We start from the raw sequence: 54420 nt of genomic DNA, 5'->3' as shown, positions 1-54420 counted from the left end.
GTAGAGCCCGCCTCGGCGCAGCTCGAACGCGACCTCGCTGTAGAGCAGATTCCCGCGGATGCTCTTGGACACACCCTCGACCGTGATGGCGTTCGTCATGAGCGACCTCTTTCTGTTCGTGGATGCCTCTCGACCAGTCGAGACGCGATGGCTGCTGCGACGAGGACGATGCAGGCGCTCCCCAGCGCCAGCGCCGTCCCGTGGAGGACGCTCGGCCAGCCCTCCGCGCTCCGCCACAGACCCGCGATGCCGAGCGGGTTGCCCTCGAGGAGCTCGCTCGGCAGGAAGGCCAATCCGGCCGAGAACGCCGCGGGGGCAGCGCCCGATCCGGCGAGCGGCGCGAAGGCGGAGGCGGCGACCGCGACCAGTGTCAGCTGCCGGCGATCCTGGACCCGGACGGCGCCGAGGAGGACGACCTCGATCGAGAGGAGGACGACGGCGGCGGCCAGCACGCCGAACGGCCGCCCGAGGTGGAGCGAGGAACTGGAGAGGAACGCCGAGCTGACGGCGGAGTCCCTCGGGAGTCCCCCCGCCGCCGAGACGGCGAACCAGCCGAGCAGCACCGTCGCCGCCGGCCCGACGAGGACACTCCCGCCTGAGAGCACCCAGCAGGCGGAGAGGAGGGACCCGATCGTCGCGAGGAAGAGCAGGAGGAGCGGGAGCTGGAGCAGCACTCCGACGGGCGGGGGCAGCGCGACGTCCGAGAGCAGTGCACTCACCGATCCGGGCACGCGCGCGACGTCGTTCGCCAGCCCGAGGGAGCACACCCAGCACGTCGTCAGCACACCGAACAGGACGACCGCAGCACTCGCCGCGTCGCTGCGCACGAGGAGGAGGAGCACGTTCTGGAGGGATCCGGCCCGGATGCACACGGATTCCGGACGCAGGGACCTCGACGCCAGGAAGAAGGCGATGCACCACGGCGCTCCCAGTCCGTAGCAGACGAAGAGCGGGTCGTTCACGACTTCGACCGCCACGTCGACGAATCCGAACGAGGAACCCGACGCGGTCCAGAGCATCCGCTGGTGGATCGAGTACGCGGCGGCAGCCGCGAGGGCCCAGCCGGCGAGCAGCAGGCGGACACGGCGGGAGAGCGAGGCGATCATGTCAGCGCCGGGAGTCGCTGGGCTCTGCCGAGGATCCGCCGTGCGGCGAGAACCGTCGCGGCTCCAGCGACCGCGAGCGGCAGGACCATGATGCCGATCGGCGCCTGATCGAGACCGAACGGGAAGGCTCCGTACATGAATCCGAGAAGTGGATGGTCGACCAGAGCGACAGCCATCGTCTCGACGAAGAAGACCACTGCGGGCAGCACCATCGCCAGCCCCAGGTTCTTCAGTGCGACCAGTGCGAGCACCCCGGCCACCGCCGTGATCGCGCCCCAGGCACCCAGCACCGAGGAGTAGCCGATCAGGTACACCGGCCACCCGAAGGCGAGCAGCTGCGAGTAGTTCACGCGCTCCAGGGCGTTCCGTCCCACCTCGTCCGGTGCGAGTCCGTACACGACCGGATCGATGAAGGGCGCACCCAGCTCCGGCCAGATCCCGAAGGCGATCAGTCCGGGAAGGAGTGCGGCGACGAAGCCGAGCACGAATCCTCCGAGGGCGACACTCATCATCCGGGTCGCCAGGTAGGACCGGAGATCCGTCCGCGCGCGGACGAGGACGACGAACCTGTTCCTGATCTCGGCAGCGGTGCCGCTGCAGCAGGCCGTCGTGATGAAGACGGGGAAAAGGATGATCATCGGGGAGATCATGAACTGGGAGTAGACGTCCAGCTCATCGCGGTAGACACCGCCGCCCACCTCCGCCAGCCCGAGAGCCGTCGGACCGACGACGAGGATCGCACCGAGGAGCGCCTGCGGCCAGCGCAAAGACGACCGCAGATCGGTGAGGACCAGCGCGAAGCGCGAAGGCACGGTCGTGTCGATGGTCGGGTTCCGGCTCTACCAGGCCTGCCACTGACCGCGAACGTGCACCTGATAGATGGTGAAGGGGGTCGTTCGAAGCGCGGACGTGAGAGTCTCGGTGCCCGCCTCATAACTGTTCGGGAGCCCGTGGACGATGTTGTCGTCGGTGATCGAGAAGATCTTCGTGCCTCTGTCGCAGTTGACGAGCGCCTGGCACATCTGCGCGTCCATCTTGTAGTCGCTGCCGATCTCCCGGAGCTGGATGGTGCCGTTCCGATTCGACTCGTATTTCGTCTGGTAGGTGGTCGACGTCGGCGACTGGAACCCGCCGGCGTTCTTGTCGAAGCTGTCAGCGAAGACGTTCGCCTGCGCCGTCGCCGCCATCCCGACGCTCAGCAGGATTGCTCCTGCGAGGGAAGCGATTCGTGTCGATCTCTTCATGGCCGTCCCTCGATCCGTCGGTCGGACCCAGCGCCGCGACCACATATATATGACCATGAAGCGAGGAAATTTCACAGACCCCTCTTCAGGGCACACGGTCTCAGCGACATGCCACTTGTGCACGCGACACGCCGTGAAAGGCGTGCACAAGTGGCATCTCGCGGACAGGACCGATGGGGCGGCCGAGGGCTTAGGTAAGGTAAGCCTCACCAAACCCGGCGGTGCGTCCGCCCGCAGCACGGAGGCTCCGCATGGCCCGCTCGTCCGCCCCGACCCGCCCCACCGATCCGCAGGTCGTCACCGTCGAGGTCGTCCGCACCGCGCGCGTGACGCCCGGGATGCAGCGCGTCACCTTCGGCGGGCCCGGGGTCGCGCTGCTGCATCCGCTCGGCCACGACCAGTGGTTCCGCCTCTTCCTGCCGCGGCCCGGGCAGGAGGCGCTGCGGCTGCCGACCCGCTCGAGCGCGCTCTGGTACGCGCAGTACCTCGCGATGCCGAAGGCGCAGCGGCCGGTCGTCCGTAACTACACCGTCCGCCGCTACCGGGCCGAGGGTGCCGACGGCGGACCCGAGATCGACGTCGACTTCGTCGTGCACGGCGAGCCGGGGGAGGCGGGGCCCGCCGTGACCTTCGCCCTCACCGCCGCGGTCGGCGACCGGGTCGGCATCCTCGACCAGGGGCTCGGCTACCGCCGGGCGGACGGCTCCGACTGGTGCCTGCTCGTCGCCGACGAGACGGGACTGCCGGCGGTCGCGGGCATCCTCGCCTCGCTGCCCGAGGACCGGGCCGCGCACGTGTTCCTCGAGCTGCCCTCCGAGGCGGACCGCCAGCCCGTCGTCGCCTCCGACGCCGTCACTCTGCACTGGCTGCCCCGCGCCGACCCGCACGCCCGCCCCGGCGAGCACGCGCTCGCCGTCCTCCGCGACGCGACCCTGCCTGCGGGCCGTCCCTCCGTCTTCGCCGTCGGCGAGTCCTCCCTCGCCACCGGCGCCCGCCGCCACCTCGTGTCCGACCGCGCCGTCGACAAGCGCGCCATCACCTTCATCGGCTACTGGCGCCACGGCGTCGCCGCCCCCTGACCGGCGCCTCCGCGAGATGCCACTTGTGCTCGCGACACGCCGTGAAAGGCGCGCACAAGTGGCATCTCGCGGAGAAGCGTCAGACCTCGCAGCCGGCGAAGAGGACGTCGGGGGAGGAGACGAGGTCGTCGAGGGTCAGCAGGTGGGTGAGGTCGTGGCCGGCGGCCAGGGCGTTCGAGCGCTCGAGGTCGGTCTGCGGGGCCAGGCGGCCCTCCATCACGCCGCCGAGGGCGCGGACGGCGCAGGCCGCGACGACGCCCTCGGGCGTGCCGCCGATGCCGAGCACGAGGTCGACGCTGCCGGAGGGGTCGGCGGCCTCGATCGCGACCGAGACGTCGCCCTCGCCGCGGAGCGACAGCGCGACACCGGCGTCCCGGAGGGCGGCGATCAGCGCGGCGTGCCGCGGCTTGTCGAGGACGGCGACCACCAGCTCGGGGACCGGCTTGCCGAGGGCCTCCGCCAGCCGCCGCGCGTTCTCGGCGGGCGGCAGATCCAGCCCGACGACCCCCGCTCCCGCGCCGGAGCAGACCAGCTTGTCCATGTAGAACACGTCGCGCGGGTCGAGCATCGTGCCGCGCGGGGCGAGCGCGATGACGCAGACCGAGCCGAGGATGCCGTCCGCCGTCAGCCGGGTGCCGTCGAGCGGGTCGACCGCGACGTCGCAGGAGGGGGAGTGGGCGCGCCCGAGCCGCTCGCCGTTCGCGAGCATCGGCGCGTCGTCCTTCTCGCCCTCGCCGATCACGACGACGCCGTCGAACGGCGCCTCGGCGAGCACCGCGCGCATCGCCGCGACCGAGGCCGCGTCGGCGGCGAGCTTGTCGCCTCGGCCGTACCAGTCGCGCGCCGCCTCCGCCGCCGCCCGGACGCTCGCGGCCACCGCCTCCCGCAGCTCGGCGGAGTAGGACGGCGACGCGATCAGCCGGACGTCGCTCACGCGCGCGCCGGCTGCGAGGTCGCGGTGCGGACCAGGCGCTCGAGCGTGCGCAGGCCGTCGGAGGACAGCACCGACTCGAGATGCCCCTGCACGGAGGCGACTCCCTCCCCGCGCAGCGCGTCGACGATCCCGGTGGCGGGGTCGCGCGAGATCTCGAGGTCGAGCAGCGGGGTGCTCGACACCTCCGCGCCCGCCACCGAGGAGAAGGTGTTGTAGAAGCCGATCGCCGCGTCCTCGCCGAACACGTCGACCGCCAGCCGCACGCCCTGCCGGGGCGCGGGCAGCGGCTCGACCGGCAGCCCCGCCAGCAGCGAGAGCATCTGGTGGCTGAGGCAGACAGCGAGCATCGGCCGCTCCGAGGCGAGCCGCTCGGTCATCAGCGCCCGCAGGCGCGCGATCCGCGGCTCGGAGTCGTCGCGCGGATCGCCGGGGCCGGGCCCGAACACCACGAGGTCGTCGCTCAGCACGTCCTCGACGCTCGACCAGCGCTCGACCCGGGCGTCCATGCCGAGGTGGCGCAGCTGGTGCGCGAGCATCGTCGTGAACTGGTCCTCGTTGTCGACGATGAGGGCGGTGTGCCCGGCGAGGCCCTCGATGTGCTCCGGCGCCTGGGGCCGCAGCCAGAACGACGCGAGCCGCTCGTTGCGCGCCTCGAGCGCCTCCTGCACGCCGGGCTGCGCGTTGAGGTCGATCGCCGGCGGGATGTCGCGGTGGGGGAGCAGCCCCAGCGCGGAGAGCACCCCGGACGCCTTCGCGCGGGTCTCGGCGACCTCGCCCTCCGGCGTCGAGTGCCGCACGAGCGTCGCGCCGGCCGGCACCGTGAGCCGGCCGTCCTCGCGGAGGTACGCGGTGCGGATCAGGATCGGCGCGTCGACCGTGTAGCCGTGCTCCTCCGGCTCGAACAGGGCGAGGACACCGGAGTAGTAGCCGCGCGGCTCCTTCTCGTACTCCGCGATCACGGCGCAGGCGTTCTCCATCGGCGAGCCGGTGACGGTCGGCGCGAACATCGTCAGCCGCAGCACCTCGCGGACGTCGAGATCGGTGCGCCCCTCGAGCAGGTACTCGGTGTGGCTCAGCCGGGACATCTGCTTGAGGAACGGGCCGAGGATCCGCCCGCCGTTCGGGCAGACGGCGCTCATCATCTTCATCTCCTCGTCGACCACCATGAAGAGCTCCTCGCTCTCCTTGACGTCGGCGAGGAAGGCGAGCACCTCGGCGCCGGTCGGGCCGGCCGCGGGGTGGCGGAAGGTGCCGCTGATCGGGTTCATCATCGCCACGCCGTCGCGGACCGAGACGTGGCGCTCGGGCGTCGCGCCGACCGCGGTGACGGCCGGCGAGCCGTCGGAACCCGGGGTGTGGATGGCGAAGGTCCAGTAGGCGCCGGACTCGTCGGTCAGCAGCCGGCGGAACCAGGCGAGGACCGCCTCGACCGCGGGGGCATCGGTGTGGGCCACGAAGGCGCGGTTGATGACGAAGTTGGCGCCCTCGCCGCGGCCGATCTCGTCGTCGATCACCCGGCGGACGATCTCCGCGTACTCCTCGTCGGGCACGTCGAAGCCGCGCTCCTCGACCGGGATCTCGCGCTCGGGCAGCAGTCGCAGCACCTCGGCGAGCGGCACGCTCTCGCGCTCGCGCACCACGAGGTTGCGCAGCGGGGCGCCGTCGTCCTTCGCCGCGAAGCCGCGCTCGCGCACCTGGCGGTAGGGCACGAGGGTCAGCACGTCGGCGCCGTCGAGCGGGATGTCGGCGAGGCCGTCGACGTCGACGACGTCGCCCGTGAAGACGTCGACGTCCGTCCGGCCCTGCCGGAGGACGACCGCGAACGGCAGCGTTCCGTCGGAGGCGAGGATGCGGGAGAGGAGCGAGGTCATCGTGGTCCTTGGGTCGGGGTGTCCCTCACCCGGGCCCCGACATGCAGAACGACCGCCCGGTCGAGGCGGTCGTGTGCGAGAGGAGTCTGCGCGTCGGCCTGCCTAGGAGGCGGGCCACCAGGGGCGGAGGGTCGACGTGAGCACGGGGGAAGTCTAGGGGAGGCGCCGCTCGGGCGGCCACCCGATCAGGCGGCTGCGGCGTCGGGCGCCGGGTCGATCCGCTCCGTCGACTCGCCGCGGAGCGTGCGCAGCAGGAGGGTCGCCCCGGCCGTCGCCGCGGGTGTCGCGATCACCGCGCCGCCCGGGATCAGGAAGGCCAGGTACACCGCGATGCCGAAGCCGAGGGACACCGCGCGGCGCTCGCCGAGGAGCCGGCGGCGATCGCGCAGTGCGAGTCCGCGGGCGTCGCCGGCGAATCCGGTCAGCTCGAGGGCGAGCGCCCGGCCGCCGACGAGCGCGCCGGCGACCAGCCCGACCACCTGCCCGACGACCGGGATGATCCCGAGCAGCACCAGCACGACGCCGATCGCCAGCGAGGTGCCGACCAGCACCGAGGAGTCGCGCAGTGTGCGGCCGAGTCCGCGCCAGAAGCCCGTCTCGTGCTCGTCGGGCACGCCGCCGAGCTCGTTCTCGACGCCGCGCCAGATCCGCTCGTAGAAGGGGTCGCCGACGAGCAGGGTGACCGCGGCGAAGAGGACGACACCGAGTGCGACGATCGCCCCGACCGCGGCGACGGAGAGCGGGAGGCGGACGGTGACGGCCGCGGCCTCGTCCCAGCCGTCCACGAACGGCGTCAGCGCGCGCACCACGGCGTCGATCCGGGTGAGCACGAGCACCAGCACGCCGACGAAGACGAGGCCGACGATCAGGGGCGGGATCGCGCCGAGGAGCATCGCCCGGGGCGAGCGGACCCAGGTGCCGAACCCCCTGCCGAAGAGCCGTGCGCCGAGGGCCAGGTCGTGGAGGATCGCCATGGCTCGATCCTCCCAGAAGCCCCGTTACGCGATCGATGCAGAGCGCCGCGCCGCGGGGGATGTGCGGATGTTCAGGCCGCTGATAGACATCAGCCAGGCGCCACGGGGGCAGCTTCGGCGCCGATCCCGCTTCCACATTCTCGAGAAGGAATACATCCATGTCTCTCCGGGGGACCCCTCTCCGCTCGCGCTCGCGTCTCGCGTGCCTCACCCTCGCCGTCGGCCTCGCCGCCGGTCTCCTCGCGCCGGGGGCGGCCGCGAGTGCTCGTGTGGAACCGACGCCGTCGGCGAGTCCTGCGGCGGAGTCGGCAGCGGCTCAGGCCGCCGAGCCGGCGCCGACCACAGCGCCGACCACAGCGCCGACCACCGCGCCGTCGTCCGCACCCACCGCGACCGCCGTGCCGTCTCCGGCACCCGTCGCGAGCGACGACACCGACCCCTCCTGCCCGGACGGCGAGCGGGCGGTCGCGATCGACTTCGACGCGATCACCGTCGACTGGACGGCCGCACCCGGTTTCGCGACCGTCGCGCTCCCGGAGGCGTCGTTCCCGGACTGCGCCGCGTCGGCGGACATCGTCCTCGTCGCGGAGGGCCCCGACGGCGAGTACTCCGGCGGCATCGGCGTCACGGTCCCCGTCGAGCGGGACGGCAGCGCGCCGCAGACCGCCCTGGTCCCCGCGCCGGCCGGCCCGCGCACCGTCCTGGTGACCACGAAGCTCTACGGCCTGCGCGGCGGGTCGTTCATCGATCTCGCCTCCGAGCAGTGGCGCTCCGCAGCGGGTACGGCCCTCGACCCGTCGACCGCCGACACCGCCGTGTCGCTCGACGGTGAGATCTCGATCGCCACCGCCCCCGGGAAGCTCACGCTGTCGGTCCCGCCCCGAGCAAGCACCGGCCGCCACGACGAGGCGGACATCGGCTACTTCGTGACCCAGGACAACGGCGTCGGTGTCGCACTGGACACCGTCGAGCAGGTCCCCGCCGAGGGCCTGCCGGCCCGCACCATCGAGGTCGCTCTGCCGTACACGGCCGACTGGACCGTCTCGGTCCAGACCTCGGGGGTGAACGAGGGCGTCGAGATCTTCCGCAGCGAGATCCTGCGCGAGACCCTCCGGGTGCAGAGCGCCTTCGACTCCTGCGCTGACGGCCTCGACCGCTCCCAGGCGAACGAGCCGTTCACGGTCGACGCCGTCGGCGGAGTGGGCACCATCGCCGTCACGGTCGGCGCCCTCGCGCTGCCCGACTGCTTCGACGAGGTCACCCTGCGCGTCCTGGTCAAGAAGTTCAACAACGACGACGAGCAGGAGGGTGTCGAGCTCGGTCCGCTGCAGAGCGACGCCACCTTCGACGGCGCGACGGTGCGCGGCTCGTTCGCGCCCGGTCGCTACTTCGTCGTCGTCCTGGTCTCGGCCGCGGTGGACGGCGAGTACGACGGGCTGTTCCAGGTCTTCGATCCGAGCGTCAACATCGCCGACGATCAGCGGGAGCCGATCGTCGTGACCGCCGCCGCGGCGTCGACCGCGACCGCGACCGGCGGCCGGCACCTCGCCGCCACCGGTGTCGAGACGGCGGGCGCCGCCTCCGGTGCGGCCGCCCTGCTGGCCCTCGGCCTCGTGTCGCTCGTCGCGGCGCGTCGTCGCCGGAGCGCGAAGCAGTCCTAGCCGCTGCAGACGAAGGGCCCGGGAGCGTCTGCTCCCGGGCCCTTCGTGCGTCCCGCCTCGTGCGGTCGCCTCAGGCCAGCGCGAACGGGGCGAGCAGCCCCGTCATCTCCTTCGGGCGCGGCGCCGCGAACTCGTCGCGGCGCGAGGTCGTGACTCCCATCGCGACGAGGCCCTCGATCAGCCGGACGGCGCTGGCGACCCCGTCGATCACCGGGACCCCGAGCTCGCGCGAGAGGTCGCGGCAGAGGTCGGCCATCCCCGCGCAGCCCAGCACGATCACGTCGGAGCCGTCGGTCGCGAGGGCGGCGGCGCACTCCTCGAGGATCACCCGGCGCGCGTCGGAGTCCGGGTCGTCGAGCTCGAGCACCGGGATGTCGCAGGCGTGCACCCCCGCGCAGGCCCGATCGAACCCGGCGCGGTGCGCGATGTCCCAGGCCCGCCCGCTGGTGCGCGAGAGCGTGGTGACGACGCTGAACCGCCGACCGACCAGTGTCGCCATGTGCATGGCGGCCTCGGCGATGCCGATCACCGGTCCGCGGGCGATCTCGCGGGCCGCGTCGATCCCCGGGTCGCCGAAGCACGCCACGACGTAGCCGTCGCTCCCCGCCGCGTCGCCGCGGACGATCTCGTGCAGCAGCCCCGGGACGGCGAGCGCCTCGTCGTAGTGGCTCTCGATCGAGGCCGGCCCCATCGGCGGAGTGACGGCGACGATCTCGGTGCCGACCGAGGCGACGGACCGCGCGGCGCGGCCGATCGCCTCCGTCATGCGCTCGCTGGTGTTCGGGTTGACGACGGTGATGCGCACGGGCGCTCCTCGGGGTGCTGCGGGGGTGGGACGGGGGAGAGGCGGTCAGACGGTGCTGCCGTCGCTGACGTTCGCGAGGTCCTCCTCGAGGCGGCCGATCCGCGGGGAGCGGCGCTCGAGGACGGCCATCGCGACGAAACCGAGGCCGCAGCCGAGGAACCAGCTGTAGTCGCCGAGCCACGTGAAGGACGGACCGCCCGCCTCCTCGATCCAGCGCGGGACGAGCACGGAGAGGACGGAGGGGAGGCCGCCGATCACGGTGGCCCAGACGGCGTTGGGATTGAAGCCGCGGGAGAACCAGTAGCGGCCCTTCTCGCTCATCGTGTAGAGGTCGTCGACCCAGACGCGCTGACGGCTGACCAGGTAGTAGCCGGCGATCAGGACGCCGAACAGCGGGCCGATCAGGGCGCCGAGGATGCCGAGCGTGTAGTGGATCGCGGTGTCGTTGGAGTACCAGTTCCACGGGGTGAGCAGCACCGAGCCGACGGCGGCGATCATGCCGCCCATCCGCCAGCTGATCTTCTTCGGGTTGACGTTGGAGAAGTCGAACGCGGGCGAGATGAAGTTGGCGACGATGTTGATGCCGATCGTCGCGATGACGAAGGTGAGCCCGCCGAGCAGGACGGCGAACCAGGTGTCGATCCGCTCGACGGTCTCGATCGGGTCGGTGATCAGCTCGCCGAAGACGGGGACCGTCGCGGAGGCGGTGATCACGGTGAGCAGCGAGAAGAAGAGGAAGTTGATCGGCAGGCCGAGGAAATTGCCTTTCTTCACCGCTCGGTAGCTGCGGGCGTAGCGGGAGAAGTCGCCGAAGTTCAGCATCGGACCGGAGAAGTAGGAGACGACCAGTGCGACGGCCGAGATCATCACCGGGATCGAGGCGCCGAGGTCGAGGGGCTCGCCCGAGCCGAGGTTCAGAGAGATGTTCTCCCAGCCGGCCTGCGAGACGAGGTAGATCGCGAGCACGAGCATCACCACGTAGACGGCGGGGCCGGCCCAGTCGATGAAGCGGCGGATCGACTCCATGCCCCGCCAGAAGAGCGCGGCCTGCGCGACCCAGAGGATCGAGTAGGAGAGGTAGCCGAGGGCGGAGAGGCCGAGGAAGGAGGCCTCGGGGGTGTTCCAGGAGGCCATCGCCGGGAAGAACTTGAGGAACACGATGTTGAGGGACTGCGCAGCGAGGTAGGTCTGCACGCCGTACCAGGCGATGGCGATCAGCCCGCGGATGATCGCGGGGATGTTCGCCCCGCGGACGCCGAAGATCGCCCGGTTGATCACCGGGTAGGGCACGCCGGTGACCTGGCTGGGCTTCGCGACGAGGTTGCAGAAGACCTGCACGATCACGATGCCGACCACGAGGGCCACCAGCACCTGCCAGCCGGCGAGGCCGAGTGCGAAGAGCGAGCCGGCGGTGACGTAGCCGCCGACGCTGTGCACGTCGGACATCCAGAACGCGAAGATGTTGTAGCTCGACCAGCGCTGCTTGACGAGCGGGGCGAGGTCCTCGTTGGCGAGGCGGTCGTCGTAGCCGGGCTTGACGAGCGAGGGGCCGGCGAGCCCGGCGCTCTCGGCCGGCGGCGCGGTCGACGGGTCGATGCGGGGTGCAGTGGCGCGGTCGGTCATGGTGGATCCACCTCTCGGGCGGGCGTGCGCGGGTGGGCGCACGGAGCGGATGTGTCAGGGTGGTCGAGGCGGTCGGCCGTGGCGATCGGCCGCCTCCGCGCGAGCGGTGGGCTGTCGGATCGTGTGAAGTGATGACTTCACACGGGAGAACCTAGGGCTCCGCCGGGCCGCGTTCGTTTCGCCCCCGTTACAGCTGTGTGACGATCACCGAGGAGAGGACGGCGTCCCGCATGCCCACCGACGAGACCGCCCGGGATTCCGGGGTCTCCGCGGCTCCGGACGCCGTCGCCGCGCTCCCCGGGGCGGTCGGCGAAGGCGTCGGCGCGCGCCTGCGCGAGCTGCGTCTCGCGTCAGGGATGTCGCTGCGCGCGCTCGCCCGCGAGCTCGGCATCTCGGCCAGCGCCGTCTCGCAGATCGAGCGGGGAGCGATGCAGCCGTCGGTCGGGCGCCTCATCGCGATGGTCGGCGCTCTCGGCGTCCCGCTCTCCGCCGTCTTCGACGAGACCGCCGCCGGCGGCGCGGCGGCCGGTGGGCCGGGCGCGCCGAGCGGCGGAGAGGACCCGGGGGCGACGACGGCCGTGGTCCGCGCGGGCGAGGTCGCTCCCGTCCTCCTCGAGGGCGGCGTGCTCTTCCGCCGGCTGGCGCCGCAGCCCGTCGACGCGGTCGACTTCTTCGAGTCGACCTATCCGCCGGGGGCGACCTCGACCGCGCAGCGCCGGTTCCTGCGCCACGACGGGATCGAGATCGGGACCGTCACGCTCGGCGAGCTCACCGTCGAGTTCGAGGACGAGACCGTGGTCCTCGCGGCGGGGGACGCGATCACGTTCCCCTGCGAGCGCGGTCATCGGATGATCAACCGCGGCGCCACGACGGCCGTCGCGACCTGGCTGATCGTCCACCGCTGACGCGGCCCGTGGGGCCGCCATCCCGGTATGGCACAGTGACAGCATTCCTCCACAGGGGGGAGGTGCCGGGTGCCTGTCCACATCCCCGGGGGATCCGGTCGGCGGGCCCGCCGCGATGTCGGTGCCGCCTGGTGTGCTGTGCGCCTCGAACGATTGGTGCGGAACATGGACGGACGACAGAACAGGCGAGACGACGACGGATGCCCCCGCTGGTGCGCGGGGGAGCACGACGAGATCGAGTGCCCCGAGGAGCGGCTGCACCGCTCCCGGGCGCAGTCGCTCCCGCTCGTGCTCTGGTGCGGTGAGGGTGCGCCGGGCGAGCCCGTCGCCGCCGTCGTGCACGTCTCGCTGTGCCGGCCCGGCGGCCGGGGCGAGGAGCGGCTGCGCCTCGAATCCGACGGGCTCGGCGCGGTGGACCTCGATCTCAGCGCGGCGGCGCGGCTGGCGCGCGGCGTCGAGGCGACGCTGCGGCTACTCGGTCCCGGCGGCGCCGGATGAGCGGGGCGGGTTCGGCGGCAGCAGGTCGGAGAGCTCGATGTCGAGGGCCTCGCAGAGGGCGAAGAGCGTCTTCAGCTGCGGGTTCGCGGGCGAGCCCGGCTTCGACTCGCCCTTCTCGAACTTCTGGTAGGTGTAGCCCGCCAGTCCGGCGGCGTGGGCGATGCGCTCCTGGCTCTCGCCCTTGGCCATCCGGGCGCGGTGGAGGTTCGTGCCGAGCTCGCGGGCGTAGGTCATCCAGTCGCGTTCGGGGTCAGGTGTGGACATGCTCGCCAGCTTCGGAGAAGAATCGTCCGCGGTCACCCATACGCGCGTGGGTAATTGCCGATGGTCATACGTGCATGACCCTCGTCGAGGGGGAGGGGCCTCGGAGGGCGCCGGGGACCCCGGAGGCCTCCGAGGCCAGCGCCTAAGATGGCCGGGTGCCAGTGAACCCCGACCTCACCGAGCGCGTGTTCGCGCCGACGGAGCCCTACCAGGTGGGCCGCGAGAAGGTGCGCGAGTTCGCGCGCGCCGTCTCAGCCGAGTCCCCTCTCCACCTCGACCCCGCGGCCGCGCGCCGTGCCGGCTACCGCGACGTCGTCGCCCCGCCGACCTTCGCCGTGGTGGTGCAGGAGCTCACCCTCGCCCAGCTGCTCGCCGCTCCGGACGCCGGCATCGACTTCAGCCGGGTCGTCCACGGCGACCAGCGCTTCAGCTACTCGCGCCCCATCGTCGCGGGCGACGAGCTGACCGCGACCCTCTCGGTCGCGAGCATCAAGCAGCTCGGCGCGCACTCGATGATCACCACGCAGTCGACCATCGTCGACGCCGACGGCGCCCACGTCGTCACCGCCCTGTCCACCCTCGTCGTCAGGGGAGACGAATGAGCGCCGAGCGCCCCGTCCTGTCCGAGCTCACCGTCGGCGACGTCGTCGGCGAGCGGCGCTTCCACCTCGAGCGCGGCTCGCTCGTGCGCTACGCGGGTGCGTCGGGCGACTTCAACCCGATCCACTACCGCGACGACGTCGCGGCCGAGGTCGGGCTGCCCGGCGTGCTCGCCCACGGCATGCTGACGATGGGCACCGCCGTGCAGGTCGTCGTCGACTGGGTCGGCGATCCCGGCCGTGTGGTCGACTACCAGGTCCGCTTCACGCGGCCCGTCGTCGTCGACCCCAAGGAGGGCGCCGAGCTCGACGTCGTCGCGAAGATCGGCGCGATCGACGCCGAGGCGGGCATCGCCCGGGTCGACCTCGCGGTGACCTTCGACGGCCAGGCCGTGCTCGGCAAGGCCCAGGCGCGCGTCTCCCTGGCCTGATCGCCCGATGACGACTCCCGCCCTCTCCTCTCTCACGACGCTGCGCGTCGGCGGGGCGCCCGAGCGCCTGCTCGAGCCGGCCACCGAGGCCGAGCTGGTCGCCGCCCTCCGCGAGGTGTGGGCCGACGACGAGCCCTGGCTGCTGCTCGGCGGCGGCTCCAACCTCCTCGTCGGCGACGACGGAGTCGAGGGGACCGTGGTGCGCGTGCGCACGACCGGGATCGAGCGGCTCGAGACGGACCGGCCCGGCGCGGTCCACCTCCGCGTGCAGGCGGGCGAGTCGTGGGACGGCCTGGTCGCCGCCACCGTCGAGCGCGGCTGGGCGGGACTCGAGGCGCTCAGCGGCATCCCCGGGACGGTCGGCGCGTCACCGGTGCAGAACATCGGCGCCTACGGCCAGGAGCTCTCCGACACCCTCGTCGCGGTCGACTTCCTCGACGAGGGCGCGCAGGAGCCCGTGCGGCTGACGGCGGCCGAGCTCGAGCTGGGCTACCGGACCTCCGCCGTCAAGCAGGGTCGACGCGGCGCCGTCCTCGCCGTCGAGTTCGCCCTCGAGGACGTCGGCGGAGCGGGCCTCGGTGCTCCCGTCGCCTACGGTCAGCTCGCGAGTGCGCTCGGCGTCGAGCTGGGCGACCGCGTGCCGCTCGCCGAGGTGCGCGCGAGCGTGCTGCGGCTGCGCGGCGCGAAGGGGATGGTGCTCGATCCGGACGATCCGGACACCGCCAGCGCCGGCTCCTTCTTCACCAACCCGATCGTCACCGTCGCGGCCGCGAGCGGACTGCCGCCGACCGCGCCGCGCTGGCCGGAGACGCCGGCGAGCGAGGCCCCGCTGGTGACCGCCCTCGCCGACGTCGAGGCGGGGGCGCCGATCCGGCTGCCCGCCCCGACCTCGCCCGACGCGCTGGTCAAGCTCAGCGCCGCCTGGCTCATCGAGCACGCCGGGATCGCCCGCGGCTTCTCGCTCCCGGGCTCGCGCGCCGCGGTGTCGAGCAAGCACACCCTCGCACTCACGAACCGCGGCGGAGCGACCGCCGAGCAGATCGCCGAGCTCGCCCGCTACGTGCAGGGCCGCGTGCTCGCCGAGTTCGGCATCCTCCTGCACCCCGAGCCCGTGGTGGTCGGCACCACCGTCTGACGCCGCGCGCCACGGACCCTGCGTCGCACGCCCCCGCCCTGCGGTGAACGGCGGGTCTCGATACGCCCCTGCGGGGCTGCTCGACCAACATGATGATCGCCCTCGTCGAGCGGCGCTCTCATGCTGATCGAGTAGCCCGCGGAGCGGGCGTATCGAGATCCACCGGCGTCAGGACGATGGTCTGCAGACCCGTCCTGCTGGCGCCGCCGGGTCTCGATACGCCCCTGCGGGGCTACTCGACCACCATGATGATCGCCCTCGTCGAGCGGCCCTCTCATGCTGATCGAGTAGCCCGCGAAGCGGGCGTATCGAGATCCACCGGCGTCAGGACGATGGTCTGCAGACCCGTCCTGCTGGCGCCGCCGGGTCTCGACACGCCCCTGCGGGGCTGCTCGACCAGCATGTGGGCGTCAGGCGTCGCGGCGGATCCAACGGAAGGTGAGGCGGCTCGCGATCAGGCCCAGCACCAGCCAGATGCCGAGGGCGATCGCGACCCCGGTCAGGTCCCAGTCGCCGTTGACCTCGGCCTGCTCGAAGTCGGCCGGCAGGAAGACCGCCCGCATGCCCTGCGCGATCCACTTGAGCGGGAAGACGCTCGCGATCGTCTGCAGCCAGTCCGGCAGGGTCGTGAAGGAGAGGTACGACCCGGAGACGAACTGCAGCACGAGCAGCGGCGGGACGATGACTGCCGTCGCGCTCTTCCCGGTGCGGGGGAGGGCGGAGACCGCGATGCCCAGGATCGCCGAGGTCGCCACTCCGGCCAGATAGATCCAGGCGAAGGTCGCCCAGCGACCGCCGTCGGTCGGCAGCGGCACCGAGAACACGGTCGCGGCGACCGCGAGCAGCAGCCCCGTCTGCGCGACGCTCGTCACGAGCACCTGGCCGAACTTGCCGAGGAAGTAGCTCAGGACGGGCAGCGGTGCTCCGGCGAGGCGCTTGAGCGTGCCGTCGCCGCGCTCGATGGCGATGTCGACGCCGAGGTTCTGCACCCCGGAGAGCAGGATGCCCGCCGCCGCGAGTCCCGGCACGTAGTACTCGGCCATGCTGATGCCCGGGTCCTGCGGGTTCGCCTGCATCACCGCGCCGTCTCCGAACGCGACCGAGAAGATCGCGAGCAGCAGCACCGGGAAGAGGAAGGTGAAGAACACCTGGTCCGGCGCGCGGAAGTACGAGCGCACCTCGTAGCGGGCGCGGGCGGCGCCGAGCCGGAGGGTTCGGCCGACACCGGTGCGCAGCGCGGGGCGGGGGGCGGCGACGGCGCTCATGCCGGCTCTCCGATCACATCGAGGGCGGTGTCTCCGGCGCGGTCGTCGCGGATGAGGTCCAGATAGATGTCCTCGAGGCTGGGCCGGAGGACCTCGAGGGCCGTCGGCTCGCCGAGGCGGGCGCTCAGCTCGGCGACCACGCGGGCCGGCTCCGTGGTGCGGAGGCGACGCCGCGTGCCGTCCTCCTGCCACTGGACGATCGGCACGCGGGCCTCCTCGCCGCCGATCTCGTCCATCCGCCCGATCGCGAGGAGGCGGCCGCCCGCGATGACCGCGGCCCGGTCGGCGAGGTGCGCGGCCTCGTCGAGGTAGTGCGTGGTGAGCAGGATGGTCGTGCCCTCGCTCTTGAGCAGTGCGACCAGGTCCCAGAACGCGTGGCGCGCCTCCGGGTCGAAGCCGGTCGTCGGCTCGTCGAGGAACACCAGCTCCGGACGGCCCACGATGCCCAGCGCCACGTCGACGCGGCGGCGCTGCCCGCCGGAGAGCTTGCCGATCCGCGAGCGCGCCTTCGCCGTGAGGCCGACCGCCTCGATCGTCTCGTCGACGTCGCGCGGGCTCGGGTAGAGGCTCGCGAAGTGGGCGATCTGCTCCCGGACCGTGGCGTTGCCCGATTCGCCGCTGGACTGCAGCACGATCCCGAGCCGCGACTTCCAGGCGAGGTCGCCGTGCCGCGGATCGACGCCGAGCACCGACGCCTCGCCGCCCGAGCGGTCGCGGTAGCCCTCGAGGATCTCGATCGTCGTCGACTTGCCCGCCCCGTTGGGCCCGAGCAGCGCGAACGTCTCGCCGCGCGCGATCTCGAACGACACCCCGGTGAGGGCGGGCGCACCCCCGTAGTCCTTCCGCAGGTCACGGACACGAACGGCGTCGTCAGGCGTCATCCCCCCAGCGTGCCCTGTCCCACCCCCGGATCACAGTCATCCGCCCCCACGAGATGCCACTTGCGCCCAAACCCTTCGGCGTGTCACGCCCACAACTGGCATCTCGCGACCCCGGATTCAGGCTCCTGGACTGCAGGGTCGAGCGCAACCGGCGATTCGCGTGCCAGCGAATCGTCGTGCGTGGACGCGAGACGCTCTGCGGAACGCATCCACCTCAGGAAGCCGACCGCGGCTGATCGACGACGAAGGAGGAGATCAGCTCAGCAACACCGTCGACTGCGGCTGATCGACGACGAAGGAGGAGATCAGCTCAACGAAACAGCGCTTGAAGGCGCTTCGCGCCTTCAAGCAAGGCGTCGTCGCCGAGCGCGTAGGAGAGGCGGAGGTAGCCGCTGGGTCCGAAGGCCTCGCCGGGGACGGTGGCGACCTCGGCCTTCTCGAGGATGAGGTCGGCGAGCTCCAGCGAGGTGGTCGGCGTGACGCCGTCCCACTCGCGGTTCAGCAGTCCGCGGACGTCCGGGTACACGTAGAACGCGCCACCGGGGGTCGGGCAGTCGACGCCGTCGATGGCGTTCAGCGCGTCGACGATCGCACGGCGGCGGCGGTCGAAGGCGAGGCGCATCTCCTCGGCGGGCTCCTGCGGGCCGGTGAGGGCGGCGATCGCGGCGCGCTGCGAGATGTTCGAGACGTTGCTCGAGAGGTGGGACTGCAGGTTCGAGGCGCCCTTGATCGCGTCGGCGGGGCCGACCATCCAGCCCACGCGCCAGCCGGTCATCGCGTAGGTCTTGGCGACTCCGTTGACGAGGATCGTGCGGTCGCGCAGGGCGGGAACGGCCTCGACGATCGACGTGGCGCGGGTGAGCGGGCTCGCGTCGTCCTGGCCCTCGGCCGCGTAGACCAGGTTCTGGTAGATCTCGTCGGCGATCACCCAGAGGCCGTGCTCCTCGGCCCACTCGCCGATCTCGCGGGTCTGCTCGGCGGAGTAGACCGCGCCGGTGGGGTTCGAGGGGGAGACGAAGAGGAGGACCTTGGTGCGCTCGGTGCGCGCCGCCTCGAGCTGCCCGACGGTGACGAGGTAGCCCTGGTCGGCCCCGGCGAAGACGTCGACCTGGACGCCGCCGGCGAGCTTGATGGCCTCGGGGTAGGTGGTCCAGTAGGGGGTCGGGACGAGCACCTCGTCGCCGTCGTCGAGCAGGGTCTGGAACGCCTGGTAGACGGCCTGCTTGCCGCCGTTGGTGACGACGACCTGCGACGCCTCGACGGCCCAGCCGGAGTCGCGCGCGGTCTTCTCGGCGATGGCCTCACGGAGGTCGGGCAGACCGGCCGCCGGCGTGTACCGGTAGTTCCTCGGGTCGAGCACCGCGGCCGACGCGGCTTCGACGATGTGCTGCGGCGTGGTGAAGTCGGGCTCGCCCGCGGCGTAGGAGATCACCGGCCGCCCCTGGGCCTGGAGGGCCTTCGCCTTCGCGTCGACCTTGAGGGTCGCGGACTCGGCGATGGCGGCGATGCGGGCGGAGATGCGCGTGGTGGAGGACACGACGGCCAGCGTATCGCGCGGGCGCAGGGGCCTCCAGGCGACGGGTCGCGCCCGGCTGGACACGTCCAGCGGGTCCACGTACACTCGTCTGCGGTAGTCGAACGCTGCCAGGATTCACAGCGCCCGAGGCGGTTGCTGAGGCTCCCGAAGACGTTCGACTCCTCCTCGGATGCTTGCAACGGCATCCATAGGGCGGTGGCTCAATTGGTAGAGCAGCGGTCTCCAAAACCGCAGGTTGCAGGTTCGAGCCCTGTCCGCCCTGCACATCGATGCCCGTCGCACGCGGTCCCCGCGATGCAGCGGTCATCGGTCCAGGACCGCCCACGGGCGGTCGGCCACACCGGAGGTTCCGGTGCGGGAAAGGTGCGTGCAGGTGGCCGGGAAAGCAGTCGACGAGCCGAGCGAGGACGTCGTCGCGATCGCCAATCAGCAGCGCGAGGCGCGGCGCAGTCCGTTCGCGCGCATCGCCCTCTTCATCCGGCAGGTCATCGCCGAGCTGAAGAAGGTCGTCACACCGACGCGCAAGGAGCTCGGCAACTACGTCGTCGTGGTCCTGATCTTCGTCGTGATCATGATGGCGCTGGTGTCGCTGCTGGACTGGGTGTTCGCGCTCGCCGTGACCTACGTGTTCGGCACACCGGCGTCCTGACCCCCGCCACCCGACCCGGGAGCGTCCCGTCCGCACGAGCGGGGGACGCCGACGGCAGCGGCACGCGAATCCCGACGGGACGCGGCCGATCGATCGAGAGAGAGTTACGAGTGTCTGACAGAAACCGCGACGACGTCGACTGGGCCACCGCCGCCGAGCAGTCGTCCGAGGTCGACGAGGTTCAGGAGGGCGACACCCAGATCCAGGCTGAGGACGCCGTCGAGCCCGCCGAGGAGGGCGCCCTGAGCGTCATCGACGAGAACGAGTCCGAGGACGACCTCGCGTCGGACCTCGAGGCCGCGCTCGACGCGATCGGCTCCGTGGACGACCCCGAGGCCGACTCGGCCGTCGACGAGGCCGCGCACATCGACACCGTCGAGGAGGCCGAAGCGGCCCTCGAGGCCGTCGAGGACGAGGCCGAGGTCGCCGCGGAGGACGCGGAGGCCGAGGGCGAGGACCTCGCCGACATCGACCCGTACGAGGCGTTCCGCGCCGAGCTGCGCGGCAAGATGGGCAAGTGGTACGTCATCCACTCCTACGCGGGCTTCGAGAAGCGCGTGAAGTCGAACATCGAGAACCGCAAGGTCTCCCTCGAGGCCGAGGACTACATCTTCGAGGTCCAGGTCCCGATGGAGGACGTGGTCGAGATCAAGAACGGCCAGCGCAAGATGGTCACCCGCGTGCGCATCCCCGGCTACGTGCTGGTGCGCATGGACCTCAACGAGGACTCGTGGTCGGTCGTCCGCCACACGCCGGGCGTCACCGGCTTCGTGGGCAACGCCCACAACCCGACGCCGCTGCGCTTCGAGGAGGCCTTCACGATGCTGAAGAGCCTGGTCGAGATCAAGGAGGTCGCGCCGTCCAAGACGGCCGGCGTCAAGGGTCAGAAGCAGGCGCAGCGCGTGCTACCCGCCGAGGTCGACTTCGAGATCGGCGAGACCATCACGATCAAGGAGGGCTCGTTCGCGGGTCTTCCCGGCTCGATCAGCGAGATCAAGCCCGAGAGCGGCAAGCTCACGGTCCTCGTCTCGCTCTTCGAGCGCGAGACCCCGGTCGAGCTGTCGTTCGACCAGGTCACCAAGCTCTGACGACGGACCCCCGTCCGGCCGAGGCCCTTCCCGCACTGTCGGGGAGGGCCGCGGCCGTGTAAGCTCGTACGGGTTTTCGTGTCGGCGCCCGTCCGCGTGCGCGCCGACCGACCCTCCTCCACCGCGATCCGGCTCCGTCGGATGCGCGGGAGAGCGGCCGGGAGCCCCCGACCGCTCGAACCCTGAGAAAAGGAATCCTGAATGGCCCCCAAGAAGAAGGTCACCGGCCTGATCAAGCTCCAGATCAAGGCGGGCGCCGCGAACCCGGCCCCCCCGATCGGTCCGGCGCTCGGTCAGCACGGCGTCAACATCATGGAGTTCTGCAAGGCGTACAACGCGCAGACCGAGTCGCAGCGCGGCAACGTCATCCCCGTCGAGATCACCGTCTACGAGGACCGCTCGTTCACCTTCATCCTGAAGACCCCGCCCGCGGCGGAGCTCATCAAGAAGGCCGCCGGCGTCGCCAAGGGCTCGTCGACCCCGCACACCGTGAAGGTCGCGAAGCTCACCATGGCGCAGGTCCGCGAGATCGCCGAGGCGAAGCAGACCGACCTCAACGCGAACGACATCGAGGCCGCCTCGAAGATCATCGCCGGCACGGCTCGCTCGATGGGCATCACGGTCGAGGGCTAGTCCCTCCGCCTTTCCAGAACTCACACCGTGGGAGAGCCCGCCAGGCTCTAGAACCACATTCTCGTTTCAAGGAGAAACAACATGGCACAGAAGTCGAAGGCCTACCGGGCCGCCGCCGCCAAGCTCGAAGAGGGCAAGTTCTACACCGCCGACGAGGCCGTCGCGCTCGCGCGCGAGACCGGCTCCGCGAAGTTCAACAGCACCGTCGAGGTCGCGCTCAAGCTCGGGGTCGACCCGCGCAAGGCCGACCAGATGGTCCGCGGCACGGTCATCCTGCCGCACGGCACGGGCAAGACCGCCCGCGTCATCGTGTTCGCGACCGGTCCGGCCGCTGAGGCCGCGATCGCCGCGGGCGCCGACGAGGTCGGCGGCGCCGAGCTCATCGAGAAGGTCGCCGGCGGCTACACCTCGTTCGACTCCGCGGTCTCGACCCCGGAGCTCATGGGCCAGGTCGGCCGTCTCGGAAAGGTGCTCGGCCCCCGCGGCCTCATGCCCAACCCGAAGACCGGCACCGTGACCCCGGACGTGGCTCGCGCCGTGACCGAGATCAAGGGCGGAAAGATCGAGTTCCGCGTCGACAAGCACGCCAACGTGCACCTCGTCGTCGGCAAGGCCGCCTTCACGGAGGAGCAGCTCCAGGAGAACTTCAAGACGGCTCTCGACGAGATCGTCCGCCTGAAGCCGTCCTCCTCGAAGGGCCGCTACATCCAGAAGGCCGCCGTCTCGACGACCTTCGGCCCCGGCATCCCGCTGGATGTCAACGTCCTGGCCTGAGCCTCGGCACAGCACTGAGCTGCGCAAGCAGTGACGGGAGGGGATCCGCTTCGGCGGGTCCCCTCCTTCGTCGTCCAGGGGGAGCCGCGCTCGCCGGGCATACTGAACGGCGTGTCCGACTCCCTGCCCCCGAGCACCGACCCCGTGACCGTCCGCCGCGCCTCGGCTGCTGACGCCGAGGAGCTCGCCGCGGTCGCCGCCGCGACCTTCCCGCTCGCCTGCCCGCCGCACGTCACCGAGGAGGCGAAGGCGGACTTCATCCGCACCGTGCTGTCGGTCGAGCGCTTCCGCGGCTACCTCGCCGATCCCGGCCGCGTGCTGTTCCTGGCGGAGGACGACTCCGGGGCGCTCGGCTACACGATGCTCGTGCGGGGCGAGCCGTCCGACCCCGAGGCGGCAGTCGCGGTCACGGTCCGGCCGACGGTCGAGCTGAGCAAGTGCTACGCGCTGCCCGACCGGCACGGCTCGGGGATCGCGGCGCGGCTGATGGCCGCGACCCTCGACGAGGCACGCGCGATCGGCGCCCTCAGCGTCTGGCTCGGCGTGAACCAGGAGAACGAGCGGGCGCGCCGCTTCTACGCGAAGCACGGCTTCGAGGTCGTCGGCGTCCGGCACTTCCTCGTCGGCGGCCGCCTCGAGGAGGACTTCGTCCTCGAGCGCCCCCTGCCCTGACACCCTGCTCCCCTTCGCGAGATGCCACTTGTGCACGCCCGACACGGCGTGTCGCGTGCACAAGTGGCATCTCGCGGGAGGGGAGGGGGTCAGCCCTCGGCGACGGTGAGGACGAGCTTGCCGCGGGTGTGGCCGGTCTCGAGCTGCGCGTGCGCGGCGCCGGCGGCGGAGAGCGGGAAGACACCGTCGATGAAGACGCGGACGTCGCCGGACTCCAGCAGGCGCGAGACGACGCCGAGCGTCGCGCCGTCGGGGGCGACGCGGAAGGTGGAGGCGCGGACTCCCGCGGCCGCCGCCTCCTCGAAGAACTCCGGCCAGCTGCCGGTCGGCGCGTTGACGATCAGCCCACCGGGGCGCAGCACCGACAGGGAGCGGGAGCCCGTGCTGTCGTGCACGTTGCCGACGAGGTCGATCACCACGTCGACGCCGGACAGCAGCTCGTCGAAGCGCTCCGCGGTGTGGTCGATGACCTGATCGGCGCCGAGCTCGCGCAGCCACTGCAGGTTGCGGGTCGAGCCGGTCGCGATCACCGACGCGCCGAAGTAGGCGGCGAACTGCACGGCGAAGTGACCGACGCCGCCCGACCCGGCGTGGATCAGGATCCGCTGGCCCTCGTGCGCCTTCGCCAGCTCGACGACCATGCCCCAGGCGGTCAGCGCGGCGAGCGGCACCCCCGCCGCCTCGACGTGCGAGAGCGTCGACGGCTTGCGGGCCAGCGAGACGCTCGGGACGCTGACGTACTCGGCGTAGGAGCCGGAGTAGCGCGGCACCATCACGAAGCCGTAGACCTCGTCACCGGGGCGCAGCGGGTGCGCCGGGTAGGGGCTCGAGACGACGATGCCGGAGAAGTCGTGGCCGAGCACCGCCGGGTAGGAGGGGATCTGCGCGGCGACTCCCTTGCCCGCGCGCGTCTTCACATCGAGCGGGTTCACTCCCGCCGCGATCACCTTGACGGCGAACTCGGCGTTGATCGCGGTCGGCGTGGGCACCGTCGCCAGGTGGAGGACCGAGCAGTCGCCCGGGGCGTCGATGACCGCCGCCGTCATCGTCTCGGGGAGCACCACCTCCTCCGGGATGTCGCCGATCGCGAGGCCGTGGCCGAGCGCGCTGTTGTGCATCATCGCCCTTTCCTGATCCGGCGCCGGTGGTCCTTCGAGCAGGCGGGAGGCGGCTGTCCGCCCCGACCGACCCCGCTTCCGCGCGCCGCGTTCAGTCAAGCCCGGTAATGAGTCCGGGCTGTTTCGGCGGTGTCACCCCTCGGAGAAGAAAGCCTTCCTGTCCCCCGTACGGGAGGGGAGGGCGGCGACCTTGTCCTCGGATGGCGCTCCCTGTGCCGTCTGGCACCATGAAGGGGTGCGACGACGAGCGAACGGCCCCCTTCTCGTGGTGGGCGCGCTCCTGGTCCTCGCGGGACTCGCCCTGCTGCTCGCCGCCCGCTTCAGCATCGGCACCAGCCGCTGGGTCTACGTCAGCGAGATGGGCGCGCCGGACCTGCCGACCGCCGGGACGTTCCGCATCGCCCTGCTGCTGGTCGCGGCGGGCGGCGTCGCGATCGCGATCGGCGCGCGAGCGGTGCGGACGCGGCTGCTGCCCGGCTTCCGGCCCGCGCTGGCGATCCTCCTCGCCGCGCTGTGCTTCGCGCTCGCCTCGCAGGTGACCTGCTCGGCGGGCTGCCCGCTTCCGGTCGGACCGCGGTTCAGCTGGCAGGACCTGATCCACACCTCCGCCGCGGTGCTCGGCTTCTCCGCGGCGTGCCTGGCGATGCTGCAGCTCGCCACGGCGCGGGAGCGGCCCAGGGTCGCCCGGCTCTCGCTGGTCGCGGGCGTCGCGGTGGCCCTGGTGGCCGGGACCGGCGCGATCTTCTCGCTGCTGCGGCTGTGGCTGGGAGTCGGCGGCACCCTCGAGTTCGTCGCGACGGCGATCGCGGTGCTCTGGCTGGCCGTCGTCGGGCTCGTCCTCGCTGGCGAGGAGTTGAAGGGTGGGCTCGCTGGCGAGGAGTTCAAGGGTGGGCTGGCGGACGAGGAGCTCAGCGGCCGAGCCACTCCCGGACGTGACCGCGGATCCGCTCCTGCTGCTGCGCCAGACCGGCGTCCCGCGACGGGACCTGCTCGAGGTCTGCGTCCGGAAGAGCCCTAGCCCACTGCTCGGCGACCGCCACCGGGTGCACCGGGTCGCGGTCGGCCGCGATCACGAGCGTGCGCGCGATGACCTCGCCGAGCTCGCCGGAGTCGCGGTAGGCGGCGTTGCGCGGGATCTCGGCCAGGCGGACCGCGCGCTCCTGCGCCTGCGGCGAGCGGAACTGCAGGCAGAGCGCCTCCGCCGACGCGGGCGACACCCGGGCCGCGCGCTCGAAGAGGCCGGAGGCGCGGAAGAGCCGCTCGCCGCGCTTGGCGCCGTGGTCGTGCAGCAGCTGCGCGATGACGGGGAAGACCGTGAGGTTGTCCGGCAGCGGCTCCGCGGTGAAGGCGGGGCGGACGAACACGGCGCGGTCGATCGGCAGCACCTTCCGGCTGGCGAGCCGCAGGGCGATCGCGGCGCCCATCGAGATGCCGAGGACGGTGAGCGGCTTGTGCGCGGCTCCGGCCCGGATCACGTGCTCGGTGACCTCGTCGGCCAGGGCGTCGAGCGAGAAGTCGGCGGCGCCGCCGATCAGCTCGGAGGAGCCGTGGGCCCGGACGTCCGGCGCGATGACCTCGGTGCCGGCCGGCAGGGCCGCGCGCAGGAGGCCGAGCGGCTGGGAGCGGTCGCCGCCCAGGCCGTGCAGGAGCAGGGCGGTCACCGCCGGCCCGCGCGCGTTCTCTCGTGCAGCTCGGCCATCAGCATGCCGGCGAGGCGGACCAGCACGTGGATCTCGTCCTCGTCGCGGTCGACCCAGCGGAACTCGGGGACGGCGTCGATCGGCACGAAGTCGCGGTGCTGCTCCCAGACGACGAGAGTGCGCTCGGCGCCGAGGACGTACTGCTGCCAGAAGACCTGGCGCAGGTAGTGGCGCGGGATGCTGCGCCACTGCTTCGAGGTCGTCTTGATCTCGCAGAGCTCGAGGCGGCCGTCCTCGCGGAGGCCGATGCCGTCGGGAGTGGCCAGGTGGCGGCGCTCCTGACTCGCGTGGAAGAGGGTGCTGCTCGGCTCGATGGCGTGCTCGCGGAGCACCCAGGCGGCGATCTCCGGCTCGCGGGCGCGGCCGTGGTCGGTGAAGGCGTTGCCGCTGAAGCTCGAGCCGTAGAGCTTGTCGAGCGCGGCGCGATCGATGGCCGCGGGGGAGGACAGGCGAGCGACGTCGGTCGCGGTGATGCCTCGCGAGCGGGCGCGCAGCCAGGCGACGCGGTCGGAGGAGTCGGCGACCACCCGGCGGAGGTGCGGCGGCTTCGCGTCCACGAAGACGGGTTGCGTCTCCCAGGGGAACGAGAGCTGCAGATCGGGCACCGATTCATTCTCTGCCTGTCGGGCCGTCCTGCCCAACCGGCACGCCGTCGGCGAGGGGAGGTCGAGGTGCGCGCGGAGCGGTCAGGCGCTGAGGAAGGCGTCGACCTCGGCGGGGGAGAGCAGGTGGCGGCGGACCATCAGGGCGGCGCCGCGGACGCCGCCGCCGGTGTCGCCGGAGGCCTGCACGATGTCGAGGGCGCGGGTCGCCAGAGGGAGGGAGCGGCGGTAGACCACCTCGCGGACGCCGGCGAGGACCTCGTGGCTCGCCTCCGCGATGCTGCCGCCGATGACGATGACGGAGGGGTTGAGCAGGTTGACGCAGGTCGCGAGCACCTCGCCGAGGTCGCGGCCGGCGGCGCGGGTCAGCTCGACGGTGGTCGGCTCGCCGGCGGTGAGCAGGGCGACGACGTCGGAGGTCCGGGCGACCGGGAGGCCGGCGGCGGTGTGCAGGCCTGCGGCGGTGAGGCGGCGGGCGATGGCCGAGCCGCTCGCGATCGCCTCGAGGTCGGCCTCGCCGCGGTCGCCGGGCACCTGCACGTGGCCGAGATCGCCCGCCGCGCCGAGGGCGCCGCGCTGGAGGGCGCCGCCGCTGACGATGCCGGCGCCGATTCCGGTGGAGACCTTCACGTAGAGGAGGTCGTCGACGTCGGCGTAGTGGGCGGCGTGCTCGCCGAGCGCGAGCAGGTTCACGTCGTTGTCGACGAGGACGGGGACGGCGAGGCGGCCCCCGACCGCGGCGGGGATGTCGAAGCGGTCCCAGCCGGGCATGATCGGCGGCTTCACCGGGCGGCCGGTCGCGTGCTCGACCGGCCCGGGGACGCCGACGCCGACGCCCGCGAGCGGACCGGCGCCGGGGGTCTTCGCGAGCAGCGCGTCGGCGACGTCGAGGGCGTGGCCGAGGACGACCTGCGGGCCGTCCGCGATCGCGATCGCCTCGCGCCGCTCGGCCAGGACGCGGCCGTCGAGGTCCGTCAGGGCGACGGTGGCGTGCGCGGCACCGAAGTCGATGACGAGGAGGCTGCGCGCGCGGGCGTCGAAGGCGACGCGGCCGGCCGGGCGCCCGCCGGAGGAGGGGGCGTCGTCGCGGCGGGCGACGAGACCCGTCGCGATCAGCGTGTCGAGCTGCGCGGAGACGGCGGCGCGGGGCAGGCCGGTCTCGGCGACGACGTCGGCCCGGGTGCGCGGCGCTCCGTCGGCGAGCAGGAGCAGCAGCTCGCCCACCGCGCTGATCGAGGAGCGGCGGCGCGGGGACATGGCTGGAGTCAACCACAGGGGGGTCGGCTTCTGCGCGTCGGGAGCACGCTTTCCCGCGCCGCGGCCCGGGGTTTTGCTTGGCGGGAAGCAAAAGTCCGCGTAGGGTCGGGGGACCAATGTTCGACGTCGATCAGGAGCACCCCCCGGTGGCCACACCCTCAGACCTCTCCGTCCAGCTCTACTCGGTCCGCGACGCGCTCGCGACGGACCTCCCCGGCGCGCTGGACCGGCTCGCCGGACTCGGCTTCGCGAAGGTCGAGCTGTTCGACCTGGTGAACCGCGCCGACGCGTACCGCTCCGCCCTCCCGGCCGCCGGCCTCACGGCGCCGAGCGCGCACGCCCGGCTGCTCGAGACCGGGGCGCCGGTCGAGGAGATCCTCGACATCGCCGCCTCGCTCGGGGTGCAGACCGTGATCGACCCGATGGTCGACCCGGAGCGCTGGACCAGCGCCGACGGCGTGAAGGCGATCGCCGACGAGCTCAACGCGCTCGTCGACTCCGCCGCCTCGCGCGGGCTGGTGCTCGGCTACCACAACCACGCCTTCGAGTTCGAGAACCGCGTCGACGGCCGCAGCGCCTTCGAGCACCTCGCGGGCCTCCTCGACCCGCGCATCGTCCTCGAGCTGGACACCTACTGGGCCGCGGTCGGCGGTGACGACCCGGTGGAGGTGCTCGGCCGACTCGGCGACGGGGTGCAGTTCCTGCACGTCAAGGACGGGCCGATCTCGAAGGAGACGTCCGAGCAGCTGCCCGCGGGCGAGGGAGCGATGGACGTCCCGGCGATCCTCGCCGCCGCCCCGCAGGCCCTGGCCGTCCTCGAGTTCGACGCCTACGCGGGCGACGTCTTCGAGGGCCTCGCCTCCGGCCTCCGCTACGTCTCGGAGCTCGGCGCATGAGCGGCGCGGGGCGCGTCGGCGTCGGCGTCATCGGCGCCGGCAACATCAGCACGCAGTACCTGACCAACCTCACCGTCTTCCCCGACCTCGAGGTGCTCTTCGTCGCCGACATCGACCTCGACCGCGCGAGGGCGCAGGCGGAGGCGTTCGGCGTGCCGGCCTCCGGCACGGTGGACGAGCTGCTCGCGCACCCCGGCATCGAGATCGTGGTGAACCTCACGATCCCGGCCGCGCACGTCGAGGTCGCGCGCAAGGCCGTCGAGGCGGGCAAGCACGTCTGGACCGAGAAGCCGTTCTCGCTCGACCGCGACAGCGGCGTCGAGCTGCTCGCGCTCGCGAAGGAGAAGGGGCTGCGCGTCGCGACGGCGCCCGACACCTTCCTCGGGGCCGGCCTGCAGACCGCGCAGCGCCTCATCGAGGGCGGAGCCATCGGCACGCCGCTCTCGGCGATCACGCTCTTCCAGGGCCCCGGCCCCGAGGGCTGGCACCCGAACCCCGAGTTCTTCTTCACCACCGGCGGCGGACCGCTGCTGGACATGGGGCCGTACTACATCACGACCCTCGTGCAGAACCTCGGCCCGGTCGAGAGCGTCACCGCGGTCTCCTCGCAGGCGCGGGCGACCCGCACGGTCGGCTCCGGCCCGCGCGAGGGCACCGAGTTCCCCGTGACGATCCCGACGCACATCGGCGGGCTCCTGCGCTTCGAGTCCGGCGCCTCGGCGCAGGGCGTCTGGAGCTTCGAGTCGAGCCTGCCGCGGATGGGCTTCGTCGAGATCAACGGCTCGGAGGGCACCCTCGTGCTCCCCGATCCGAACATGCACGACGGCGAGCTGACGCTGTACCGGCGCGGGGAGTCCGAGCCGGAGGTCGTCCAGGCGACCGGCTCGACCGCCTCGCGCGGCACCGGTGTGCTCGAGCTCGCGCGCGCGATCCGGGCCGACCGTCCCGAGGCGGCCTCGGGCGATCTGGCCTACCACGTGACCGACGTGATGCTGTCGCTGCTCGAGGCCGCCGAGACCGGCGAGAAGGTGCTCGTCGAGAGCACCGTCGCGCCTCGCCCCGCGCTGCCCGAGGACTGGGACCCGAGCGAAGCGACGCTCGTCTGATGGGCGGACCCCTGCGGGTCGGCGTGCTCGGCGGCGGCTTCATGGCCGCCGTGCACAGCCGGGCGGCCCGCAGCGCGGGCGCGGTGCTCGCGGGCATCGCCTCCTCCAGCCCGGCGAAGGGCGAGCGGGCGGCCGGCGAGCTCGGCTTCGAAGTCGCCTACGACGATGCGCGCGCGCTGATCGAGGACGACTCGATCGACGTGGTGCACGTCTGCACGCCGAACGGGACGCACGCCGAGCTCGCCCTCGCGGCGATCGCGGCGGGCAAGCACGTGGTCTGCGAGAAGCCGCTCGCGGCGACGACCGCGGAGGCGACCGCGCTCGTCGAGGCCGCCGCGGCCGCCGGAGTGGTCGCCACGGTGCCGTTCGCCTATCGCTTCCACCCGATGGTGCGCGAGGCGCGGGCGCGGGTCGCGGCCGGCGAGACCGGGCGGCTCGTGACGGTCCGCGGGAGCTATCTGCAGGACTGGCTGCTCGGCGCCTCCGACGACAACTGGCGGGTCGACCCGGCGGCGGGCGGGCGCTCGCGAGCCTTCGCCGACATCGGCTCGCACCTGGTCGATCTGCTCGAGTTCGTGACCGGCGAGCGGATCGCGGCGCTCGCCTCGCTCACGAGCACGGTGCATGCGGAGCGCGGCGGGCGTGTCGTGGAGACGGAGGATGCGGCCGGGGTGATCGTCCGCCTCGCGGGCGGCGCCGTCGGCACGCTGCTCGTCTCGCAGGTGACCGCCGGGCATCGCAACGAGCTGGTGCTCGAGGTCTCGGGGCTCGAGGAGTCGCTGCGGTTCGAGCAGGAGCTGCCCGAGACGCTGTGGGTCGGGCGGCGCGACAGCGCGACGCTCGTTCCGCGCGACGGATCGATCCTCCGCCCGGACGCCGCGCGGCTCTCGATCGTGCCGAGCGGGCATCCGATGGGCTACCAGGACGCGTTCACCGCGTTCGCCCGGGACACCTATGCCGCCGTCGCGGGTGCCGAGGTGGAGGGTCTGCCGACCTTCGCCGACGGCCTGCGCGCCGCTCGCATCACCGACGCCGTCCTCGACGCCTCGGCGGCGGGCGCCTGGGTGGACGTGCCGGCCTAGCCCCCTCCGCGAGATGCCACTTGTGCACGCCTTTCACGGCGTGTCGCGTGCACAAGTGGCATCTCGCGGGAGTCGGGCTTACGCGGACTCGGCGTCCTTGGCGGCGCGCTCGGACTTGAGGCGGGCCTGCTCGCGGCGGACCTCGGCGTAGGAGTTCTGCTCGACGCGGAGCCACTCGGGGACCTCGTCGAGGAGGGCCTGGATCTGCTCGGTGGTCAGTGCCTCGTCGATGCCGCCGCGGGCGAGGCCCGAGATCGAGACGTTGAGGCGCGAGGCGATGACGGGGCGCGGGTGCGGGCCGGTCTCGCGGAGCTTCGTCAGCCACTCGGGCGGGTTCGCGACGAGGTCGTCGTACTGCTCGCGGGTGATCGCCGACTCCTGGAACTCCTCCGGAGTCGCGGGGAGGAAGATCTGGAGCTTCTTCGCCGCGGTCGCAGCCTTCATCGTCTGTGTCGCCTTGGCCATGCGGCAACCCTACCGGTGGGCGCGCAGGACCTACCCTGGACGGATGAGCGACGAGCCGGACCCCCGCGAGCAGCCGGCACCCCGCGAGGACGCGGTGCTCGCCGAGGACACGGGCGAGGCGCTCGGGACGCCCGAGCCCGAGGAGGCCGAGGCGGAGGAGGTCGTCGAGCTCGAGGACGCCGAGCCCGAGGGTCCCGCGCTCCTGATCGCCCTGGTGCCCGGCGTCACGCCGACCAAGTGGACCCGCGTCTGGTCCGAGCGCCGCCCCGACCTGCGGCTCCGCGTGCTCCCGATCGCGGAGAGCGAGCAGGAGGAGGTGCTGCGCGACGGCCGCGCTCAGATCGTCTTCGTGCGCGGGGACGTGCGCAGCGACTCCGTCAGCTCGATCCTGCTCTACGAGGAGCAGCCCGTCGCGATCCTGCCCCGCGACCACCCGTTCGCCGACGCCGAGGAGATGGACGTCGCCGACCTCGCCGACGAGCACCTGCTGCAGGAGCCGGAGGCGGTGCCGGAGTGGGCGGTGCTCGCAGCGGAGATCGCCGACGGCACCCGCCGGGCGCTGCCGCGAATGGCCGGCCTCGACGACGCCGTCGAGCAGGTCGCGGCCGGAGTCGGCGTGCTGATCGTGCCGCAGTCGGTCGCCCGCGTGCACAGCCGGAAGGACGTGCGGGTCGTCCCCGTCACCGGCGTCGCGCCCACGAGCATCCGGCTCGCCTGGGCGACCGAGGGCAAGACCGACGACGTCGAGGACTTCATCGGCGTGGTCCGCGGCCGCAGCGCGAACACCACGCGCGGCACGGCGGCGACGCCGAAGGTCGAGTCGCGGGCGAAGGCGGCGAAGGCGAAGGCCCGCGAGGCGCGGGAGAAGGCCGAGAAGGCCGGCGGCGGGAAGAAGAAGCCGGCCCGCCCCGGCGGTACCGCGCGGCCGGCGGTGCGGCGGACCCGGAAGCCCCGTGGGCGCTGAACCCGACCGGGTTCCGCGCTGGAGCCTCCGGGCGGGGCGGCTCGAGGACGCCGGGGTGATCGCCGAGCTGCGCGCCGTGGTGATGCGGCCCGATCTCGAGCGGCTCGACCGCTACGACGAGCACCGGGTGCGGCACCGCTTCCTGGACGGCTACCGCCCCGAGCACACCCGCGTGATCGAGGCGGACGGCGGGCTCGTCGGCTGCATCGCGTCGCGCCTCGAGGACGACGCGGTCTGGATCGAGCACTTCTACCTCGCGACCGCCGCGCAGGGGCGCGGGATCGGCGGGGCGGTCCTCCGGCGGGTGATGCTCGAGGACGGGCGCGCCGACCGGCCCTTCCGCCTCGACGTGCTGCGGGGGAGCGCCGCGCGCCGGCTCTACGAGCGGCACGGCTTCCGCTGGGAGCGTCCCGAGGGGGAGTGGGACGAGATCCTGGTGGCGCCGCCGCTCGCTGCTGCCGTGGACTGACCGCGACTCCGGAGCACCTCCGGCTCGCGTGGTCGGCTCCGGCTCGCGGGAATCGGCCGTTCCGACGAGCCGGAGGAGGTTCCGCGTGCCGGAGGTCCATCGGTGGGTGTGCTCCCGGCCGGCGGGGCTAGGGTGCGCAGATGCCCACGAGCGATGAGACCTGGACCCTGGCCGACCACGATGTACCGGTGTACTGCAGCGGAGAGGGCGGGCGCGTCCTGATCCTGATCCACGAGGTGTGGGGAGTCGACGGCCACATCCGCTCGGTCGCCGACCGGTACGCGGCGGAGGGCTTCCGGGTCGTCGCGCCCGAGCTGCTCGCCGACAGCGGGCTGCTCGAGCAGCTCGAGACCGAGCAGCGCGCGGACTACGACCACCCCGTGCGCCGGCTGCCGCGCCAGGTGGAGCTGCGGACGTTCTTCGCCCCGGTGTTCACGCCGCAGCACGCGGTGCGGACGATCGCGATCCTCCGGGCGCTGGTCGAGCGGCTCCTGCGCGAGGAGGGGACGACGAGCGTCTCCGTCACCGGCTTCTGCTACGGCGGCACCTTCAGCTGGGCCCTCGCGCTCGCGGAGCCGCGCGTGGCCGCGGCGGTGCCGTTCTACGGGCACAACACGGCCTCGGCGGAGGAGCTCGGCTCGCTGAGCGTGCCGGTCCTCGCGTTCTACGGCGACCAGGACGCGCCGCTGATGGCGCAGGTCCCCGGGATCCGCGAGGCGACCGCGGGCAAGGACGTGGAGATCGTCGTGTACCCGGGAGCGGGGCACGCGTTCTTCAACGACGCGAACGAGGGCATGTACCGGGCGGACGCGGCGACCGACGCGTGGCCGCGTGCGCTGGCGTTCCTGCGGGAGCACGCGGGCTGAGGCGGGGCCTCAGCGGGAGGCGCGGCCGACCGAGGAGCAGGCGCTACTTGCTGGTCGAGTAGCGCGCAGCGCGTATCGAGACCCGCCGTTCGAACGGTGGTGGATCTCGATACGCCCGCTGCGCGGGCTACTCGATCAGCATGACTGCGCTGCATGACTGCGCTGCATGACTGTGCTGCATGATTGCGCTGCATGACTGCAGCTCCGCGCCTCGCATGCTGGTCGAGTAGCGCCGGAGGCGCGTATCGAGACCCGGCGTCGTCGGCGGTGGTGGATCTCGATACGCCCGCTGCGCGGGCTACTCGATCAGCATGGGCTCAGGCGACGTCGCGGACGTGGCCGGCCTTCAGGTGCAGGCGGCGCTGGGCGCGGCGGGCGACGGCGGAGTCGTGGGTGACGATGACGAGGGTGAGGCCGAGGTCCTTCCAGAGGGTCTCGAGCAGGGTCATGATGTCGTCGCGGGTGTCCTCGTCGAGGGCGCCGGTCGGCTCGTCGGCGAGGAGCACCGTCGGGTTCTTGACCAGTGCGCGGGCGATGGCGACGCGCTGCTGCTGACCGCCGGAGAGCTCGGCGGGCAGATGGTCGAGCCGGTCGGCGAGACCGACGGAGGCGAGGGCCGCCCGGGCCCGCTCGGCCCGCTCCGCCCGGGGGATGCGCTGGGGAGCGAGCGCCGTCTCCACGTTCTCGAGCGCGGTGAGCGTCGGGATCAGATTGAAGCTCTGGAAGACGATCCCCACCTCCCGCGCCCGAATCGCGGCGAGGCGCGCGTCGCCCGCCGAGGAGATCTCGTGCTCGCCGAGGACGACGGTGCCCGAGGTGGGCCGGTCCAGGGCGCCGAGCATCTGCAGCAGCGTCGACTTGCCGCCGCCGGTCGGGCCCTGGATCGCGACCATCTGCCCGTCCGGGATCGTGAGGGTGACGTCCTTCAGCGCGGTGACCGTCGTCTTCGCGCCGTCGTAGCTCTTGGTGACGTTCGTGAGGGTGTACATGCGGGTGTCCTTCCGGGGACGAGGAGTCGAGGAGTCGAGGAGTCGAGGGGGTCAGCCGACCGAGCGGAGCGCGGCCGCGGGGCGCAGACGCGAGGCGCGCCAGCCGCCGAGGGCTCCGGCGAGGAGTCCGCCGAGGACGGCGAGACCGACCGCGAGCAGGATCACCGGCACGGTGACGGGGAGCGAGAGCGCCACCTCGGTGGCCGCGGCGGTCTGCGCGGCGCCGGGGCCGCCTCCGCCGAAGCCGCCGCCGGGACCGCCGGCACCCATCGCCGAGGTGGTGGTGGAGGTGCCCGAGAGCGTCGGCGCGATCAGATTCACGATCGTGACGCCGACGAGCCCGAGGACGATGCCCGCGGCGCCGCCGATCAGACCCTGGACGACGGACTCGCCGGCCACCTGGCGGACGATCGCGCCGTTGCTCCAGCCGATCGCCTTGAGCGTGCCGAACTCGCGGGTGCGACGGGTGACGCCCGAGACGGTGAAGAGGATCGCGATCAGGAACGCGGCGGCGAGGACCAGCAGCGAGAGCCAGGTGCCGAGGTTCGCGACCAGGTCGCCCGCGGTGGAGAGCGAGCCGGAGACGCTCGAGGCGAGGTCGGCCTGCGTCGAGACGGTCGCGTCGGGCAGCGCGGTCTGCAGGGCGGTCTGGATCGAGGAGATGTCCTCGGAGGAGGCGGCCTGGACGTAGACGGAGGAGATCAGGCCGGCTTGGCCGGAGAGGGTCTGGGCGACGTCGAGCGGGATGTACGTGTCGGAGGCGGTGCTCGCGTCCGTGGAGTCGGTCGTGACGATGCCGATCACGCTGAAGGCGGTGCCGCCGATGTCGACGGTCGAGCCGACGGACAGCGAGGCCGTGGTCGCGTAGGAGGAGTCGACGACGACGACGTCCTGGCCCGCGTCGTCCGCGGTGAAGGTGCGGCCGTCGGTGAGGCTCACGTCGGCCAGGGGGCCGATCGCGGAGCCGGCCGGGTCGAGGCCGAGCACCGAGAAGGAGTCGACGCCGAAGGAGGAGCCCCCCGCGCCGTCCGCGCCGCCCGTGGGCGCCTCGCCGGCCGCCGGAGCGGTGCCTGCGGCGCCCTGACCCGCGGTGCCGCCGGTGCCGCTGGTGCCGCCCTGCTGGGCGGAGTCGGGCAGCTGTCCGCTGAAGGTCGTGTTGTTCAGCGCGAGGACGCCGATCGCGGCGGAGACGTCGGTCACGCCCTGCGCGGTGGCGACGGCCGAGGCGTCGAAGGTGGTCGTGCCGCGGTCGGCCTCGAGGCGCGACTGGCTGACGGAGGTGGTGCCGTCGTCGGTCGTCCCGTCGGTCGAGCCGAAGTCGAAGCGCTGGCCGGGGGCCTGCCCCTCCGTCGGGGCGACGGCGGCCTGGGTGACGGTGATGTCGGTGCCGACGCCGTAGACGGACTCGAGGACCGAGGCCTGGGCGCTGCGGACTCCGGCGGAGAACGAGGTGACGAGGATCACGAGGGCGATGGCGAGCGCCATTCCGGCGGCGATGATCATCGTCTGCCGGCGGCGGTTGGTCAGCTCTCGCCGGAGATAGGTGGCGAACATGGCGTCCTTCGGTCGGGGAGGCCGAGCGGTGGGGTCCGCTCGACGTCCCGACAGTAGGAACGCGCGCTATCCGTGCCGTTGCGGCGGGCTATCGGTCTCCGATGAGCCGCGGCGCTCCACCTCGGTGAGCGGGGCGGCTCCGCGGTGCGCCGCGGTCAGCTGGTGCTCGTCGTCCCCGCCGACCTCGGCGTGTTCGCGGTCCTGCTCAGCCGGACGGGCGGCAGGAGCTGCGCGACCAGACGGCGCGCGAGCTCGGCCCGGTGCTCGCCGAGGAGGCCGCGCGCGGCGTCCCGCTGCTCCGGACGCTCGAGGTGTTCCTCGACCAGGGCCGCCGGCCCACGGCGACCGCGTCGGCCCTGCGCGTGCACGTCAACACCGTCTACCAGCGGCTCACGGCGCTCGACCGGCTGCTCGGCCGGGAGTGGCGGGAGCGGGCGCTCGAGCTCCAGGTGCTGCTGCGGCTGCTGCGCGCGGCGGAGGACCTCGACGACGCCTGAGCCGGCGGCGGATCCGTCCGGGCCCGACAGCCGGGCGCGATTCCGCGACGCCTGATCGGGCCGCGCGGCGAGCCTGCTCCCGGCGGGTCGGACCGCGGGGGAGCGCTGGGCCGCGGGAGTGGGCGGCGGCGGCGCCCGGAACGGCGCGGAATCGGGTGTCCGACCTCAGAGGCCGCCTTCAGATTCCTCCCAGGATCGGGAAGAAGCGAAGGATCCTCGGCGGCTCCGGCGCTGTGGATCGAAAGGGGGACAGCTCTCTAGCTTTCCCCTTGTCCGGTCGCGGAGACTCCTCCGACGCACGGCTTCCGACCCCACTCCTCTCGAAAGGGAACCCGTGCCCGAGAACTCCATCTCCCGCCGAAACCTCGCCAAGACCGCTGCGTGGAGCGTGCCGGTCGTCGCCGTGGCCATCGCCACGCCCGCCGCCGCCGCGTCGAACGCGACCGTCGACATCGTCGTCTCGAAGAGCTGCGCGACCGTCGGTCTGCTCGGCACGTTCCCCGAGTTCACGATCTCCGCCGCCTCCGGGAACATCCCCGCGGGCACGACGTTCACGCTCTCCGGTCCGTCGCTCGCCAACGTCTCCCTCACCTCGACCGCCGCGACGGTCGGCGTGCTCGTCGGGACGAACCGCACGATCACCATCGGTGCGGCCACTCCTTCGGCGACCGTGAAGTTCACCGCTGCCCTCGGCGCTTTCGTCGCGACGAACTTCACCCTGTCCCTGGCCAGCCTCCCGGCCGGCTACACCGAGTCGAACGCCGGCAACAACTCCGCTACCGCGCGCCTCACCGGTCTCGGCAACCAGTTCATCGGCTTCACCGGCCTCTGCAACCTGCTGCCTCTCTGACCCCACCACCACAGGAGCGCCAGGACCGGTTCGGGGTCCTGGCGCTTCTGCGTTCCCGGACGCGCTCCCGCCGTCGTTCCCGTCCTCGGGGCTTCCCCCTGCCTCCCGCGCGGCCCTAGGCTCGCGCCACCCGGTACGAACCGATGGAGGCGCGATCATGACGGCGACCAGCGAGAAGACGGCACCTCCTGAGCTCAAGCGGGTCCTCGGCCCCAAGCTCCTCCTGCTGTTCGTGGTGGGGGACATCCTCGGCACCGGCATCTACGCGCTGACCGGGCAGGTCGCCTCGGAGGTGGGCGGTGCGGCCTGGCTGCCGTTCGTGATCGCCTTCGTCGTCGCGACGCTGACCGCCTGCTCCTACCTCGAGCTGGTGACCAAGTTCCCGCAGGCCGCCGGTGCCGCGCTCTACGCGCACAAGGCGTTCGGGATCCACTTCGTCACCTTCCTGGTCTGCTTCACGGTGATGGCGAGCGGGATCACCTCGGCCTCGGCCGCCTCCGGCGCGTTCGCGAGCAACTTCGCGATCGGCTTCGGCCTGGGCGACGGCGCGGGCACGCGGCTCAGCATCGCGCTGATCTTCATGGTCTGCATCGCGCTGGTGAACCTGCGCGGCGTCGCCGAGAGCGTCGGCCTCAACGTGGTGCTCACCCTGATCGAGCTGTCCGGTCTGCTGCTGGTGATCCTCGTCTGCTTCTTCGCGGTCTTCGGCGGCCAGGCCGACTTCTCCCGCGTCGTCGCGTTCGAGACGCCCGAGGACAAGTCGCTCCTGCTGGCGGTGAGCACCGCGACCTCGCTGGCCTTCTTCGCGATGGTCGGCTTCGAGGACTCGGTGAACATGGCGGAGGAGACCAAGGACCCGAGCCGCATCTTCCCGAAGGTGATGCTGACCGGTCTCGGCATCACCGCCGTCGTCTACGTGCTGGTCTCGACGCTCGCCGTCGCGATCGTGCCGATCGGCGAGCTGGCCGGCAACGACACCCCGCTCGTGACGGTCGTGGAGACGGCCGCGCCGGACTTCCCGATCTCGACGCTGCTGCCGTTCATCTCGCTCTTCGCCGTCGCGAACAGTGCGCTGATCAACATGATGATGGCCAGCCGACTGCTCTACGGGATGAGCAAGCAGGGCGTGCTGCCGCCGTTCCTGAAGAACGTGCTGGCCGGCCGGCGGACGCCGTGGGCGGCGATCCTGTTCACCACGGTCCTCGCGCTGCTGCTCACCGCGTACGTGTCCCGCGACCCCTCCGACCCGATCGCGGTCCTGCTCGGCGGCACCACGTCGCTGCTGCTGCTCGCGGTCTTCGCGGTGGTGAACGTCGCGGTGCTCGTGCTGCGGCGCCAGCCGGTGGAGCACGCGCACTTCCGGACGCCGACCGTGCTGCCGGTGCTCGGCGCGATCGCCTGCCTCTACCTGGTGCTGCCGATCACCTCCGGCCGCGACATCGCGCAGTACGAGATCGCGGGCGTCCTGCTCGTGATCGGCGTGCTGCTCTGGTTCGCGACCTTCATCGACCGCCGCGTGCGCGGCTACGCCCGCTCGGCCGTCGTCGACCCGGAGGAGTTCGACGCCGACCCGGCCGACGAGCCCGCGCCGAAGTCGAAGCGCTAGCTGTACTCGGCCGCGAGAGTCGACGCGCGAGCCCCTGCTGATCGAGTAGCCCGCGGAGCGGGCGTATCGAGATCTGCCGGCGCCGGAAGTGGAGTCTGCGGACCCAGCCTGCTGAGGACGGCGGGTCTCGATATGCCCCTGCGGGGCCACTCGACCAGCATGTAGGGGACGCCGCGCATCCTTTCCGCTCGATCGGGTCCAGGGTCCCGGGCCGCGGTGTCGCGGCGTCGACGGTATCGAGGCCGTCCTCCGGCGGCGCACAGCCGCGCCATCGCCCGGGCATAGCGCGCTCATAGGAAACTCCTGATACTGGGGAGACATGAGCACCCCGGCCCCCTCGAAGCACCTCGCCTCCGCGCAGCGCACCCGCCTCAAGCGAGCGGACGGCACGCCGATCCGCGTCCTCGTCGTCGACGACGAGAGCACCCTCACCGATCTGCTGCAGATGGCGCTGCGCTACGAGGGCTGGGAGGTGCGCACCGCCGCCGAGGGCCGCTCCGCGATCACGATCACCCGCGAGTTCCGCCCCGACGTCATCGTGCTCGACGTGATGCTGCCCGACATCGACGGGCTGCAGGTGCTCCAGCGGATCCGCGCCGACGGCAGCGAGACCCCCGTCCTCTTCCTCACCGCGAAGGATGCGCTCGACGACCGGATCGCCGGGCTCACCGCCGGCGGCGACGACTACGTCACCAAGCCGTTCTCCCTCGAGGAGCTCGTCGCCCGGATGCGCGGGCTCATCCGCCGCTCCACCCTGCTCGCCAACGACGCCGACGACCCCGAGGTCGTGGTGGGCGACCTCGTCCTGAACGAGGACAGCCACGAGGTGCGCCGGGCCGGCACCGACATCGAGCTGACCGCGACCGAGTTCGAGCTGCTGCGCTTCCTGATGCGGAACCCCCGCCGCGTGCTGAGCAAGGCGCAGATCCTCGACCGCGTCTGGTCCTACGACTTCGGCGGCAAGTCGAGCGTCGTCGAGATCTACATCTCCTACCTCCGCAAGAAGATCGACGCCGGCCGCTCGCCGATGATCCACACGGTCCGCGGCGCCGGCTACCTGCTGAAGCCCGCCGAGCAGTGACGACCGAGGGCGGGCGGCTGCGGCCCACACTCGGCGACTTCGCGACCCGGTCGGCGCTGCGCCGCTCGAACGCGTCCCGACGCGCGCCGTGGACACTGCGGCGCCGGATGGTCGTCGCCGTCGTCGCGCTGGTCGCGGTGATCGCGGGGATCGTCGGGACGGTCAGCGTGCTGTCGCTGCGCGGCATCCTCTACGACAACGCGGAGACGCAGCTCTCGGAGTCGCTGGACCGGCTGGCCGGCTTCGACGGGCCGGGCCAGTTCGCCGGCTCCAGCGCGATCGAGCGCGCGACCACCTGCCCGAGCGGCGACTTCGCGGGGCGGCCGAACCAGGACACCCAGACGATCACGGCGGTGCTCGGGGCGACCGGCGCCTACACCGGCGCGTACATCGACAGTGCCGGGTCCTGCCGGGAGTTCGCCGAGCCCGCCGACTCCGTCCTCGCCGACGCCGTGCAGAGCCTCGGCGCCGCGACGACCCTCGACCTCGGCGGCATCCTCGGCGAGTACCGGGTGGAGGCGCGCGTCGTCGACGACTCCGTCGTGCTCGTCGGCGTCCCGCTCGGCGAGACCGAGGAGACGCTCGGCACCCTCACCACGGTCGTGGTGATCGTCGTCCTGCTCGCGATGCTGCTGGTCGCCCTGATCGCGACCGCGATCATCCGGGTGGCGCTGCGGCCGCTCGAGCGGGTGGAGGCGACCGCGACCCGCGTCGCCGAGCTGCCGCTCGAGCGCGGCGAGGTCGAGCTGATCGAGCGGGTCCCGGAGGAGGACGCCGACGTCCGCACCGAGGTCGGCAGGGTGGGCGCCGCCTTCAACCGCATGCTCGACCACGTCGGCGGTGCTCTGGAGTCGCGCCAGGCCAGCGAGAACAAGGTCCGCCAGTTCGTCGCCGACGCCTCGCACGAGCTGCGCACGCCGCTCGCGGCGATCCGCGGCTACGCCGAGCTGCCCCGCCGCGGCGACGCCGAGCTGTCGGAGTCGGCGAGCTACTCGCTCGACCGGATCGAGTCGGCCGCCACCCGGATGACCTCGCTGGTCGAGGACCTCCTCCTGCTCGCGCGCCTCGACGAGGGCCGCGATCTCGAGAAGGAGCCGGTCGACCTGACGATGGTCCTGATCGAGGCCGTGTCCGACGCCCACGTCGCCGGACCGGACCACGAGTGGGACCTCGACCTGCCCGAGGAGCCGATCGAGATCCGCGGCGACGGCTTCCGGCTGCACCAGGTGGTCGCGAACCTGCTGCGGAACGCCACCGTGCACACGCCGCCGGGCACGCGCGTCGTCGCGGCGCTCGCCGAGGACCGCGACGAGAGCGGCCGGCCGATCGCGGTGGTGACGGTCACCGACTCCGGTCCGGGGATCGACGAGGCGCTGGTGCCGGTGCTGTTCGAGCGCTTCGCCCGCGGCGACTCCTCCCGCGCGCGGACGACGGGCTCGACCGGGCTGGGCCTGGCGATCGTGGCCGCCGTGGTCGACGCGCACGGCGGGCGGGTGCTGGTCGAGTCGGAGCCGGGGCGCACCAGCTTCCGGGTGGAGCTGCCGGCGGGCTGACGCGCGATCTGCAGGCGATGCCGTCCGGAACGCGCTCTCCTCCGCGGGGGAGTGCCGCGCGGTGGCCGGATCGCCTGCAGATCGAACCGCCGTCGTCAGACCTCGACGCCCAGGCGGCGGCGCGCCTCGTCCAGCGTGCGCACCACCTGGACCGTCTCGTCCAGCGGGTGCACCGGCGACTCGGTGCGCCCCTCCGCCACGTACTGCGCGAGGTGCACCGCCTCCCAGGCGAGGCCCTCGCCGCCCTGCAGTCCGGTCTCGTCGCGCCACGAGGCGCTCTCGGAGCCGCGGGTCAGGGTGACGCCGCTCGGCGTCCAGAACGAGGGGTGCACGTCGATCCGCCCCTCGCTGCCCGCGACGCTCGCCGCGTGCAGGGTGTCGGCCAGCACGGTCGACGTCGCGACCGACTGGACCCCGTGCGCGTGGCGGCCGACGATCGTCGCCATCGCGTCCACCCCGGTCGAGGTCAGCGCGCCGGCGACGACGGTGCTCTGCGGGGCGCCGGCCACCATCGAGACGAAGGAGGAGGCATAGACGCCCACGTCGAGCAGGCCGCCGCCCGCCAGCGCCGGATCGAAGATGCGGCTGGCCGGGTCGAACGCGAACGCCGCGCCGAAGTCGGCGGAGACCAGCGCGGGAGCGCCGACCGCGCCGTCCGCGAGGAGCTGCCGCACCACGTCCATCTGCGGCAGGTAGCGCATCCACATCGCCTCCATCGCGAAGACGCCGGCGTCGCGCGCCGCATGGACGATCATCTCGGCCTCGCCCGCCGTGGTGGCGAACGGCTTCTCGATGAGGACGTGCTTGCCCGCCGCGATCGCGCGCAGGGCCTGGCGCGCGTGCTCCGAGTTCGGCGAGGCGATGTAGACGACGTCGACCTCGGGGTCGTTCACGACCGCGTCGGAGCCGACCGAGGCCCGCTCGACACCGAAGCGCCGGGCGAACTCATCGGCGCGCTCCTGGGAGCGCGAGCCGACCGCGACCACCCGCTGCCGGGTGTGCTTCTGCAGCGCGGCGACGAAGGTGCCGGCGATCGAGCCGGGGGCGAGGACTCCCCAGCGCAGCACCGGGGAGTCGAGGAGCGAGGGGAGCCGGGGCTCGGGAAGCGTCAGTGCCATCCCGCCACGCTATGCCCTCCCCCTGGGCGGCGCCGAGCCCCCGCCACGCGGGCCCGGAGCTCCTGAATCGCCCGAGAAGGCTCGTTCTCGGGCTGGAGAACGAGCCTTCCCGGGCGACTCGCCGACGCGGCCCGCCGACTCCCGCCGCGGCGGCGCGCACCCCTAGGGTGTGAGAGCCCGCATTGCCGCGGGCGGAGGAGGCGTCATGCCGGAGTGGTACACCCTCGGCGTCGTCGCCCTGGTCATCGTCGTGGTCGTCGTCGCGATCGTCCGCTTCCGCTTCAACCCGGTGCTCGCGCTCGCCGTGGGCGCGGCGGCCATCGGGCTGCTCACCGGGCTCGGCCCCGTCGACACCGTCTCGACGATGACCCGCGGCTTCGGCGAGGTGATGATGGAGGCGGGACTCCTGATCGGCTGGGGGGTGCTGATCGGCGCGATGCTCAACGAGATGGGCGCGGTCGTGCGCCTCGTCGAGGGGCTGCTGCGGGTCTTCGGCAGGCGCGGCATCCCGTACGCGCTCGGGCTGTCCTTCGCCACCTATCTGCAGACGATCTTCGTCGACGCCCTGATCGTCATCGCGGCGCCGCTCGCCCGGCGGATCGCGCCGCGGCTCGGCCCCGCCGGCACAGGCATCGTCGCCGTGACCTTCGCCGTCGGCCTCGAGATGGGCATCGTGATGATGGTGCCCGGCTTCGCGGCCGTGGCGCTCGCCGGGCTGCTCGGCGTTCCGCTCGGCGTGATGCTGCTGGGCGGCTTCGTGGTGGTCGCGCCGACCGTCGTGGTCACGATCCTGCTGATGTCGCTCGCCTTCCGCCTGGGCTTCTGGGATCCGGCGCGCGACGAGCAGCTCGTCCTGCGCGACGAGACCGCCGGGCTCGCGACGGTGCCCGCGGGGGAGCGGGCCGGGAGCGAGGCGGTCGGCGGGTCCGGGTCGGAGGGGTCCGGGCGGTCGTCCGGCGGCGCATCCGAGGGCGGTCGCTCCGGCGGTGACGGCGACGCCGACGCACGCGACGCCGACGCCCCGCGCGAGCGCCCGCTGCTCCTGCTGTTCGCCCCGATGCTCCTCGCGCTGCTGCTCATCGCCGCGCAGGCCGTGCTCTCGGTCGCCGGCGCGGAGGTGCCGGTGCTGCAGTTCCTCGGCAACCCGGTGATCGCGCTGCTGCTCGCCGTGATCGCGACCGGCCTCGTCGGCCGCTCCGTCGTCGGGACTCCGCGGATGGAGAAGGCGGTCGCCAAGGGCTTCCAGGACGGCGGGCAGATCTTCCTGCTCACCGGCGTCGGCGGCGCGCTCGCGGCGGTGATCGCGGAGGGCGACCTCGGCGACCTGCTCAAGGGCTACTTCTCGGCGAACGCCGCGGCGCCGCTGCTGCTGGTCTGGCTGATGGCGGCCGTGCTGCACATCGCCGTCGGCTCGGTCACCCTCTCGGCGATCACCGCCGCGGGCGTCGTGGCCCCGGTCGCCGCGACCCTCGGACTCGATCCGCTGCTGATCGCGCTCGCCGCCGGCTCCGGCGCGCTGTTCTGCATCCACGTCACCTCGAACACCTTCTGGCTGCTGCAGAGCTTCCTCGGCCAGTCCGTCCGCGGCGCCCTCAAGTCGGTGACCGTCGGCGTCTCCCTCGCCTCCGTCCTCGCCCTCGGCATGGTCCTCCTCCTCTCGCTCTTCCTCTGACCCCCGCCGATCCCCCCTGCGAGATGCCACTTGTGCACGCCTTTCACGGCGTGTCGCGTGCACAAGTGGCATCTCGCGGAGGGGGGGGGGCGGGCGTGACACGTGCCGGAAACACGGCTGCCATAGGTTCCTGAGAGGGTTCACACGTTGCTCCGAGGTCGATGACGCAGGAGCGAGCGCGGAGCCTCGTCCGCGCCGACCTCCGACACGAAAGATCTCCGCTTGAGAACACGCACCGCCCTGACCGCCGGCTGCGCAGCCCTCGCGCTCGCCGCCGGCGGTCTGCTGATCGCGCCCGCCGCGACAGCGACCACCGCGACACCGACCGCCGCCGCACCCTCCGCCTTCGAGCGGGTGGACCTCGTCCGCCCCGCCTCGGCGCCGATCACCGAGCCCGCGAGCTACCCCTACCGGGAAGCCCTCACCGAGGTCGCGGTCGACCCGACCGACGCCTCGCTGACCCGCGGCGTCACGCCGTACGACCGGATCGCCCCGGCCCTCAACGACCTCGCCGCGCGCTCCGACCGCGTCTCGACCCAGGTGGTCGGGAAGTCGGGCCTCGGCCGCGACATCTACCTGGTCACCGTCACCGCCCCCGAGTCCGCCGCCGAGACCGCGCAGCAGGCCGAGTGGCGCGACCGCCTGAAGAACGAGCCGGAGGCGGCCGCCGCCGACGCCGAGCTGATGGCCGAGTACAAGGTGCCGACCTGGTTCAACGGCAACATCCACGGCAACGAGTGGGAGGGATCCGACGCGATCCTGAACTACATCGAGAAGGTCGCCACCGCCGAGGACGACGAGACCGAGGCGCTCCTCGAGGGCAACCGCCTCTACTTCACCGTCACCAACAACCCCGACGGCCGGGCCCTCGGCCAGCGCGCCGTCGCGGCCGGCTACGACCCCAACCGCGACATGATCACCGGCGCGACCAACGAGGCGGCGGTCATCCGCGACCTCTCCAGCGTCCTGCAGCCGACCTACTTCATCGACATCCACGGCTACACCGGCATCCTCCAGGTCGAGCCCTGCGGCCCGCCGCACGGCGAGAACTACGAGTACGACCTGTTCCTGCCGCACGCCTACGCGACCGCGCTCGAGATCGAGCGCCGCGTCGTCGAGGCGGACGTGCCCGGCAACACCTACAAGGCCGCCGACGGCAGCGTCACCACCGAGAACACCGGCCAGATCCTGATCCCCTACCGCGACATCCGCGCGGGCTGGGACGACTGGCCTCCGATCTTCGCGCCGCAGTACGTCGCCTTCCAGGGCGCGATCACCAACACGGTCGAGCTGCCGCTGGGCCGCACGGCCAACGAGACGCCCGAGGAGATCGCCGAGGGCCAGGCCAACGCGGACATCGACATCGAGGTCGCCGGGATCGTCATGGACGCCTCGGTCGACTACATCGAGGCCAACCGCGACGCCCTGCTGAGCAACCAGGTGCAGATCTTCGAGCGCGGCGTCACCGGCGCCCCCGCCGTCGAGATCCCCGCCGACGTCGCCGCGTCCGACCTGCCGGCCGGCACGCCGACCGAGTGGACCGAGATCTGGGACGAGACGGACGTCTACACGACCGAGTACCCCCGCGCCTACGTCATCCCCGCCGGTGACGCGCAGCGCTCGGCGTCCGACGCCGAGACCCTCGTCGCGCAGCTGCTCGCGCACGGCGTCGAGGTCGATCGCACGACCACCGCGATGACCGCGGCCGGCACGACCTACGCCGCCGGCTCCTACGTCGTCGACATGCACCAGCCCGTCCGCGGCCTCGCGAACGTGCTGCTCGCCGACGGCACCGACATCTCCGACCGCGTGCCCGAGATGTACGACGTCTCGGCCTGGAGCCTCTCGCTGCTCTGGGGTGCCGACGTGATCCCGGTCGGCTCCACGCTCGACCCCATGCCCGCCGTCGAGCTCGAGCCGGTTACCGCCGTCGCGCCGAGCGGCAGCGTCCCCGCCGACGCCGGCTACCTCGCCTTCGAGCCGCGCGGCGTCCTCGAGTACCAGGCGGTGAACGCGCTCCTGGGCGCCGGAGTCGCGCTCGAGCAGTTCGCCGACGGCACGATCGCCCTCCGCGCCGACGCCGACGGTCTCGCCGCCGCGAAGGCCGCCGCCGCCGAGTTCGGCGTCGACTTCACGGCGACCACGGCGGAGCGGATCGAGGACGAGGACGGCACCGCGCTGTCCGCCGTCCGCGTCGCCTACTCCGGCTCGCACGAGGACCGCGACGCGCTGGCCAAGCTCGGCTTCGCCGACGCGGTCGCCGTCACGGCGGACACGCTCGCCTCGGGCGAGACCGTCCTGACCGACGCGGACGTGCTGCTGCTGGGCCGCGCGCTGTCCTTCACCCCGGAGCAGGCCGCGGGCCGCACCGCCGTCGAGGAGTTCCTCGCGGCGGGCGGCGACGTGGTCGGCCGCGGCGGAGCGGGAGCGGCCTTCGCGACCGACTTCGGCCTCGCGACGCTGACGGCGCAGACCGGCACCAGCGGCTCGAACGGGATTGTCTCGGTCGATACCCCGGCCGACGGGATCCTCGGCGACCACCCGCAGGACACCGCGTTCGTCTCGCCGGCGCTCTGGTTCGAGGGCTTCGACGAGTCCGTGACGGTGGAGCAGAGCTACGCCGCCGAGGACACCTTCGTCGCCGGGCACTGGGTCGCGTCCGAGGGGCAGTCCCGGAGCGACGCGGCCGGGCAGGCCTCGGCCGTCTCGTTCGCGACGGAGTCGGGCACCGAGGGCTTCCTCTTCGGCACCTCGCCGGTCTTCCGCAACCACCCGGTCGGCGCGTTCAGCGACGTCGCCCGGGCGCTGCTCGCCGTGGCGCCCGAGGGCGCGGCCGTCGAGCTGCCGGGGACGCCTGAGCCGACCGCGACGCCGACCGCGACTCCGGAGCCCACCGCGACTCCCGAGCCGACCGCGACCCCGGAGCCGACCGCGACTCCGGAGCCGACGGCCACCCCGGAGCCCACCGCAACCCCTGGGCCGACCGCGACTCCCGAGCCGACGGTGACCCCGGAGCCCTCCGCGACTCCGGAGCCGACCGCGACCGCCACGCCGACGGCCGCGCCCACCGCGGCTCCGGAGCCAACAGCCACGGCGACCGCGGCTCCCGTCGCGAAGCCGGGCACCGGCGGTCTCGCCTCGACCGGCGTCGAGACCGGCCCCTGGCTGCTGCTCTCGGGAGGTGCGCTCGTGCTCGGTCTCGGCGCCCTGCTGATCGCCCGCAGCCGCCGCGAGGCCGAGGAGGCGTAGCCTCCGCCGCGGGAGGGCCGGCGAGCACGATCCGCCGGCCCTCCCGCCGCTCCTCCCCTGCACCACTGCAGGAGACCACCACCTCACCAGAGCACGACCGCACGACAGCACCACCGCACCCGCACCACCGAGGAGTCCCGATGCCGCCCCGTACCGCCCGCACCCTCGGGATCGTCCTGGCCGTCCTCGGTCTCGTCGCCGTGATCGTCGCGATCGTCCTCCTCGTCCGCCCCGCCGACGGCGCCGGAGCTCCGACCTCCACCCCGGTCGCCCCCTCCGCCTCGGCCGCCGCCGCCCCGTCGACCGCGCCCTCCGAGGCCGAGTCCTCGGAGACCGCGATGGAACCGACGGCCACCGACGCCCCGACGGAGACCTCCCCGACGGAGACCTCGCCGACCGAGGGCGTCGTCGCCTCGGCCGCCCCCGGCTCCGCCACCGCCGCGGCCGCCGTCGTCTCCTTCACCGCCTCGCCCGCGACGATCGACTGCGCCGGCGACCGCACCGCCTCCGTCCCCGTCGCCCTCTCCTGGCAGACCGAGGGCGGCGTCTCCGCCCGCCTCGCCGTCGGCACCACCGACGCGCAGTCCGGCACCGCCGTCGACCTCAGCGCGACCGGCTACTCCGCCCTCTCCGTCCCCTGCCGCGACGCCGAGACACTGATCACCCTCGCCGTCGAGTCCCCCGACGGCACCCTCACGCAGCGCACCCTCGTCCTCCCCACGGACTGACCTCCCCCCCCGCCGCGAGATGCCACTTGTGCACGCGACACGCCGAGGAAAGCGTGCACAAGTGGCATCTCGCGGGGACGGCCGGACGCGCCCGCACGGCAGAATGGAGACGATGACCTCCACCCCGCCTCCGCTCGGCCTGCTCCTCGACGTCGACGGCCCGATCGCCAGCCCGATCAGCCGCACGATCGCCATCGACTCGATCGCCGACGACCTCGTCGCGCTCGCGAACGCCGGCATCCCGCTCGTCTTCAACACCGGCCGCTCCGACGCGTTCCTGCGCGAGCGCGTGCTGCCGCCGCTCCTCGAGCGCGGCGTCTCGGCCGACGCGCGGATCGTCTGCGTCTGCGAGAAGGGCGCCGTCTGGTTCACCGTCGACTACCGCGGCACCTCCGAGCCGATCGTCGACGAGTCGCTCGCGATCCCGGAGGCGGTCGCCCGCGACCTCGAGCGGATGATCCGCGAGGACTACGACGACCTGGTCTTCTTCGACGAGACCAAGCGCGCGATGGTCTCGGCCGAGCAGCTCGTCGACCTCTCCAGCGAGGACTACCTCGAGCGCCAGCTCGTCTTCGACGCCGACGCCCTGCAGATCATGACCGCGGCCGGCCTCGGCGTCGAGCGCCGCGGCATCCGCTACCCGAACGACACCGGCGCCGTCGAGTACCGCATCGACCCGACCGTGATCTCCACCGACATCGAGTCCAACCGCCTCGGCAAGGACCTCGGCGCCCAGCGCGCCGTCGAGCTGCTCGGCGCCACCGGCCCGATCCCGCAGCGCTGGCGCACGGTCGGCGACTCCCGCAGCGACTACGCGATGGCCGACTGGCTCTCCGAGCACGCCTACGACGTCGCCCACGTGGACGTCCGCCCCGCGGAGGGCGTCCCGGACAAGCCGTACCCGATCCTCGTGGTCGACGGCGCGATCAACGACGAGGCCGGCGCCGCCGTGCTGCGCCGCTGGACCGAGCTCGTCGCCGACGAGACGACGCCCGAGGTCGGCGACGGCATCTCCCTCCACGTCGCGGACTGATCCGCCAGCCCCTCGTCCGCAGGCCCGCGGCCCGTTAGCGTTCGAGGCATGAGAATCGCAGTCACCGGTGGATCCGGGAAACTCGGCCGCAGCGTCGTCACCCGTCTCCGCGAGTCCGGCCACGACGTCTTCGTCCTCGACCGTGCGGGAACGCGCGGCGAGGGCGTCATCAGCATCGACATCACCGACTACGGGCAGGTCGTCGACGCCCTGCAGGCCGTGGGCGACCGCTATGAGGGGATCGACGCGGTCGTGCACCTCGCGGCCGTCCCGGCGCCGGGCATCGTCCCGGACATCGCGACCTTCCAGAACAACATGTCGTCGACCTTCAACGTCTTCCACGCGGCGATCCGCGCGGGCATCCGCAGCATCGTCTACGCGTCCAGCGAGACCGTGCTCGGCCTGCCGTTCGACGTGCCGCCGCCCTACATCCCGGTCGACGAGAAGTACCCGGCCCGCCCGGAGTCCGTCTACTCGCTCACCAAGCACCTCGAGGAGCAGCTCGCGATCGAGCTCTGCCGCTGGCACGAGGACCTGACCATCATCGGCCTGCGCTTCTCGAACGTGATGAACGAGGAGGACTACGCCGAGTTCCCGTCCTTCGACGCCGACGCGACGCTGCGCAAGTGGAACCTCTGGGGCTACATCGACGGCCGCGACGGCGCCCAGGCGGTCGAGAAGGCCCTCGCGCACCGCGAGCCCGGCTTCGACCGCTTCATCATCGCGGCAGCCGACACCGTGATGACCCGCCCGAACGACGAGCTGGTCGCCGAGGTCTTCCCCGGCGTCGAGCTGCGCGGCGAGCTCGGCGTGAACGACACGCTGCTCTCGATCGACCACGCCCGCGAGGTCCTCGGCTACGCCCCCGAGCACTCCTGGCGCGACTCGCAGTAGCCACCACCCGCCTCCGCGCCGCTCCGGCTCGCGGAACACTCTCCGGCTCGCAGGAATCCACGGATCCCGCGAGCCGGAGCCGTTTCCACGAGCCGGAGCTGCGCCCGGCCGACCTCGGGCTCGTGGAACGGTGTCCGGCTCGCTGGAGTCCGCGGTTTCCGCGTGCCGAGGGTGATTCGGCGTGCCGGAGGTCTCCCGCGGGAGGTTCGGCACGCGGAGACGCCTCCGGCTCGCGGGGATCCGAGGATCCCGCGAGCCGGAGGCGTGAGGGCGAGCCGGAGATGCCGGCTCAGCAGCCGAGGGTCAGCTGGGGATGTAGTTGAACTCGTCCGGGTTCGGGCCGGTGCGCTCGTCGCGGTTGAGCGCCGAGATCGCGGTCATCGACTCGTCGTCCAGCTCGAAGTCGAAGAGCGCGAAGTTCTCCTCCACGCGCTTGCGGGTGACCGACTTCGGGAAGACGATGTCGCCGCGCTGGATGTGCCAGCGCAGGACGACCTGCGCGGGGGAGCGGTCGACGCTGTGCGCGATGCGCACGATCGCCTCGTCGTCCAGGACCTTGCCCTGCGCGATCGGCGACCAGGCCTCGGTCGCGATGCCGTGCTCGACGCCGTAGGCGCGGAGCTCCTCCTGCGTGAGGAAGGGGTGCACCTCGATCTGGTTCACGGCCGGGACGATCGTCGCCTCGGCGCGGAGCCGGTTGAGGTGGTTGGTCTGGAAGTTGGAGACGCCGATCGCCTTCGCCTTGCCGCTGCGGTAGATCTCCTCCATCGCCTTCCAGGTCTCCAGGTAGTCGCCGACCTTCGGCAGCGGCCAGTGGATGAGGAAGAGGTCGACGTAGTCGAACTTCAGCTCGGCGAGGGTGTCGTCGATCGCCTGCAGCGCGTCCTCACGGGCGTGGAAGCCGTTGTTGAGCTTCGAGGTGACGAAGACCTCGGAGCGGTCGAGGCCGGAGGCGCGCACGGCCTCGCCGACGCCGGCCTCGTTGCCGTACATCTCGGCGGTGTCGATGTGGCGATAGCCGACCTCGAGGGCGGCGAGCGTCGCGTCCTTGGTCTCGGCGGGGTCGATCTGGAAGACACCGAAGCCCAGCTGCGGGATCTCGACTCCGTTGTTGAGGGTGATCGTGGGGACAGTGTTCGCGTCCGTGCTCATACTCGAGCGTCCTTTCGTCCGGGGATCGGCCGCATCGGAGAGCTTGCGGCCGGAGTACAGTCCACGCCCCGGGGCCTCCCAGGTGCAAGGCCTTGCGCGTCCGGCGAACATCGGCGGTCGTCCGGCGCCGTCGGACGCTCGGGGAACGACGAAGGCCCCCGGCACGGATGCCGGGGGCCTTCGGGGGTCGCGTGACTACGCGCGGGACTTGCGGCCGGTGATCGCGCCGTAGATCAGCAGCACGATGATGGCGCCGACGACAGCGAGGATGATGCTGACGAGGTTGAAGCCCATCGGGTCGTCGCGCCCGAAGAGCGCGCCGCCGATGAATCCTCCGAGGAGGGCGCCGACGATGCCGAGGATGATGGTGATGATCCATCCGCCGCCCTGCTTGCCGGGCAGGATGAGCTTTGCGAGTGCGCCGGCGATGAGGCCGAGAACGATCCAACCGATGATGCCCATGATGTGTCTCCTTCGTAGTGTGCTCGACCGGCCGTTCCGGTGCGAGCGTCAACGCCTGTCGTGAAGGCGTCCTTGCAGATGATGTCGATCAGCGGAGTGAGCGCTGCACCTTCGCGCGTGCCTTGTCGGCGACCGCGGTGAAGTGCTTCGCCTCGCGCTTCGAGGTCTTCTTGAGCTTCTTGCGCGTCTTCTTCGTGGCGGGGTCGTTCCACACGCCGAGTGCGAGATGGCGGAGCTCTTCGTAGCGGCCGCGGCCGGCGCGGGCGCCGAAGACGTACGCGGCGAGGGCGACGAGCGCCAGCAGGACGAGGCGGGGATTCATGCGGTGACCCTTCCATCGGAGAGAGCACAGGGTCGTGCTCGGCCCCCATTCCACTCTCCTGCGGATGCCGTGACAATTCAGGCCCGGACCGTTGACAACGGCCTCGCGGATCTGCTTGCGCCCGCGCGTTGTAGCAGAGGTGGCTGCGCTCGCGGGAGCGTCAGTGCACCGGAGCGTCCGCGAACCGGTCGTGCAGGTAGGGCCCGTAGCCGCCGTCCACGCGGTTGCGGCGGCGTCCGGAGGTGGTCACCTCGCCGCGGTCGGTCGCTCCCACCCGAGCGCCGGCGGCGTGCAGCCGCTCGACCAGCAGGACGTCCTCGTGCAGCGGCTCGCCGCCGAACCCGCCCGCCGCCAGGTAGGCGCTCGCGCGCACGCCGAGGTTCGCGCCGTGGATGCTGCCGATCGACTCCTCCCGCTCGCGGGTGCGCTGCCAGCGGCCGTACATCTCCGGCGAGAGGTCGGACGGGTCGGGCCGGACCGTGCCGACCAGCGCGTCGTGGTGGCGGGCGTGCTCGACGTGCTCGAGCAGCCACTTTTCCGGAACGACCGTATCGGCGTCGGTGTTCGCGAGCCAGACCCGGTCGTCCGGGACGGAGCCGGGGACGGTGCCGAGCGCGTGCGCGATCCCGGCCGCCCGCGCCGCGCCGACTCCGCAGCGCTCGAGCTCGAGGACCTCGGCGCCCGCGGCCCGCGCACGGTCCACGGTCGCGTCCGTGCAGCCGTCGGCCACGACGACCAGCCGGACCGCGACGTCAGGGGCGGTCGCGGCGAGGTGCGCGGCGCTCCGGAGGACCGACGCGACCGTGGCGCCGATCCGCTCCTCCTCGTCGTGGGCCGGCACGACCACCAGCAGCTCCTCGATCCGGGTCACAGCAGCCCCGTCCGCCGGGCCACCGAGCGGCCGTCGCGCGAGTGCACCTCGAGCAGGAGGTCCTCCTCCTCGTGCCGGGCGATTCGGTGCAGGCCGAGACCGGCGACGGCGCTCTGGACGGCGTCGCCGTCGAGCTCGAGGCCGTCGATCGGGTGCCGCCAGTGCACGGTGACGAGCTCGCCGGAGGCGGAGAGCCGGTCGCGCACCCCGCGCAGCGTGCGCTCGAGGGTCTCGCGCCCCAGGTAGTAGCCGACCTCGGAGAGCACGATCAGGTCGAACGGACCCTCCGGCACCCCGCGGGTGATGTCGTGGTGCTCGACCCGCACGTGTGCGAGCGGCGCGAGCCGGCGGGCGGCCCGCTCCACGGCGGCCGCGGAGACGTCGATCGCCAGCAGGCGCTCGGCCCGCGCGGCGAGCGCTTCGGCCAGCACGCCGATCGAGGAGCCGATCTCGAGGACGGAGTCGTAGCGGCGCTCGGGCAGGCTCGCGAGGGTGAGGGCGCGCTTGCGCTCCTCGTACCAGCGGCTCGTGTACCCCCAGGGGTCCTCGTGCCGCTCGTACAGCTCGTCGAAGTAGCTCATCCCCGTGTCCTCGTCGCCGGGGCCGCGCCCGTCCGTCCCCCCGAGCCTAGGCAGGATCGAGGCTTCTCTCCGCCACTTGTCGGTCGGATCGCCGTGCGCTGGCTCCGTGCGGGCCATCAGCGGACCCGGATCAGGCGGTCGTCGCCGGCGAAGGCCCGGATGAAGCGCGGGTGGAGGACCGGGGCGATCCCGCCGGGTCCCGGCGCCGTCTGGCTCGGATAGCGCTCGCGGGCGCGGGCCTTCCGCTCCCGCAGGTCCTCGTCGGCCTGGACGCGGACGAGCGCCGGCCACGGCACCTCGGCATCGTCGGGCGCGGCCCAGTGCCAGAGCCAGATCGGCGCCGCGAGCAGCGGGTGGCCGAGGGTGCCGGCCGCCTCGGCGCAGACCTCGCCGACGACGCGGTGGTCGCGGTGGCCGTCGCCGGTCCAGGTGGAGAGCAGGAGGACCCGGCCGGGCTCGGCGACGGCGCGGGCGAGCACCTCCGCGAGGATCCGGTCGCGGTGCTCGGGGGTGCCGGAGTCGGGGACGTCGAGGAAGGCGAGGCCGATGCCGGCGCCGAGCTCGTCGAGCGCGGCCCGGGCCTCGGCGCGCCGCTCGGCGACGAGGGCGGCCGCGGCCCCGAGGGAGGAGGCGCCGTGCGCCGCGCCGCCGTCCGTCACGATCACGACGTCCACGGGGACGCCGAGGCGGCGGGCCAGGGCGGTCGTGCCGCCGCAGCCGAGCGTCTCGTCGTCGGCGTGCGCGACCACGACGAGCACGCGGTCGACGGCGAGGAGTGCGTCCTCCGGCAGGACCGGCAGCCGGTCGAGCCGCCCGTCCTCGCGCCAGCGCTCGACCGGGGTGCCCTCGAGGTGACCGTCGAACTCGATGACGCGGCTCACCACTCCTCCGTCTCGCCGCTGGCGAGGACCGCTCGGCCGAGGGCCGCGTCGTCGCGCTCGGCGTGGTGCTGGCGGACGTAGAGGGCGAGGTCGGCGACCCGCTTCGCGTGCTCCGCGTCGAGCGCGAGCGGAGCCGGTCCGAGCGCGCGGCCGGCGCGCAGCAGGATCTCCTCC

General features: G+C 72.5%; 57 protein-coding genes and 1 tRNA gene (2 of these 58 cut by a window edge). 30 read left to right on the top strand and 28 right to left on the bottom strand.

Annotated elements, in window-relative coordinates; all coding sequences use genetic code 11:
* The 4 genes in view from EDF17_RS17130 to EDF17_RS17115 are tightly spaced (at most 27 nt apart) and all read right to left on the bottom strand, a layout consistent with a single transcriptional unit that may run on beyond the window.
* A protein-coding gene (locus EDF17_RS17130) for an ABC transporter ATP-binding protein (protein ID WP_123447843.1) crosses the window boundary here: on the bottom strand, window positions 1-99 show its 5' portion. The gene continues 540 nt to the left of window position 1, outside the view; only the first 99 of its 639 coding nucleotides appear in the window; the start codon lies at window positions 97-99; its stop codon lies off the left edge, out of view.
* Window positions 96-1106: a hypothetical protein gene (locus EDF17_RS17125; protein WP_123447842.1), complete on the bottom strand. Its 1011-nt coding sequence runs from the start codon at window positions 1104-1106 to the stop codon at window positions 96-98. The genes EDF17_RS17130 and EDF17_RS17125 overlap by 4 nt, the downstream gene beginning before the upstream one ends.
* A complete protein-coding gene (locus EDF17_RS17120; protein WP_133672131.1) occupies window positions 1103-1918 on the bottom strand; it encodes a hypothetical protein in 816 nt (271 codons plus the stop codon). The genes EDF17_RS17125 and EDF17_RS17120 overlap by 4 nt, the downstream gene beginning before the upstream one ends.
* Window positions 1919-1945: 27 nt before the next feature.
* Window positions 1946-2350 carry a hypothetical protein gene (locus tag EDF17_RS17115; RefSeq protein WP_166649728.1) on the bottom strand — a complete coding sequence of 135 codons (405 nt, stop codon included), beginning with the start codon at window positions 2348-2350 and terminating at the stop codon, window positions 1946-1948.
* 251 nt (window positions 2351-2601) lie between these two features.
* Between EDF17_RS17115 and EDF17_RS17110 the strand changes: the two genes are divergently transcribed.
* Window positions 2602-3429, top strand: coding sequence for a siderophore-interacting protein (locus EDF17_RS17110; protein WP_123447839.1), 828 nt, complete (start codon window positions 2602-2604; stop codon window positions 3427-3429).
* A gap of 79 nt (window positions 3430-3508) precedes the next feature.
* On the opposite strand, the gene EDF17_RS17105 is transcribed toward EDF17_RS17110, so the two are convergent.
* The 3 genes from EDF17_RS17105 to EDF17_RS17095 all read right to left on the bottom strand — a co-directional run bounded on the left by EDF17_RS17105 (window position 3509) and on the right by EDF17_RS17095 (window position 7208).
* On the bottom strand, window positions 3509-4363 hold the full coding sequence (locus EDF17_RS17105) for a fructose-bisphosphatase class II (protein ID WP_123447838.1): 855 nt from the start codon (window positions 4361-4363) through the stop codon (window positions 3509-3511).
* Window positions 4360-6234: a chorismate-binding protein gene (locus tag EDF17_RS17100; RefSeq protein ID WP_123447837.1), complete on the bottom strand. Its 1875-nt coding sequence runs from the start codon at window positions 6232-6234 to the stop codon at window positions 4360-4362. The genes EDF17_RS17105 and EDF17_RS17100 overlap by 4 nt, the downstream gene beginning before the upstream one ends.
* Window positions 6235-6419: 185 nt before the next feature.
* Window positions 6420-7208, bottom strand: a complete 789-nt coding sequence (locus tag EDF17_RS17095; protein ID WP_123447836.1) for an EI24 domain-containing protein — start codon at window positions 7206-7208, stop codon at window positions 6420-6422.
* A 158-nt stretch (window positions 7209-7366) separates the two neighbouring features.
* Between EDF17_RS17095 and EDF17_RS17090 the strand changes: the two genes are divergently transcribed.
* The gene (locus tag EDF17_RS17090) at window positions 7367-8869 is read left to right on the top strand and encodes a hypothetical protein (RefSeq protein WP_133672129.1); all 1503 of its coding nucleotides are present in this window, start codon (window positions 7367-7369) and stop codon (window positions 8867-8869) included.
* Between the two features lie 70 nt (window positions 8870-8939).
* Here the strand turns inward: EDF17_RS17090 and EDF17_RS17085 are convergent, their stop codons facing one another.
* Window positions 8940-9674: an aspartate/glutamate racemase family protein gene (locus EDF17_RS17085; RefSeq protein ID WP_123447834.1), complete on the bottom strand. Its 735-nt coding sequence runs from the start codon at window positions 9672-9674 to the stop codon at window positions 8940-8942.
* A 45-nt stretch (window positions 9675-9719) separates the two neighbouring features.
* Window positions 9720-11297, bottom strand: a complete 1578-nt coding sequence (locus EDF17_RS17080; RefSeq protein ID WP_123447833.1) for an NCS1 family nucleobase:cation symporter-1 — start codon at window positions 11295-11297, stop codon at window positions 9720-9722.
* Between the two features lie 230 nt (window positions 11298-11527).
* On the opposite strand from EDF17_RS17080, the gene EDF17_RS17075 reads away from it, so the two are divergent.
* Both EDF17_RS17075 and EDF17_RS17070 read left to right on the top strand, forming a co-directional pair.
* Window positions 11528-12202 carry a helix-turn-helix domain-containing protein gene (locus tag EDF17_RS17075; protein ID WP_123447832.1) on the top strand — a complete coding sequence of 225 codons (675 nt, stop codon included), beginning with the start codon at window positions 11528-11530 and terminating at the stop codon, window positions 12200-12202.
* Between the two features lie 165 nt (window positions 12203-12367).
* Complete coding sequence (locus tag EDF17_RS17070) at window positions 12368-12700, top strand: hypothetical protein (protein ID WP_123447831.1); 333 nt, start codon at window positions 12368-12370, stop codon at window positions 12698-12700.
* On the opposite strand, the gene EDF17_RS17065 is transcribed toward EDF17_RS17070, so the two are convergent.
* On the bottom strand, window positions 12674-12964 hold the full coding sequence (locus EDF17_RS17065) for a helix-turn-helix transcriptional regulator (RefSeq protein WP_123447830.1): 291 nt from the start codon (window positions 12962-12964) through the stop codon (window positions 12674-12676). The two genes, EDF17_RS17070 and EDF17_RS17065, sit on opposite strands and share 27 nt — an antisense overlap.
* 155 nt (window positions 12965-13119) lie before the next feature.
* On the opposite strand from EDF17_RS17065, the gene EDF17_RS17060 reads away from it, so the two are divergent.
* From EDF17_RS17060 to EDF17_RS17050, 3 genes are read left to right on the top strand one after another with little or no spacing between them, the layout of a single operon-like run.
* Window positions 13120-13566, top strand: coding sequence for a MaoC family dehydratase N-terminal domain-containing protein (locus tag EDF17_RS17060; RefSeq protein ID WP_123447829.1), 447 nt, complete (start codon window positions 13120-13122; stop codon window positions 13564-13566).
* Window positions 13563-13994, top strand: coding sequence for a MaoC family dehydratase (locus EDF17_RS17055; RefSeq protein WP_123447828.1), 432 nt, complete (start codon window positions 13563-13565; stop codon window positions 13992-13994). The genes EDF17_RS17060 and EDF17_RS17055 overlap by 4 nt, the downstream gene beginning before the upstream one ends.
* Window positions 13995-14001: 7 nt before the next feature.
* Window positions 14002-15129: a UDP-N-acetylmuramate dehydrogenase gene (locus tag EDF17_RS17050; protein WP_123447827.1), complete on the top strand. Its 1128-nt coding sequence runs from the start codon at window positions 14002-14004 to the stop codon at window positions 15127-15129.
* Window positions 15130-15539: 410 nt separating this feature from the next.
* On the opposite strand, the gene EDF17_RS17045 is transcribed toward EDF17_RS17050, so the two are convergent.
* The 3 genes from EDF17_RS17045 to EDF17_RS17035 form a co-directional block, all read right to left on the bottom strand.
* Complete coding sequence (locus tag EDF17_RS17045; RefSeq protein ID WP_123447826.1) at window positions 15540-16394, bottom strand: ABC transporter permease; 855 nt, start codon at window positions 16392-16394, stop codon at window positions 15540-15542.
* The gene (locus EDF17_RS17040) at window positions 16391-17275 is read right to left on the bottom strand and encodes an ABC transporter ATP-binding protein (protein WP_123447825.1); all 885 of its coding nucleotides are present in this window, start codon (window positions 17273-17275) and stop codon (window positions 16391-16393) included. The genes EDF17_RS17045 and EDF17_RS17040 overlap by 4 nt, the downstream gene beginning before the upstream one ends.
* A gap of 310 nt (window positions 17276-17585) precedes the next feature.
* Complete coding sequence (locus EDF17_RS17035; RefSeq protein WP_123447824.1) at window positions 17586-18812, bottom strand: pyridoxal phosphate-dependent aminotransferase; 1227 nt, start codon at window positions 18810-18812, stop codon at window positions 17586-17588.
* 189 nt (window positions 18813-19001) lie between these two features.
* On the opposite strand from EDF17_RS17035, the gene EDF17_RS17030 reads away from it, so the two are divergent.
* The 6 genes from EDF17_RS17030 to EDF17_RS17005 all read left to right on the top strand — a co-directional run bounded on the left by EDF17_RS17030 (window position 19002) and on the right by EDF17_RS17005 (window position 22628).
* A tRNA-Trp gene (locus EDF17_RS17030) sits at window positions 19002-19074 on the top strand.
* Between the two features lie 111 nt (window positions 19075-19185).
* Entirely contained in the window at window positions 19186-19461 is a 276-nt protein-coding gene (gene secE / locus EDF17_RS17025; RefSeq protein ID WP_123447877.1) for a preprotein translocase subunit SecE, read from the top strand.
* Between the two features lie 110 nt (window positions 19462-19571).
* The gene (gene nusG / locus EDF17_RS17020) at window positions 19572-20549 is read left to right on the top strand and encodes a transcription termination/antitermination protein NusG (RefSeq protein WP_123447823.1); all 978 of its coding nucleotides are present in this window, start codon (window positions 19572-19574) and stop codon (window positions 20547-20549) included.
* A gap of 201 nt (window positions 20550-20750) precedes the next feature.
* Complete coding sequence (rplK, locus tag EDF17_RS17015; RefSeq protein WP_123447822.1) at window positions 20751-21182, top strand: 50S ribosomal protein L11; 432 nt, start codon at window positions 20751-20753, stop codon at window positions 21180-21182.
* A gap of 81 nt (window positions 21183-21263) precedes the next feature.
* Window positions 21264-21956 carry a 50S ribosomal protein L1 gene (rplA, locus tag EDF17_RS17010; protein ID WP_123447821.1) on the top strand — a complete coding sequence of 231 codons (693 nt, stop codon included), beginning with the start codon at window positions 21264-21266 and terminating at the stop codon, window positions 21954-21956.
* 111 nt (window positions 21957-22067) lie between these two features.
* Window positions 22068-22628, top strand: a complete 561-nt coding sequence (locus EDF17_RS17005) for a GNAT family N-acetyltransferase (protein WP_208110637.1) — start codon at window positions 22068-22070, stop codon at window positions 22626-22628.
* An 89-nt stretch (window positions 22629-22717) separates the two neighbouring features.
* On the opposite strand, the gene EDF17_RS17000 is transcribed toward EDF17_RS17005, so the two are convergent.
* On the bottom strand, window positions 22718-23674 hold the full coding sequence (locus EDF17_RS17000) for an NADP-dependent oxidoreductase (RefSeq protein ID WP_123447875.1): 957 nt from the start codon (window positions 23672-23674) through the stop codon (window positions 22718-22720).
* A 307-nt stretch (window positions 23675-23981) separates the two neighbouring features.
* Between EDF17_RS17000 and EDF17_RS16995 the strand changes: the two genes are divergently transcribed.
* Complete coding sequence (locus tag EDF17_RS16995; protein WP_123447820.1) at window positions 23982-24764, top strand: DUF998 domain-containing protein; 783 nt, start codon at window positions 23982-23984, stop codon at window positions 24762-24764.
* On the opposite strand, the gene EDF17_RS19985 is transcribed toward EDF17_RS16995, so the two are convergent.
* The 3 genes from EDF17_RS19985 to EDF17_RS16985 all read right to left on the bottom strand — a co-directional run bounded on the left by EDF17_RS19985 (window position 24655) and on the right by EDF17_RS16985 (window position 27305).
* Window positions 24655-25407 (bottom strand): alpha/beta fold hydrolase, encoded by a 753-nt coding sequence (locus EDF17_RS19985; protein ID WP_166649727.1) that lies wholly within the window; start codon window positions 25405-25407, stop codon window positions 24655-24657. The genes EDF17_RS16995 and EDF17_RS19985 overlap by 110 nt on opposite strands.
* Window positions 25404-26003: a YqaJ viral recombinase family protein gene (locus EDF17_RS19980; RefSeq protein ID WP_243581359.1), complete on the bottom strand. Its 600-nt coding sequence runs from the start codon at window positions 26001-26003 to the stop codon at window positions 25404-25406. Before EDF17_RS19980 ends, EDF17_RS19985 begins: the two co-directional genes overlap by 4 nt.
* 129 nt (window positions 26004-26132) lie before the next feature.
* Window positions 26133-27305, bottom strand: coding sequence for an ROK family transcriptional regulator (locus EDF17_RS16985; protein ID WP_123447818.1), 1173 nt, complete (start codon window positions 27303-27305; stop codon window positions 26133-26135).
* A 146-nt stretch (window positions 27306-27451) separates the two neighbouring features.
* Between EDF17_RS16985 and EDF17_RS16980 the strand changes: the two genes are divergently transcribed.
* From EDF17_RS16980 to EDF17_RS16970, 3 genes are read left to right on the top strand one after another with little or no spacing between them, the layout of a single operon-like run.
* Complete coding sequence (locus tag EDF17_RS16980) at window positions 27452-28201, top strand: sugar phosphate isomerase/epimerase (protein ID WP_243732949.1); 750 nt, start codon at window positions 27452-27454, stop codon at window positions 28199-28201.
* The gene (locus EDF17_RS16975) at window positions 28198-29307 is read left to right on the top strand and encodes a Gfo/Idh/MocA family oxidoreductase (RefSeq protein ID WP_123447816.1); all 1110 of its coding nucleotides are present in this window, start codon (window positions 28198-28200) and stop codon (window positions 29305-29307) included. Before EDF17_RS16980 ends, EDF17_RS16975 begins: the two co-directional genes overlap by 4 nt.
* Window positions 29307-30389 (top strand): Gfo/Idh/MocA family oxidoreductase, encoded by a 1083-nt coding sequence (locus EDF17_RS16970; protein WP_123447815.1) that lies wholly within the window; start codon window positions 29307-29309, stop codon window positions 30387-30389. The genes EDF17_RS16975 and EDF17_RS16970 overlap by 1 nt, the downstream gene beginning before the upstream one ends.
* Window positions 30390-30467: 78 nt before the next feature.
* On the opposite strand, the gene EDF17_RS16965 is transcribed toward EDF17_RS16970, so the two are convergent.
* Window positions 30468-30854, bottom strand: coding sequence for a DUF5997 family protein (locus EDF17_RS16965; protein ID WP_123447814.1), 387 nt, complete (start codon window positions 30852-30854; stop codon window positions 30468-30470).
* A 43-nt stretch (window positions 30855-30897) separates the two neighbouring features.
* On the opposite strand from EDF17_RS16965, the gene EDF17_RS16960 reads away from it, so the two are divergent.
* The 3 genes from EDF17_RS16960 to EDF17_RS16950 all read left to right on the top strand — a co-directional run bounded on the left by EDF17_RS16960 (window position 30898) and on the right by EDF17_RS16950 (window position 33153).
* Window positions 30898-31818: a LysR family substrate-binding domain-containing protein gene (locus EDF17_RS16960; protein WP_123447813.1), complete on the top strand. Its 921-nt coding sequence runs from the start codon at window positions 30898-30900 to the stop codon at window positions 31816-31818.
* Window positions 31808-32287 (top strand): GNAT family N-acetyltransferase, encoded by a 480-nt coding sequence (locus tag EDF17_RS16955; protein ID WP_243732948.1) that lies wholly within the window; start codon window positions 31808-31810, stop codon window positions 32285-32287. Before EDF17_RS16960 ends, EDF17_RS16955 begins: the two co-directional genes overlap by 11 nt.
* A gap of 140 nt (window positions 32288-32427) precedes the next feature.
* The gene (locus EDF17_RS16950) at window positions 32428-33153 is read left to right on the top strand and encodes a dienelactone hydrolase family protein (RefSeq protein WP_123447812.1); all 726 of its coding nucleotides are present in this window, start codon (window positions 32428-32430) and stop codon (window positions 33151-33153) included.
* A gap of 317 nt (window positions 33154-33470) precedes the next feature.
* Here EDF17_RS16950 and EDF17_RS16945 read toward each other — a convergent pair whose 3' ends face one another.
* Both EDF17_RS16945 and EDF17_RS16940 read right to left on the bottom strand, forming a co-directional pair.
* The gene (locus EDF17_RS16945) at window positions 33471-34142 is read right to left on the bottom strand and encodes an ABC transporter ATP-binding protein (RefSeq protein WP_123447811.1); all 672 of its coding nucleotides are present in this window, start codon (window positions 34140-34142) and stop codon (window positions 33471-33473) included.
* A 51-nt stretch (window positions 34143-34193) separates the two neighbouring features.
* The gene (locus EDF17_RS16940) at window positions 34194-35696 is read right to left on the bottom strand and encodes an FtsX-like permease family protein (protein WP_123447810.1); all 1503 of its coding nucleotides are present in this window, start codon (window positions 35694-35696) and stop codon (window positions 34194-34196) included.
* A gap of 260 nt (window positions 35697-35956) precedes the next feature.
* On the opposite strand from EDF17_RS16940, the gene EDF17_RS16935 reads away from it, so the two are divergent.
* The 5 genes from EDF17_RS16935 to EDF17_RS16915 all read left to right on the top strand — a co-directional run bounded on the left by EDF17_RS16935 (window position 35957) and on the right by EDF17_RS16915 (window position 41283).
* Window positions 35957-36193 (top strand): helix-turn-helix domain-containing protein, encoded by a 237-nt coding sequence (locus EDF17_RS16935; RefSeq protein WP_166649726.1) that lies wholly within the window; start codon window positions 35957-35959, stop codon window positions 36191-36193.
* A gap of 334 nt (window positions 36194-36527) precedes the next feature.
* A complete protein-coding gene (locus EDF17_RS16930) occupies window positions 36528-37043 on the top strand; it encodes a hypothetical protein (RefSeq protein ID WP_123447808.1) in 516 nt (171 codons plus the stop codon).
* A gap of 157 nt (window positions 37044-37200) precedes the next feature.
* Window positions 37201-38649 (top strand): APC family permease, encoded by a 1449-nt coding sequence (locus tag EDF17_RS16925; RefSeq protein ID WP_123447807.1) that lies wholly within the window; start codon window positions 37201-37203, stop codon window positions 38647-38649.
* A gap of 319 nt (window positions 38650-38968) precedes the next feature.
* Window positions 38969-39730, top strand: a complete 762-nt coding sequence (locus EDF17_RS16920; RefSeq protein ID WP_123447806.1) for a response regulator transcription factor — start codon at window positions 38969-38971, stop codon at window positions 39728-39730.
* A complete protein-coding gene (locus tag EDF17_RS16915; RefSeq protein ID WP_221181815.1) occupies window positions 39727-41283 on the top strand; it encodes a HAMP domain-containing sensor histidine kinase in 1557 nt (518 codons plus the stop codon). Before EDF17_RS16920 ends, EDF17_RS16915 begins: the two co-directional genes overlap by 4 nt.
* A 95-nt stretch (window positions 41284-41378) precedes the next feature.
* On the opposite strand, the gene EDF17_RS16910 is transcribed toward EDF17_RS16915, so the two are convergent.
* Window positions 41379-42401, bottom strand: a complete 1023-nt coding sequence (locus EDF17_RS16910; RefSeq protein ID WP_123447805.1) for a Gfo/Idh/MocA family oxidoreductase — start codon at window positions 42399-42401, stop codon at window positions 41379-41381.
* Window positions 42402-42606: 205 nt separating this feature from the next.
* Here EDF17_RS16910 and EDF17_RS16905 point away from each other — a divergent pair, with 205 nt between their 5' ends.
* The 5 genes from EDF17_RS16905 to EDF17_RS16885 all read left to right on the top strand — a co-directional run bounded on the left by EDF17_RS16905 (window position 42607) and on the right by EDF17_RS16885 (window position 49977).
* Entirely contained in the window at window positions 42607-44073 is a 1467-nt protein-coding gene (locus EDF17_RS16905; protein ID WP_123447804.1) for an SLC13 family permease, read from the top strand.
* A gap of 222 nt (window positions 44074-44295) precedes the next feature.
* On the top strand, window positions 44296-47322 hold the full coding sequence (locus EDF17_RS16900; protein ID WP_123447803.1) for a M14 family zinc carboxypeptidase: 3027 nt from the start codon (window positions 44296-44298) through the stop codon (window positions 47320-47322).
* A gap of 140 nt (window positions 47323-47462) precedes the next feature.
* Window positions 47463-48050, top strand: coding sequence for a hypothetical protein (locus tag EDF17_RS16895; RefSeq protein WP_123447802.1), 588 nt, complete (start codon window positions 47463-47465; stop codon window positions 48048-48050).
* Window positions 48051-48162: 112 nt separating this feature from the next.
* Complete coding sequence (locus EDF17_RS16890) at window positions 48163-49083, top strand: hypothetical protein (RefSeq protein ID WP_185020007.1); 921 nt, start codon at window positions 48163-48165, stop codon at window positions 49081-49083.
* A 48-nt stretch (window positions 49084-49131) separates the two neighbouring features.
* The gene (locus EDF17_RS16885; RefSeq protein ID WP_123447800.1) at window positions 49132-49977 is read left to right on the top strand and encodes an NAD(P)-dependent oxidoreductase; all 846 of its coding nucleotides are present in this window, start codon (window positions 49132-49134) and stop codon (window positions 49975-49977) included.
* A 303-nt stretch (window positions 49978-50280) separates the two neighbouring features.
* Here the strand turns inward: EDF17_RS16885 and EDF17_RS16880 are convergent, their stop codons facing one another.
* From EDF17_RS16880 to EDF17_RS16850, 7 genes are all read right to left on the bottom strand, one after another.
* Window positions 50281-51129 carry an aldo/keto reductase gene (locus tag EDF17_RS16880; RefSeq protein ID WP_123447799.1) on the bottom strand — a complete coding sequence of 283 codons (849 nt, stop codon included), beginning with the start codon at window positions 51127-51129 and terminating at the stop codon, window positions 50281-50283.
* Window positions 51130-51324: 195 nt separating this feature from the next.
* On the bottom strand, window positions 51325-51591 hold the full coding sequence (locus EDF17_RS16875; RefSeq protein WP_056041656.1) for a GlsB/YeaQ/YmgE family stress response membrane protein: 267 nt from the start codon (window positions 51589-51591) through the stop codon (window positions 51325-51327).
* An 88-nt stretch (window positions 51592-51679) separates the two neighbouring features.
* Window positions 51680-51913 carry a YtxH domain-containing protein gene (locus EDF17_RS16870; protein ID WP_123447798.1) on the bottom strand — a complete coding sequence of 78 codons (234 nt, stop codon included), beginning with the start codon at window positions 51911-51913 and terminating at the stop codon, window positions 51680-51682.
* Window positions 51914-52073: 160 nt separating this feature from the next.
* The gene (locus tag EDF17_RS16865) at window positions 52074-52784 is read right to left on the bottom strand and encodes a glycosyltransferase (RefSeq protein ID WP_123447797.1); all 711 of its coding nucleotides are present in this window, start codon (window positions 52782-52784) and stop codon (window positions 52074-52076) included.
* Window positions 52781-53365: an SAM-dependent methyltransferase gene (locus EDF17_RS16860; protein WP_123447796.1), complete on the bottom strand. Its 585-nt coding sequence runs from the start codon at window positions 53363-53365 to the stop codon at window positions 52781-52783. Before EDF17_RS16860 ends, EDF17_RS16865 begins: the two co-directional genes overlap by 4 nt.
* Before the next feature lie 116 nt (window positions 53366-53481).
* Window positions 53482-54246, bottom strand: coding sequence for a PIG-L family deacetylase (locus tag EDF17_RS16855; RefSeq protein WP_166649725.1), 765 nt, complete (start codon window positions 54244-54246; stop codon window positions 53482-53484).
* A protein-coding gene (locus EDF17_RS16850; RefSeq protein ID WP_123447794.1) for an acyl-CoA/acyl-ACP dehydrogenase crosses the window boundary here: on the bottom strand, window positions 54243-54420 show its 3' end. 821 nt of this gene lie beyond the right edge of the window; 178 of the gene's 999 nt are visible here — the last part of the coding sequence; the start codon falls outside the window, past its right edge; the stop codon is at window positions 54243-54245. The genes EDF17_RS16855 and EDF17_RS16850 overlap by 4 nt, the downstream gene beginning before the upstream one ends.

This window comes from Rathayibacter sp. PhB1 (assembly GCF_004362935.1).
GTDB classification, from domain to species: domain Bacteria; phylum Actinomycetota; class Actinomycetes; order Actinomycetales; family Microbacteriaceae; genus Rathayibacter; species Rathayibacter festucae.
The sequence above is the reverse complement of the archived record's forward strand: the minus strand, read 5'-3'. Positions and strand labels throughout refer to the sequence as shown.

What these genes read in the sequence shown, in the direction of transcription:
- EDF17_RS17125 (WP_123447842.1), bottom strand. Translation starts at nt 1,106, where the DNA reads ATGATCGCCTCGCTCTCCCGCCGTGTCCGCCTGCTGCTCGCCGGCTGG.
- EDF17_RS17115 (WP_166649728.1), bottom strand. Translation starts at nt 2,350, where the DNA reads ATGAAGAGATCGACACGAATCGCTTCCCTCGCAGGAGCAATCCTGCTG.
- EDF17_RS17110 (WP_123447839.1), top strand. Translation starts at nt 2,602, where the DNA reads ATGGCCCGCTCGTCCGCCCCGACCCGCCCCACCGATCCGCAGGTCGTC.
- EDF17_RS17100 (WP_123447837.1), bottom strand. Translation starts at nt 6,234, where the DNA reads ATGACCTCGCTCCTCTCCCGCATCCTCGCCTCCGACGGAACGCTGCCG.
- EDF17_RS17095 (WP_123447836.1), bottom strand. Translation starts at nt 7,208, where the DNA reads ATGGCGATCCTCCACGACCTGGCCCTCGGCGCACGGCTCTTCGGCAGG.
- EDF17_RS17090 (WP_133672129.1), top strand. Translation starts at nt 7,367, where the DNA reads ATGTCTCTCCGGGGGACCCCTCTCCGCTCGCGCTCGCGTCTCGCGTGC.
- EDF17_RS17080 (WP_123447833.1), bottom strand. Translation starts at nt 11,297, where the DNA reads ATGACCGACCGCGCCACTGCACCCCGCATCGACCCGTCGACCGCGCCG.
- EDF17_RS17075 (WP_123447832.1), top strand. Translation starts at nt 11,528, where the DNA reads ATGCCCACCGACGAGACCGCCCGGGATTCCGGGGTCTCCGCGGCTCCG.
- EDF17_RS17070 (WP_123447831.1), top strand. Translation starts at nt 12,368, where the DNA reads ATGGACGGACGACAGAACAGGCGAGACGACGACGGATGCCCCCGCTGG.
- EDF17_RS17065 (WP_123447830.1), bottom strand. Translation starts at nt 12,964, where the DNA reads ATGTCCACACCTGACCCCGAACGCGACTGGATGACCTACGCCCGCGAG.
- EDF17_RS17055 (WP_123447828.1), top strand. Translation starts at nt 13,563, where the DNA reads ATGAGCGCCGAGCGCCCCGTCCTGTCCGAGCTCACCGTCGGCGACGTC.
- EDF17_RS17050 (WP_123447827.1), top strand. Translation starts at nt 14,002, where the DNA reads ATGACGACTCCCGCCCTCTCCTCTCTCACGACGCTGCGCGTCGGCGGG.
- EDF17_RS17045 (WP_123447826.1), bottom strand. Translation starts at nt 16,394, where the DNA reads ATGAGCGCCGTCGCCGCCCCCCGCCCCGCGCTGCGCACCGGTGTCGGC.
- EDF17_RS17040 (WP_123447825.1), bottom strand. Translation starts at nt 17,275, where the DNA reads ATGACGCCTGACGACGCCGTTCGTGTCCGTGACCTGCGGAAGGACTAC.
- rplK (WP_123447822.1), top strand. Translation starts at nt 20,751, where the DNA reads ATGGCCCCCAAGAAGAAGGTCACCGGCCTGATCAAGCTCCAGATCAAG.
- rplA (WP_123447821.1), top strand. Translation starts at nt 21,264, where the DNA reads ATGGCACAGAAGTCGAAGGCCTACCGGGCCGCCGCCGCCAAGCTCGAA.
- EDF17_RS17000 (WP_123447875.1), bottom strand. Translation starts at nt 23,674, where the DNA reads ATGACGGCGGCGGTCATCGACGCCCCGGGCGACTGCTCGGTCCTCCAC.
- EDF17_RS16985 (WP_123447818.1), bottom strand. Translation starts at nt 27,305, where the DNA reads ATGTCCCCGCGCCGCCGCTCCTCGATCAGCGCGGTGGGCGAGCTGCTG.
- EDF17_RS16975 (WP_123447816.1), top strand. Translation starts at nt 28,198, where the DNA reads ATGAGCGGCGCGGGGCGCGTCGGCGTCGGCGTCATCGGCGCCGGCAAC.
- EDF17_RS16970 (WP_123447815.1), top strand. Translation starts at nt 29,307, where the DNA reads ATGGGCGGACCCCTGCGGGTCGGCGTGCTCGGCGGCGGCTTCATGGCC.
- EDF17_RS16965 (WP_123447814.1), bottom strand. Translation starts at nt 30,854, where the DNA reads ATGGCCAAGGCGACACAGACGATGAAGGCTGCGACCGCGGCGAAGAAG.
- EDF17_RS16960 (WP_123447813.1), top strand. Translation starts at nt 30,898, where the DNA reads ATGAGCGACGAGCCGGACCCCCGCGAGCAGCCGGCACCCCGCGAGGAC.
- EDF17_RS16950 (WP_123447812.1), top strand. Translation starts at nt 32,428, where the DNA reads ATGCCCACGAGCGATGAGACCTGGACCCTGGCCGACCACGATGTACCG.
- EDF17_RS16945 (WP_123447811.1), bottom strand. Translation starts at nt 34,142, where the DNA reads ATGTACACCCTCACGAACGTCACCAAGAGCTACGACGGCGCGAAGACG.
- EDF17_RS16940 (WP_123447810.1), bottom strand. Translation starts at nt 35,696, where the DNA reads ATGTTCGCCACCTATCTCCGGCGAGAGCTGACCAACCGCCGCCGGCAG.
- EDF17_RS16925 (WP_123447807.1), top strand. Translation starts at nt 37,201, where the DNA reads ATGACGGCGACCAGCGAGAAGACGGCACCTCCTGAGCTCAAGCGGGTC.
- EDF17_RS16920 (WP_123447806.1), top strand. Translation starts at nt 38,969, where the DNA reads ATGAGCACCCCGGCCCCCTCGAAGCACCTCGCCTCCGCGCAGCGCACC.
- EDF17_RS16910 (WP_123447805.1), bottom strand. Translation starts at nt 42,401, where the DNA reads ATGGCACTGACGCTTCCCGAGCCCCGGCTCCCCTCGCTCCTCGACTCC.
- EDF17_RS16905 (WP_123447804.1), top strand. Translation starts at nt 42,607, where the DNA reads ATGCCGGAGTGGTACACCCTCGGCGTCGTCGCCCTGGTCATCGTCGTG.
- EDF17_RS16895 (WP_123447802.1), top strand. Translation starts at nt 47,463, where the DNA reads ATGCCGCCCCGTACCGCCCGCACCCTCGGGATCGTCCTGGCCGTCCTC.
- EDF17_RS16890 (WP_185020007.1), top strand. Translation starts at nt 48,163, where the DNA reads ATGACCTCCACCCCGCCTCCGCTCGGCCTGCTCCTCGACGTCGACGGC.
- EDF17_RS16885 (WP_123447800.1), top strand. Translation starts at nt 49,132, where the DNA reads ATGAGAATCGCAGTCACCGGTGGATCCGGGAAACTCGGCCGCAGCGTC.
- EDF17_RS16880 (WP_123447799.1), bottom strand. Translation starts at nt 51,129, where the DNA reads ATGAGCACGGACGCGAACACTGTCCCCACGATCACCCTCAACAACGGA.
- EDF17_RS16875 (WP_056041656.1), bottom strand. Translation starts at nt 51,591, where the DNA reads ATGGGCATCATCGGTTGGATCGTTCTCGGCCTCATCGCCGGCGCACTC.
- EDF17_RS16870 (WP_123447798.1), bottom strand. Translation starts at nt 51,913, where the DNA reads ATGAATCCCCGCCTCGTCCTGCTGGCGCTCGTCGCCCTCGCCGCGTAC.
- EDF17_RS16860 (WP_123447796.1), bottom strand. Translation starts at nt 53,365, where the DNA reads ATGAGCTACTTCGACGAGCTGTACGAGCGGCACGAGGACCCCTGGGGG.